The 53,466-nt window shown below is 36.7% G+C and carries 49 protein-coding genes; 46 read left to right on the top strand and 3 right to left on the bottom strand.

All coding sequences use genetic code 11. The features are described from left to right. Positions 1–515 precede the first annotated feature (515 nt). Together ACIQZA_RS24180 and ACIQZA_RS24175 are read right to left on the bottom strand one after the other, a co-directional pair. Positions 516–1,577, bottom strand: coding sequence for an LCP family protein (locus ACIQZA_RS24180; RefSeq protein ID WP_402884436.1), 1,062 nt, complete (start codon positions 1,575–1,577; stop codon positions 516–518). A gap of 145 nt (positions 1,578–1,722) precedes the next feature. Continuing rightward, the gene (locus ACIQZA_RS24175) at positions 1,723–2,358 is read right to left on the bottom strand and encodes a YigZ family protein (protein WP_400936101.1); all 636 of its coding nucleotides are present in this window, start codon (positions 2,356–2,358) and stop codon (positions 1,723–1,725) included. Positions 2,359–2,514: 156 nt separating this feature from the next. Between ACIQZA_RS24175 and ACIQZA_RS24170 the strand changes: the two genes are divergently transcribed. From ACIQZA_RS24170 to prfB, 35 genes are all read left to right on the top strand, one after another. Beyond that, a complete protein-coding gene (locus ACIQZA_RS24170; RefSeq protein ID WP_400936103.1) occupies positions 2,515–3,663 on the top strand; it encodes a sensor histidine kinase in 1,149 nt (382 codons plus the stop codon). 35 nt (positions 3,664–3,698) lie between these two features. Continuing rightward, positions 3,699–4,373: a response regulator gene (locus ACIQZA_RS24165; RefSeq protein WP_132360514.1), complete on the top strand. Its 675-nt coding sequence runs from the start codon at positions 3,699–3,701 to the stop codon at positions 4,371–4,373. Positions 4,374–4,885: 512 nt separating this feature from the next. Beyond that, positions 4,886–5,437: a nuclear transport factor 2 family protein gene (locus tag ACIQZA_RS24160; protein WP_402884434.1), complete on the top strand. Its 552-nt coding sequence runs from the start codon at positions 4,886–4,888 to the stop codon at positions 5,435–5,437. A 399-nt stretch (positions 5,438–5,836) separates the two neighbouring features. Then, positions 5,837–6,679 (top strand): DegV family protein, encoded by an 843-nt coding sequence (locus ACIQZA_RS24155; protein ID WP_402884432.1) that lies wholly within the window; start codon positions 5,837–5,839, stop codon positions 6,677–6,679. A gap of 208 nt (positions 6,680–6,887) precedes the next feature. Then, positions 6,888–8,255 carry an ATP-dependent helicase ComFA gene (locus ACIQZA_RS24150; RefSeq protein ID WP_402884430.1) on the top strand — a complete coding sequence of 456 codons (1,368 nt, stop codon included), beginning with the start codon at positions 6,888–6,890 and terminating at the stop codon, positions 8,253–8,255. 164 nt (positions 8,256–8,419) lie between these two features. Continuing rightward, entirely contained in the window at positions 8,420–8,842 is a 423-nt protein-coding gene (locus ACIQZA_RS24145) for a ComF family protein (RefSeq protein ID WP_402884429.1), read from the top strand. A 300-nt stretch (positions 8,843–9,142) separates the two neighbouring features. Further along, entirely contained in the window at positions 9,143–9,556 is a 414-nt protein-coding gene (locus ACIQZA_RS24140) for a TIGR03826 family flagellar region protein (protein ID WP_400936113.1), read from the top strand. Between the two features lie 222 nt (positions 9,557–9,778). Then, positions 9,779–10,039: a flagellar biosynthesis anti-sigma factor FlgM gene (flgM, locus tag ACIQZA_RS24135; RefSeq protein WP_323657238.1), complete on the top strand. Its 261-nt coding sequence runs from the start codon at positions 9,779–9,781 to the stop codon at positions 10,037–10,039. 27 nt (positions 10,040–10,066) lie between these two features. Then, positions 10,067–10,567 (top strand): flagellar protein FlgN, encoded by a 501-nt coding sequence (locus ACIQZA_RS24130; RefSeq protein WP_402884427.1) that lies wholly within the window; start codon positions 10,067–10,069, stop codon positions 10,565–10,567. Positions 10,568–10,616: 49 nt separating this feature from the next. Further along, complete coding sequence (gene flgK, locus ACIQZA_RS24125; RefSeq protein ID WP_402884425.1) at positions 10,617–12,158, top strand: flagellar hook-associated protein FlgK; 1,542 nt, start codon at positions 10,617–10,619, stop codon at positions 12,156–12,158. A gap of 29 nt (positions 12,159–12,187) precedes the next feature. Continuing rightward, on the top strand, positions 12,188–13,108 hold the full coding sequence (flgL, locus tag ACIQZA_RS24120; RefSeq protein ID WP_402884424.1) for a flagellar hook-associated protein FlgL: 921 nt from the start codon (positions 12,188–12,190) through the stop codon (positions 13,106–13,108). Between the two features lie 110 nt (positions 13,109–13,218). Continuing rightward, complete coding sequence (locus ACIQZA_RS24115; RefSeq protein WP_402884422.1) at positions 13,219–13,782, top strand: DUF6470 family protein; 564 nt, start codon at positions 13,219–13,221, stop codon at positions 13,780–13,782. Between the two features lie 16 nt (positions 13,783–13,798). Next, positions 13,799–14,242, top strand: coding sequence for a flagellar assembly protein FliW (fliW, locus tag ACIQZA_RS24110; protein WP_402884421.1), 444 nt, complete (start codon positions 13,799–13,801; stop codon positions 14,240–14,242). Further along, the gene (gene csrA / locus ACIQZA_RS24105; RefSeq protein WP_323657245.1) at positions 14,242–14,460 is read left to right on the top strand and encodes a carbon storage regulator CsrA; all 219 of its coding nucleotides are present in this window, start codon (positions 14,242–14,244) and stop codon (positions 14,458–14,460) included. Before fliW ends, csrA begins: the two co-directional genes overlap by 1 nt. Positions 14,461–14,659: 199 nt before the next feature. Next, entirely contained in the window at positions 14,660–15,472 is an 813-nt protein-coding gene (locus ACIQZA_RS24100; protein ID WP_402884419.1) for a flagellin N-terminal helical domain-containing protein, read from the top strand. 99 nt (positions 15,473–15,571) lie between these two features. Next, complete coding sequence (locus ACIQZA_RS24095; protein ID WP_402884417.1) at positions 15,572–17,269, top strand: motility associated factor glycosyltransferase family protein; 1,698 nt, start codon at positions 15,572–15,574, stop codon at positions 17,267–17,269. A gap of 2 nt (positions 17,270–17,271) precedes the next feature. Next, positions 17,272–17,613: a DUF8042 domain-containing protein gene (locus tag ACIQZA_RS24090; protein WP_142509123.1), complete on the top strand. Its 342-nt coding sequence runs from the start codon at positions 17,272–17,274 to the stop codon at positions 17,611–17,613. A gap of 1 nt (position 17,614) precedes the next feature. Next, positions 17,615–18,814: a motility associated factor glycosyltransferase family protein gene (locus ACIQZA_RS24085; RefSeq protein WP_402884416.1), complete on the top strand. Its 1,200-nt coding sequence runs from the start codon at positions 17,615–17,617 to the stop codon at positions 18,812–18,814. Positions 18,815–18,845: 31 nt separating this feature from the next. Then, on the top strand, positions 18,846–19,847 hold the full coding sequence (locus tag ACIQZA_RS24080) for an NAD-dependent 4,6-dehydratase LegB (RefSeq protein ID WP_402884438.1): 1,002 nt from the start codon (positions 18,846–18,848) through the stop codon (positions 19,845–19,847). Then, complete coding sequence (locus tag ACIQZA_RS24075) at positions 19,844–21,004, top strand: LegC family aminotransferase (RefSeq protein WP_402884414.1); 1,161 nt, start codon at positions 19,844–19,846, stop codon at positions 21,002–21,004. The genes ACIQZA_RS24080 and ACIQZA_RS24075 overlap by 4 nt, the downstream gene beginning before the upstream one ends. Further along, on the top strand, positions 21,001–22,128 hold the full coding sequence (gene neuC, locus ACIQZA_RS24070; RefSeq protein WP_402884412.1) for a UDP-N-acetylglucosamine 2-epimerase: 1,128 nt from the start codon (positions 21,001–21,003) through the stop codon (positions 22,126–22,128). The genes ACIQZA_RS24075 and neuC overlap by 4 nt, the downstream gene beginning before the upstream one ends. Next, positions 22,125–23,204: an N-acetylneuraminate synthase gene (gene neuB / locus ACIQZA_RS24065; protein WP_402884410.1), complete on the top strand. Its 1,080-nt coding sequence runs from the start codon at positions 22,125–22,127 to the stop codon at positions 23,202–23,204. The genes neuC and neuB overlap by 4 nt, the downstream gene beginning before the upstream one ends. Beyond that, positions 23,197–23,820: an acetyltransferase gene (locus ACIQZA_RS24060; protein WP_402884409.1), complete on the top strand. Its 624-nt coding sequence runs from the start codon at positions 23,197–23,199 to the stop codon at positions 23,818–23,820. The genes neuB and ACIQZA_RS24060 overlap by 8 nt, the downstream gene beginning before the upstream one ends. Before the next feature lie 4 nt (positions 23,821–23,824). After that, entirely contained in the window at positions 23,825–24,877 is a 1,053-nt protein-coding gene (locus tag ACIQZA_RS24055; protein ID WP_402884407.1) for a nucleotidyltransferase family protein, read from the top strand. Continuing rightward, on the top strand, positions 24,867–25,547 hold the full coding sequence (locus ACIQZA_RS24050) for an acylneuraminate cytidylyltransferase family protein (protein WP_402884406.1): 681 nt from the start codon (positions 24,867–24,869) through the stop codon (positions 25,545–25,547). The genes ACIQZA_RS24055 and ACIQZA_RS24050 overlap by 11 nt, the downstream gene beginning before the upstream one ends. 51 nt (positions 25,548–25,598) lie before the next feature. After that, positions 25,599–26,822, top strand: a complete 1,224-nt coding sequence (gene fliB, locus ACIQZA_RS24045) for a flagellin lysine-N-methylase (protein ID WP_402884405.1) — start codon at positions 25,599–25,601, stop codon at positions 26,820–26,822. Positions 26,823–27,142: 320 nt separating this feature from the next. Continuing rightward, positions 27,143–27,532, top strand: a complete 390-nt coding sequence (locus ACIQZA_RS24040) for a flagellar protein FlaG (protein WP_402884403.1) — start codon at positions 27,143–27,145, stop codon at positions 27,530–27,532. Positions 27,533–27,557: 25 nt separating this feature from the next. After that, entirely contained in the window at positions 27,558–29,891 is a 2,334-nt protein-coding gene (fliD, locus tag ACIQZA_RS24035; RefSeq protein WP_402884401.1) for a flagellar filament capping protein FliD, read from the top strand. Positions 29,892–29,937: 46 nt separating this feature from the next. After that, entirely contained in the window at positions 29,938–30,297 is a 360-nt protein-coding gene (gene fliT, locus ACIQZA_RS24030; protein WP_402884399.1) for a flagellar protein FliT, read from the top strand. A 233-nt stretch (positions 30,298–30,530) separates the two neighbouring features. Then, positions 30,531–30,941 (top strand): flagellar export chaperone FliS, encoded by a 411-nt coding sequence (gene fliS, locus ACIQZA_RS24025; RefSeq protein WP_402884397.1) that lies wholly within the window; start codon positions 30,531–30,533, stop codon positions 30,939–30,941. Between the two features lie 212 nt (positions 30,942–31,153). Next, positions 31,154–31,537, top strand: a complete 384-nt coding sequence (locus ACIQZA_RS24020; RefSeq protein ID WP_402884396.1) for a PilZ domain-containing protein — start codon at positions 31,154–31,156, stop codon at positions 31,535–31,537. Positions 31,538–31,695: 158 nt separating this feature from the next. Then, on the top strand, positions 31,696–32,247 hold the full coding sequence (hpf, locus tag ACIQZA_RS24015; protein ID WP_132360578.1) for a ribosome hibernation-promoting factor, HPF/YfiA family: 552 nt from the start codon (positions 31,696–31,698) through the stop codon (positions 32,245–32,247). A gap of 481 nt (positions 32,248–32,728) precedes the next feature. Further along, the gene (gene secA, locus ACIQZA_RS24010) at positions 32,729–35,239 is read left to right on the top strand and encodes a preprotein translocase subunit SecA (protein WP_142509105.1); all 2,511 of its coding nucleotides are present in this window, start codon (positions 32,729–32,731) and stop codon (positions 35,237–35,239) included. 426 nt (positions 35,240–35,665) lie between these two features. Next, positions 35,666–36,211 (top strand): competence protein ComK, encoded by a 546-nt coding sequence (locus ACIQZA_RS24005; protein ID WP_400936167.1) that lies wholly within the window; start codon positions 35,666–35,668, stop codon positions 36,209–36,211. A 132-nt stretch (positions 36,212–36,343) separates the two neighbouring features. Beyond that, positions 36,344–37,448, top strand: a protein-coding gene (gene prfB, locus ACIQZA_RS24000; RefSeq protein WP_402884394.1) for a peptide chain release factor 2 whose coding sequence is annotated in 2 segments (ribosomal slippage) — positions 36,344–36,418 and positions 36,420–37,448 — 1,104 coding nt in all. Because the reading frame shifts where the segments join, the coding sequence is not laid out codon by codon here. Between the two features lie 289 nt (positions 37,449–37,737). Here the strand turns inward: prfB and ACIQZA_RS23995 are convergent. Next, a complete protein-coding gene (locus ACIQZA_RS23995) occupies positions 37,738–38,247 on the bottom strand; it encodes a competence protein ComK (protein ID WP_132360585.1) in 510 nt (169 codons plus the stop codon). Between the two features lie 225 nt (positions 38,248–38,472). On the opposite strand from ACIQZA_RS23995, the gene ACIQZA_RS23990 reads away from it, so the two are divergent. From ACIQZA_RS23990 to ACIQZA_RS23940, 11 genes are all read left to right on the top strand, one after another. Further along, complete coding sequence (locus ACIQZA_RS23990) at positions 38,473–38,715, top strand: IDEAL domain-containing protein (protein ID WP_274068068.1); 243 nt, start codon at positions 38,473–38,475, stop codon at positions 38,713–38,715. A gap of 319 nt (positions 38,716–39,034) precedes the next feature. Further along, positions 39,035–41,014, top strand: a complete 1,980-nt coding sequence (gene uvrB, locus ACIQZA_RS23985) for an excinuclease ABC subunit UvrB (RefSeq protein ID WP_142509102.1) — start codon at positions 39,035–39,037, stop codon at positions 41,012–41,014. A 7-nt stretch (positions 41,015–41,021) separates the two neighbouring features. Continuing rightward, a complete protein-coding gene (uvrA, locus tag ACIQZA_RS23980; protein ID WP_402884392.1) occupies positions 41,022–43,886 on the top strand; it encodes an excinuclease ABC subunit UvrA in 2,865 nt (954 codons plus the stop codon). A gap of 560 nt (positions 43,887–44,446) precedes the next feature. Further along, positions 44,447–45,640 (top strand): DUF4097 family beta strand repeat-containing protein, encoded by a 1,194-nt coding sequence (locus tag ACIQZA_RS23975; RefSeq protein ID WP_400936176.1) that lies wholly within the window; start codon positions 44,447–44,449, stop codon positions 45,638–45,640. 274 nt (positions 45,641–45,914) lie between these two features. Continuing rightward, complete coding sequence (gene ftsE / locus ACIQZA_RS23970) at positions 45,915–46,601, top strand: cell division ATP-binding protein FtsE (RefSeq protein WP_142509099.1); 687 nt, start codon at positions 45,915–45,917, stop codon at positions 46,599–46,601. Further along, on the top strand, positions 46,591–47,475 hold the full coding sequence (gene ftsX / locus ACIQZA_RS23965) for a permease-like cell division protein FtsX (RefSeq protein WP_142509098.1): 885 nt from the start codon (positions 46,591–46,593) through the stop codon (positions 47,473–47,475). Before ftsE ends, ftsX begins: the two co-directional genes overlap by 11 nt. A gap of 76 nt (positions 47,476–47,551) precedes the next feature. Then, the gene (locus tag ACIQZA_RS23960) at positions 47,552–48,871 is read left to right on the top strand and encodes a murein hydrolase activator EnvC family protein (protein ID WP_402884390.1); all 1,320 of its coding nucleotides are present in this window, start codon (positions 47,552–47,554) and stop codon (positions 48,869–48,871) included. A gap of 33 nt (positions 48,872–48,904) precedes the next feature. After that, on the top strand, positions 48,905–49,099 hold the full coding sequence (locus tag ACIQZA_RS23955; RefSeq protein WP_402884389.1) for a hypothetical protein: 195 nt from the start codon (positions 48,905–48,907) through the stop codon (positions 49,097–49,099). A 372-nt stretch (positions 49,100–49,471) separates the two neighbouring features. Beyond that, positions 49,472–50,095, top strand: coding sequence for a hypothetical protein (locus tag ACIQZA_RS23950; RefSeq protein WP_402884387.1), 624 nt, complete (start codon positions 49,472–49,474; stop codon positions 50,093–50,095). A 41-nt stretch (positions 50,096–50,136) separates the two neighbouring features. After that, positions 50,137–50,730 (top strand): redoxin domain-containing protein, encoded by a 594-nt coding sequence (locus ACIQZA_RS23945; RefSeq protein WP_402884385.1) that lies wholly within the window; start codon positions 50,137–50,139, stop codon positions 50,728–50,730. A gap of 253 nt (positions 50,731–50,983) precedes the next feature. Further along, positions 50,984–52,432, top strand: a complete 1,449-nt coding sequence (locus ACIQZA_RS23940) for a S41 family peptidase (protein WP_400936186.1) — start codon at positions 50,984–50,986, stop codon at positions 52,430–52,432. The last annotated feature ends 1,034 nt before the right edge of the window (positions 52,433–53,466 follow it).

Below are 53,466 nucleotides of genomic sequence, written 5' to 3'. Positions count from 1 at the left end.
AAAAAGCGAAGATAATAAAACCACTTTAGTGGTAGCGTGAAAACGGAGTGCGGTTGGCGGACCTTTCAATGTGTCTTTAGACATGGGCCAGTACCCCAGCGTTTCACGCGTAGAGCAAACCACCAGTTAGATTGGTGGTTCTGATTATGAGTAGACTTGTTAGCGTCCTAGCTTGATTAGCGGCGGAAATTTCGGGTTTTAGCGGCGTTCTTAGCTTGATTAGCGGCGCAACGCATACTTTTAGCGGCGATACCCAATATAAGCTGGACAAGTTTGACAAAACTAAAGTCAACTGTGAAAAACTTTGTATAGAGTTTTTCGCAATTTTATGGACTTGACGAAAACTACTCAAATAGGCTGAGGGAAATTCGCTTAAGTAGACCTCAGAACTGCTTGAGCAAAACTCAGATCAATAAGTGTTCCAATCTATAATTTCCACGCTAAGCAAACATCGCGAAATAATCATGCCATAAAAAAAGCCTTTCCACAAATATAAAGTGGAAAGGCTTTTATAGTTACTGAGTGCTATCTTTATCTGTTGAATCTTTGCCAGCAGCGTTATCTTTATCAGTATTTTTATTCGTTAAGCTACTAGATGCTTTACTAGTGTCAAGATGGTTCTTTAGCGTTTGTGATATTTCATCAACTGATTTTTGATTTAATTGATAGTAGTAAACACCAGTAGACATATCATCTGTACCATCTAATGTTAAAGAATCGATACGTGGCATCCCTTGTGATAAATAAGATAGGAATGACTTCATTTCGCTAAATGTCATATTTGTCTTCATGTTATCACCAAGTGCTCTAATGACATCATCGTATTTTGTAATGGATCCTACAGAAGAAACTTTATTGATGATCGCTGTTAAAATCTCTTGTTGACGTTTGCCGCGTTCAATATCACTGTCTTGCTTACGTGTTCTTGCTAGTGCAAGTGCTTGACTTCCGTTTAAATGCTGTAAACCTGGCTCTAAATTGATGGCATTGCGATCGAATTCGTCTTTTTCGCGTAACTTGTACGGTACTTCAGCTTCAATTCCACCTAATGCATCAACAACATCAATAAACGCATTAAAGTTCATACGAACATAGTAGTCAATTGGCACATCTAATAGTTTTTCTACTGTATCAATTGTTGAAATTGTTCCACCATAGGCATGTGCATGAGTAATTTTATCCTTATGTTGTACAGAAGGGATATATACATATGAATCTCGAGGGATACTCAACATTTTAATTGTTTTTGTTTTATTATTTAATGTTGCTAGAATAAGGGCGTCCGAACGTGAGTGCTCAGAGCCTTGCCCGCGATTTTCACTATCATCAACACCGACAAATAGGATTGAAACGTTATCGTGTACGGGTTCTACCTTCTCATTACGAAGTGCAGAAATGTCTCGCCCTTTTAATTCTTCGTGTGCTGAGTCAGCTGCATGCTTTACTTGCTTCGTAATATATACACCATAAGCAGTTGCACAAATTAGTAAACTAGCAACAAGAAGAAGGGAAATTTTTATAATTAGGGAGGCTTTAGACGACCTCTTTTTGCCTTGCTTTTTAATTCTATTTTTCATTTTTAATATATTCTCCTCTAAATTTTGGGAATAATAAAGCGATTAAACAAACTTATTCAAGTAATTTTAGAATATGCGTAAAAGATAAAATAGCTCAATATTAAAATTATACTATGGATATTTAGTATTCGACAATTAAAACTATTTATTTCACAACAAATTCAATAAATTGAGCATTCTCAAAAGTAATGTTTGCTTGTCCGTTTGTCATTTCAGTTACCCAGTTTTGGAACTGTTCTTCTTCCTCTTTTAATACGGATACAATAATTTCGACGCCTTCTAAATAGCGAATTTCTTCTAAAGTATATGAAGAACCTCGAATTTCATTTTCTACTTTACCTAGCCAAGTGTAATCAATAGAAATGTTCATAAAATGGTGAAGCTTACGTTCTACTACTTGGGCAGCAAGTAATCCTTCTGTTGTCGCTTTTCCATACGCACGAATAAGACCGCCACCGCCAAGCTTAATGCCACCAAAGTAGCGTGTGACGACAACGACCGTATCTTTTAACCCTTGTTTTTTTAGGACTTCTAACATAGGGACGCCAGCTGTGCCACTAGGTTCCCCATCATCGTTTGCTTTTTGAATATGATCGTGTTCTCCAATAATATAGGCTGAACAGTTATGTGTTGCATTATGATGCATTTTTTTTATGCTTTCAATAAAAGAAATTGCATCCTCTTCCGTTTCTGCACGTTCTATATAAGTAAGGAAGCGAGATTTTGAAATAACAATTTCACTTTCTCCGTATCCTTTTACAGTTAAATAGTTTTCTCTCATCAGTATCAATCTCCTTTAAAGTAGAGTTCTATTCTATAATTTTCATAAAGAAAAAGCATTAAATTTTAACATGGGAATGCTATAATAGGTATAGACTATGTAATTGGTCTATTCAAATAGTAAGTAATCATAAGACATTAGACTGGGGAGTATACTATGTTTTCAAATGATACCTTCGATTTAAAGTCGCTTGATGACATATTTAATCGAATGTTAGAAACAATCATGAGCTCAAAAGATGATATCTTTATTATAAGCGAACAAAGCCGAAGAAGTTTCGAAGATATGAAAATAGAGCTAGAAATTGTTCGAAAACAAGTTTCAATTGTTATTGATGAAGGCGATGCTTTAGAAAAAAGTACACAGCTTGCTAAGCAAAGACTTGTGTTAGTGAGTAAAGCTTTTGATAATTATACCGAAGATCAAGTTAGAGAAGCATATGAAACTGCGCATGATTTTCAAGTGAAGCTCTCCGTTATTAGAACACAAGAAAAGCAACTACGTGATAAAAGAGATGATTTAGAGAGAAGATTAAGAGCGTTACTCGATACGATTGAACGTGCAGATCATATTGTCAATCAAGTAAATGTCGTTTTGAATTACTTAACTTCAGATTTAAGAAATGTTGGTTTAGCACTTGAACAAGCAAAAATGAAACAAGATTTTGGTATACGTATTATTGCAGCACAAGAAGAGGAACGCAAACGTCTATCTAGGGAAATTCATGATGGACCTGCTCAAATGCTGGCAAATGTACTAATGCGCACTAATTTAATAGACAGAACGTATCGTGAAAAAGGCATTGAATATGCTTTAGATGAAATTGCTGATTTAAAGAAAACGGTGCGTAATGCATTATCAGAGGTGCGACGTATAATCTATGATTTAAGACCAATGGCACTTGATGATTTGGGGATTGTTCCGACATTAAAAAAATACTTATCGACAGTGACTGAATATAATCCTGGTGTTGAAGTTCATTTCCAATCGAGAAGCACCGAAAAGCGTATACCATCAAACTATGAAGTATCTATTTTCCGATTAGTGCAAGAATGTGTAACAAATGCCATGAAGCACGGGAAATGTAAAGATATTTGGGTAAGACTGGAGTGGTTGAAAGATGCCGTAAATATCGTTGTAAAAGACGATGGTATAGGTTTCAATCCACAGGAGGTTAAAGACCATTCTTTTGGGATTTTAGGTATGAAAGAACGTATCGAAATTTTGGATGGGACAATCTCAATTACAAGCGAGATAAATCGAGGTACGACGGTTTTATTTAAAATTCCGTTAGAAGTAGAGTAAAACGATTGTTGGAGAATTTTAGGGGGTAAAGACAAATGACGAAGATTATTATTGTAGACGATCACCAGCTATTCCGCGAAGGAGTAAAACGTATTTTAGATTTTGAAGATACATTTGACGTAGTAGCAGAAGGTGACGATGGTACAGATGTGGTTTCTTTATATGCTGAAAATCAACCAGATGTTGTACTAATGGATATTAATATGCCGGGGAAAAATGGAGTAGAGGCAACGGCAGAACTAATTAGTGAATTCCCAGATGCGAAGGTTATTATGTTATCCATTCATGATGATGAAACATACGTAACACACGCGCTAAAATCTGGATCACTTGGCTATATGCTAAAAGAGATGGATGCTGACGAAATTGTCGAGGCCATTAAAGTAGTTGCGAATGGTGGGTCTTACCTACATCCAAAAGTAACTAAAAATTTAGTAGCGGAATTCCGTCGTCTTTCTGAACATGAAAATAAAGGTAACTTCCATCAAACTGAAATTCGTCGTCCATTCCATTTACTAACAAAACGTGAATGTGAAGTATTACAATTATTAACAGATGGACAATCTAACCGTACAATTGGTGAGACACTGTTCATTTCTGAAAAAACAGTTAAAAACCACGTTTCAAGCATTTTACAAAAAATGAATGTAAACGACCGTACACAAGCTGTTGTTACAGCCATTAAAAATGGCTGGGTTGAAGTACGCTAATAGCATATATTGAAATTAAAGCTGTTTTTAAAGGCTACTATCTTATTTAGTAGTTTTTAAAGCAGTTTTTTTAACTTCTTTCAGCAAATGTCTTTGTACCGAAAGTAAAGCGTAAGCTACAGAAGCCTCCCGCCTCTAAGGTGGTGAGATGAATGCAGATTTAAGCTACTTTTCATCAGGTCGACGAATGTCCCGGAATCAGCTTTGTGCCACAAAGCTGATTCCGGACGCAATTATGCCGAGGCATAATTGATTAAAGTATACCGCTGTTCTTTTGTGGCGAAATCGTAGCGCTGTCCACAGAAGACTTCTGTAATGTTTACACCTATTGGACTACATTAGCTAAATGCCGTATAAAGGTGTAACAATTTATACATAGTGATTACATAAAAAGTGCAACATTTTAAAACCATGGGCGTCATAAGGAAGATGTAACGCCTAAATGTTGAAAATGCACAACAAAATTCCTACAACGGAATTTATATGCTACAATATGCGCGGGAGGTTTTTTGATGTTAAAGAAAAGTTTTCTAGCAGTTTTAACCTTATTAATTTTAACTACATTAGTGTTAACTGCGTGTGGTAATAAAAAAGATGATGAAATGAGTGCAGAAGAAAGACAAAAAATCATTGATGATGGAACTGTCGGATTTGAAACGAATGGTGGGCAAATAACAAAGGCAGAAAATATCCCTGCTGAAGAAAACAAAGCGATAGTAGCAGCCTTTAATGAATATATTGCAGCTCTCAATTCAAAAGAAATTGATCGTTATATGCAAACACTCTCAAAGAATCCAAAAGGTTTCAATTATGAAGGAGAAAAGAACTACATTACAGATGTATTTAAACAGTCAGACGTTAAACGAGATGCGAAAAATACTACGATTATAAAATATAGCGAAAATGAAGCACAGGTCTATTCAAATATAACATCGCATTTTGTACAAACTACAACAAATGTAAAGCATGAAAGTGCTGGACAACAAGTTACAGTATTCGTCAAAGAAGATGGACTCTGGAAAGTCACTAGCGTCTTCTATACTGAATCAACTACTGGCAAATAAAATGAGGATATCTTCATTCGGGCTCATCACTAAGAGTTGAGGTTGGGTGATTTTCTGAAATTAGCGTCAAGAGCGAGCTAGATAGAGAAACGAAGGCAAAATCATCGCGCCCAACGACTCATTGGACTTGCCTAGCTGGACGGAGATCACCCCCAAGTTATGGTGATGTGCCTTTACTTACTTAATAGATAGATTTATTAAACGAAGATAAATCCGTATACATAGAAAATGAATGTGAAATGGAAGCTAAGTTATCAATTTAGCAGATGTCTAGAATGTTGAAAGGGGGAAGAGGACTGACCACTATTCGACATTCAGACGAGATTACGCAATGTCGTAATTCATTTCACATTCATTTCTTTTTATTGTAAACTATGTAGAATAGGAGAGTGGACATGGATGAGGACAGCAATCGTAACAGATAGTACTGCATATATTCCGGCTGAGGAACGAGAACGCTTAAACATTCATATGATTCCGTTAAGTGTAAATATCTCAGGGCAACTATTTGCAGAAGAAGTAGATATCACAGCATCTGAATTTTATGATAAAGTACGTGGGGCAAAGGAATTCCCAAAAACAACGCAGCCCCCAATTGGAGAATTTGCCTCTCTTTTTGAGGAGCTAGCAAAAGAGTATGATGAAGTCATATCTATTCATTTATCAAGTGGAATCAGTGGAACATATCAAGGTGCAATTCAAGCAGGCGATATGGTGGAAGACATTGATGTATACGCTTTTGATAGTGAAATATCCTGTGCGGTACAGGGTTTTTACGCTCTAAGAGCAGCTGAAATGGCAGCTCAGGGCTTTTCTGCAAAAGAAATTCTCGCTACATTGGCGGACATGAAGCAATCGATTCGTGCTTACTTCATTGTAGATGACTTAGCGCATTTACAACGCGGGGGACGTTTGTCTTCAGCAGCTGCATTAATTGGCGGATTATTACAAGTAAAGCCAGTACTGCATTTTGTGGACAAGGTTATTGTACCTTTTGAAAAAATTCGTACGCGTAAAAAAGCATTAAAGCGTGCGGAGGAGCTACTAGCTGAGGATGTTCAAAAGTATGAAGCACTAGACGCTGTCGTGATCCACGGCAATTGCCAGGCTGAAGCAGAAGAATGGCTAGCACAACTAGCAGCAACCTACCCGAGCGTTAACTTTAAACTAAGCTATTTCGGTCCCGTCATTGGCACACACTTAGGTGAAGGTTCAATGGGGCTCGGCTGGACAAAAAAATAATAGTAAGTGAGACAGTCTCTACAACAAATTAGTAGAGGCTGTTTTTTTATTTTGAGTGCATACCGTTTTGCTGGGTAAGTGAGGAAGCGCCGGTAAACCTGTGATAATCGCCGCTAAAAGTGCCAGAATCGCCGGTAAACCCATAAATATCGCCGCTAAACCTACTAGAATCGCTGATAAAAATCACTCATATGAAAGGAGCAAAGCAATGAAATACAAAGGTTGGTTATTGCCACCTGAATTACGAGATTTTCATGAAGGACGTATTTGGTTAAAGGAGTATACCCCATTATCAAAGGAAGATATCGAGAAATCGATCAATCACAAATATCTCCGTATAATAGAAGGAATCCAAAAAGAACCACATCTAAAATGCAATCGTTGCCATAATGATAATCCACAGCAATTTACAACGTTTGATTGTTCAAAGTGCCAACAGCAATGTGTATATTGTAGACATTGTCTAAAAATGGGCAGAGTGAGTAGCTGTACGCAATTGATGATTTGGACAGGCCCACGTGCCATTAGAACAAGAAAGCATACACTCAAATGGGCAGGGCAATTTACAGTACTTCAACAGCAAGCGGCAAATGAAATGTTAGAAAGTGTTAAGGCAAAACGTTCTCATCTCTTGCATGCAGTATGTGGAGCAGGAAAAACAGAACTGCTTTTTCCAACTGTACATTATGCGTTAGAGCAGGGCTTACGGGTATGTATCGCTACGCCCCGTACAGATGTAGTGCTAGAGTTATATCCACGCTTTCAAACGGTTTTCCCGCAAACAATAATCCATGCACTATATGGTGGATCACCGAAGCAGGAGGGTTATGCACAGCTTGTGTTGGCTACCACTCATCAGCTATATCGTTTTGAACGAGCGTTTGATGTCATGATTGTTGATGAAGCTGATGCATTTCCCTATACATTTGACGAAACCTTACAAAGCGCTGTGCAAAAGGCTAAATCGGAAAACGCACCAATATTGTTGGTCACAGCAACACCTTCACATAAATTACTGACTCAGTATCAAAATGAAAGCTATTCATTTATTCCAAAGCGCTTTCATAACCGTCCATTACCGGTCCCTCGATTTCATTCTCTATGGAACTATGAAAAAAGCTTAAAACGGGGAAATATCCCGCGAAAGTTAAAGCGATGGACAGAGGAACGCCTTGCACGAAAAGAGCCTTTTCTATTATTTTTCCCGAAAGTAGAGTTAATGAAAATAGCTATTCCTCTTTTTCAGTTATTAGATGGAAGTATCATGACGGTGCATGCGGAAGACCCGGATCGTAAAGAAAAAGTGCTTAAACTACGTCATGAAGAAGTTCCAGGTTTACTGACAACGACCATATTAGAAAGAGGAATTACGATAAAGAATGTACAGGTTGCAGTTATTGGGGCAGAGTCAACCATTTTCACTTCAAGTGCACTAATACAAATCGCTGGGCGAGTTGGGCGAAATGTTGATTTTTCGGATGGAGACGTCGTATTTTTTCATCATGGCATTACGACTGAAATGGATGATGCGCGTACTAAAATTCTTTATTATAATAAGAAAGGATTTTCACAATGAATAAAATTGAAACACTTTGCTTATTATGCTCACAGCCTTTGCCATCTGCAATTTCATGGAAAATACTTTTAACCAAACAATTTCAATCAACCATCTGTGATTGATGCTCGGCTCGGTTTGAATATTCCTCAACAGCAACAGCACTTTACCAATATAACGATGCGATGAAAGATTATTTGCATCAATATAAATTTCTTCAGGATGTCGCACTTGCTAAAGTATTTCGGCAGGAGCTACAAGCACGATTCAAACATGGAAAAGCAACCATTATACCGATTCCAATGCATCCTACTAAACAAAGGGAGCGTACCTTTTCCCATACGGAGGAGTTATTAAAGGCTGCTACTATTCCTTTTATACAACTTTTAGAAAAGACAGCGGCAGAAACACAAAGCTCCAAAAATAGAGAGCAACGCATCCAAGCAGCTCCCCTATTTCGTCTGATGACTGGAGCATATGTAGAGCATAAAGAATATCTTCTTTTTGACGATATAAAAACGACGGGCACCACTTTGCAGCATGCCACCGAGATTTTAATGAATGCGGGTGCTAGAAATGTCAAAAGCTTCACACTAATTAATGGATGAAAATGCTAATGCATTGTGTATAATAGATTACGAGTAAATAAGATTCGTATCTAGCAGTTATTATTTTCATTCAGAAAACGATCTCCACTTATGAAAGTAGGGAGATGAATACGGATGTGATCACTTTTCAGTGGGTTCCCAGACACCTACTGAATGAAAATAAAGCCTCCGGCGGATGTCACGGATTTTGAATTGTGCGGGCACAATTCAAAACCCGGACGTATTGTATATCTGTAGCGAAAGCAAAGCGTCAGTTACAATTACGCCAAGGCGAAATTGATTTAAGAGGAGGAAGAGTAGATGGCAGAGGTTCGTAATTGTCCGAAATGTAATGAGTTTTTTAATTATACAGGGGTCAGAGAAGTATGTCATAAGTGTGCGCAATCTGAAGAGGACTTATATCAAATCGTTTACCGCTTTTTACGTAAACGTGAAAACCGTGCTGCGACAGTAGAACGTATTGTTGAAGCAACTGGGGCTGAAGAGGAGTTATTGTATAAATGGGTACGTAAGGGGCGCTTACAGACTGCGATGTTCCCTAATCTTGGCTACCCGTGTGATAACTGTGGTCATCTAACGACAACAGGCAAGCTTTGTACAAAATGTCAGGATGAATTAAAGACGGAGCTACGTACATTTGAAGCGGCGAAGGAGTTCCGTGACAGTGTGGCAGAACGTGATCGTGTAACATATCATGCAGACCGAAAACGTTAACTTCTTTCAGCGAGTGTCCAAGCGACAGCAACAACGACTGAGTGACCAACATCACGTTGGCCCAAATCCTCCGGACGCAAATATGCCGAAGAATAATTGATAAGCCTGAAGTGTGTTAATTTTAAACAAAATTAGCACACTTTTTTACATTTGAAAACTTAACATTATGTGAGACAATCCGAAATAATAGGAAGATAAGCTTTTTAGATAGGGGGGGATTAAATGAAAATTACATCTTATGGGATTAATGCAGTGAACGCCTATAAAAATCAGGTGCGCAATGTAAAATCAAGTACGAACAAAGCATCCTTCGCAGATAAAATCGAAATTTCTAAGACTGCACAGGAGATGCAAGGAGTTTCAACATACAGCTCAGAGCGTGCAGAACGCGTACAACAACTAAAAAAAGATATCGCTTCTGGTGAATACAAAGTGGACGCTCGCAAAGTTGCAGAAGATATGCTGAAATATTATCGTTTCTAAGGAATATCAGAAAGGGTGCTTAGCAAAATGTCTACAGAAACGATTTGTTCTACACTAACAAAACTAGAAAGAATGCATAAAAGCTTATTTGAACTAGCCGTAAAAAAGACTGAAATCATTACAGCTGGTGATATCGAAGCACTGGACCAAATGCTCAAGGATGAGCAGGCGCATGTAGCGGCCATCGATAAGCTCGAGCAACAGCGTCAGAAACAGGTAACGGACTACCTTGAAGCAAAAGGAATTGCTTCAACTGACAAAGCAACTGTCGCTGATGTCATCGAGGCTGCTGAACAACAAACTGAAAAAGACACGCTCTCAGCAGTACGCAATCGATTATTGCAAATCATTAACGACTTAAAAAATCAAAACGATTTAAATCAAAAACTAGTGTTCCAATCGCTACAATTTGTCAACTTTACATTGGACGCTTTACAACCTCGTCCTGAGCAAATCAACTATTCTGGCAATGAGGTTCGTGGCACAAATACAGTGGCAAAAAAATCATATTTCGATTCTCAAGCATAGTTTTTAAGAAATCAATTGCTGAAAAACGGTTATTAAGGGAGGAAAAAGAATGCGCTCAACATTTATGGGCTTAGAAGCTAGTAAACGTGGTTTATTTACACAACAAACAGCTTTATACACAACAGGACATAATATTTCCAATGCAAATACATTAGGTTACACTCGTCAACGAGCAAATATGCAAGCAACTCCTGGTTTTCCAAGTCCAGGCTTAAATCAGCCTGTCTATCCTGGACATCTTGGAACGGGGGTAGAAGTAAGCTCGATTCAACGCATGCGCGATCAATTTACCGATCGACAATATCGCCAGGAAACGAATAAGTTAGGTTATTGGGATTCAACAGCAAAATCGATTTCGCAGATGGAAGATATCATGTCAGAGCCTTCAGAGTTTGGTATTAATCAATCATTTACAGATTTTTGGAAGTCGATGGAGGATGCTATTGATAATCCAAAAGATACTGCTGCACGTCAGGTATTAATTTCTAAAGGAAAGGCAATTGCCGAATCTTTTAATTATATGGATAGACAGCTAAAACAGATCCAAGGCAATATCGGGAATGAAATTAATGTATCGACGGATAAAGTGAATTCAATTCTTAAACAAATTGCAGCTCTTAATAAACAAATTCAAGAAGTTGAGCCGAGTGGTTATGTGCCAAATGATTTATATGATGCACGTGATGTATTAGTAGATCAGTTAAATGAATATATCCCTGTAACGGTTTCATTGCAAAAATCAGGTGGTTTAGCAAAAGATGTTGCTGAAGGTTCAATGACGATTACATATGTATCAGCGGATGGTACACCTATTAAATTAGTGGATGGTAGACAATACGCTGCACTTGCAACGATGGACACGAACGATCAGCGCATTGATGGTGATGTAGATGATCAAACGACAGGGAGCTATGCTAACTTTAAGGAAATTAAAATTGCAGCTGTTGGCGAGCCACCAGGAGATCCATCGACAGGAATCGCAATTGATTACAGTAAAATGGACCATGGTAAAGGTTCATTACGTGCATTAATTGATGCGTATGGACATAGCGGTGGACAAGGCACTTATCCAGAAATGCTTGCTAATTTAGATAAACTAGCAAATGAATTTATAACAAAATTTAATGAAGTTCATAGTAAAGGTTTTGGTTTAGATGATAGTACAGGTCAGAACTTTTTCTCTGGGACGACTGCACGTGATTTTAACGTAGTAATTACTGATCCGAAGCAAGTAGCTGTATCTGATACGAAGGGTGAGGAAGGTAATAACGGAAACATGCGCAAGTTAGCGGCGCTACAATCGCAGGCTCAAGATAACTTAAAGAAAGGTACATTCCAAAACTATTATAAATCATTAGTAGGGGACTTAGCGGTTAAGGGACAGGAAGCTGAACGTAGTGCATTTAATTCTGAAACAATGCATTTGGAAATTTTTAAGCGTCGTAATTCTATGAACTCAGTTTCCTTAGATGAAGAGATGACTAATATGATTACATTCCAGCAAGCATACAATGCCAATGCACGTATGATTACAGTGGTAGATGAAACATTAGATAAAATCATCAACGGTATGGGAAGAGTAGGGCTATAATAGCCACTTAACTGAGAGGAGATAAATTTATGCGCGTTACACAATCAATGCTATCGAATAATATGCTACGCAATTTAAACACAAGCTACAGTAAAATGTCTAAATATCAAAATATGTTGGACTCAGGTAAAGTAATTACTAGACCATCCGATGATCCAGTTGTAGCAGTAAAGGGAATGGGCTATCGTATAGATCTTGATAAAAGCCAACAATACCAACGTAATCTACGTGAAGCAAATACATGGCTAGATACAACAGACGAAGCGCTTGATCAAGTAGGCGGAGCATTAAAACGTGTAAAGGAACTTATTGTACAAGCTGCTAGCGATACAAATACCGCTGATGATCGTCAAAAGATCAATGCAGAAATGCAACAGATTAAGGAACAATTGCGTGATATCGCTAATACAAAAGTGGGCGAAAACTATATCTTTTCAGGCACGCACACAAACCAACCCCTTTATACGGATAAAACAGGTCCGCAAAACCCAGCAATTTCTACTGGGGGAAATAAGTCGATTGAAATCAACGTTTTTGATGGTATCTCGATGAATATTAATACTCAGGGTGCTGATTTATTTGAGAATATTGATGGGTTTATGACGCACGTAACAACACTTTTAGAAACTGGTGCAACAGGTCCGGAGATTGGCAATGCACTCGGTTTAGAAGTCACAAATGGTGCTAATAAAATTCCTGGATTAGATGGTATTTATGAAAATGCATTGACTGTAAGAGCAGATGTCGGCGCTCGTCAAAATCGTGTAGAGATGATGGGAAATCGACTAAGCCTTCAAGAAATTAATGTAACGAAACAACTTTCTAAAAATGAAGACACAGACTATGCGAAGACGATTACAGATATGGTTACACAGGAATCTATTCACCAAGCTGCTCTATCGGTAGGAGCAAAAATCATTCAGCAAACCTTAGTAGATTTTATCCGATAAAATCTACAAGGTTCTGCCCCGAAAGCGAAGCGGCAGGGGTAAACTTTATAATGAATAACAGAGCGTTTGAACAATATGTTCAGGCGCTTTTATTGAAAGGAGAATTGTAAATGCGATTTCCACAAATTCAAATTCAAACAACCGATGCAAAAATAGAACTTGAAATTAGCAAGCCTCAGCAGCAAATTGAACAGCCAAGAGCTACTCTATCTATTGAACAACCAGCTGCTATCTTGGAGATTCATACAACTAAAGGTGTTTTACAAATCGACTCTTCTCAAGCAAGACGAGATATAGGGATGATTAGTCCTTTGGAGTCAAGTGCGAATTATGCGGAAGAAGGTAAACAAGGGGCACTTGACGGGATGGCACGTAGAGCAAGAGAAGGCCGTCAATTAATGGAGAATGCAGGGAAAGGACAGGGGCGAGCGACAATTCAAAATATCTCAAAACAAAATCATGGTCCTCATCGTGTGCCATTCAACATTAAATTTGTGCCTTCTGTAGGCTCTGTTAAAATCGACTATACACCAGGTACTACAGACATCAATATTGAGAAAAGAGATCCAATAATTGACGCAAAGGTGAATAAACCCATACATGACTACACACCTGGTAAAGTAACTAGTACAATGGTACAAAGACCAGATGTTAACATCGACGTAATTATCTAAAGGAGCGCATAAAAGAATGAAAATAGCTACTAAATTTTTAGGTGAAATCGAAATTGTAGAACAAGATATTCTGACATTTGAGCAAGGCTTATTAGGTTTGGAAGAATACAAAAAATTTGTGTTACTACCTATAGACGCAAACCTGCCATTAGTATTACTTCAATCAGTTAATCAAATGGAAATTGGTTTTGTCATAGCGTATCCATTTGCCTTCAAAAAAGATTATAGCTTTGATATTAGTGAAGATGATCGTGAGCAACTACAAATTGAAAAAGAAGAGAATGTTCTTACATACACTATTGTTACAATGAAAGAAACTTTAGAGAATTCTACTATTAATTTGTTAGCACCTATCATAATTAACATGGATAAAAAACTTGGTAAACAAATTGTCCTCCAAGATAATAAATCCTATCCGTTACGCTACCCAATGCAAACATTGGAAGGAAGTGCGAAATAATGCTAGTCCTTTCACGTAAAAAAGATGAATCTATTATGATAGGTGACCAAATTGAAATTAAAATATTAGCAGTGGATGGCGAACAAATTAAAATTGGTATTGTTGCACCAAAAACAGTAAAAGTACATCGATACGAGGTTTTTGAAGCTATCCAGGCACAAAATAAGGAAGCTTTATCAGCATCATCAAGCTTCTTAGAACAGCTAAAGAAAAAATAAAAAATATGTACTTTAGCTATATATTTAAACAAGTAATTTATTACATAAAAAAATAAAAAAAATTTTAAAAAACTATTAAACATTTCCAACTAATTACGATATATAGATTGTAAGGGGCAGGAAGTACATACATACTACCTAATCCGTATTCCACACGGATGTGGAATAACAAAAACAAACATTCAAGGAGGAATTCCAAATGAGAATTCAACACAACATTTCAGCTTTAAACACACACCGTAACCTTTCTTTCAACAACACTGAAGCTTCTAAAAACTTAGAGAAATTATCTTCAGGTTACAAAATCAACCGTGCTGGCGATGACGCTGCTGGTTTAGCTATCTCTGAAAAAATGCGTGGACAAATCCGTGGTCTTGACATGGCGACTAAAAACGCTCAAGATTCAGTATCTTTAATCCAAACTGCTGAGGGAGCTCTTAACGAAACACACTCTATTCTACAACGTATGCGTGAATTAGCAGTACAATCTTCTAATGATACAAACGTTTCTACGGATCGTGATGCGCTTCAAAAAGAGGTAGATGCATTAACTTCTGAGATTACTCGTATTTCAACGGATACAGAGTTCAATACTCAAAAATTATTAAACAGTAGCTTTAAAGGAAAAGTATTCCACATTGGTGCAAACAAAGACCAAAATATTTCATTAACTATTAAAGACATGGGTGCTAAAGGTATTGGTGTAAGTGGAGTTAAGATTGATAAACAATCTACAGCTAACAAAGCTATCTCGACTATTAACAAAGCTTTAGAAACAGTATCTACACAACGTTCTGCTCTTGGTGCGGTACAAAACCGTTTAGAGCATACAATCAACAACTTAGGTGCTACTTCTGAAAACTTAACAGCTGCTGAATCACGTATTCGTGATACAGATATGGCTAAAGAGATGATGGGCTTCACTAAGAACAATATCTTAATGCAAGCTGCTCAATCTATGTTAGCTCAATCTAATCAACAACCTCAAGGCGTTCTACAATTATTACGATAAGACTTAATTTCTTTAGAAGGCTCTCTCCGAATATTGAGAGAGCCTTCTTTATTTTTTTCAAAGAATGCCGATATACAAAATGAGGTGGTAGATGTATATATGGAATTATTAAAAATTAAAAGTATAACTGCAAAAGATGGCAATGAAACGTTTGAAGTGAATGGTTATTTATTGCATAGTAAATATAATCCTAATCGAGAAGCAGAAAGTTTGATAAAGAAAGAGATTAATAAAAATTACGTAAATGTTATTTTGGGATTTGGAAGAGGATACCTTGCTGATGCACTAGTAAAAGAAGAAATAAGTAATGACAAAATATTATTTATTGAACCTATTACTGCTTTTGAAAGATTTGATACTAAACAATATGATATTGTTTTTGGGGATAATTTAGATACAATACAAGAAGCAATTGAAGGAAAGCTCCGTTTTTTTAGTAGAAAGATTAATGTAATTTGTGCACCTAACTATGATAAAATTTTCCATTCTTTATATGTGAATGTTTTGAAAAAGGTAAAAGACATCCAGAATTTAAATATTGTTTACAATAATACAATTAAGGATTTAAGTGTTACATGGCAGGAAAATAGTATTCGTAATATGTTACCAACATATATTAATGGATCTTTAAATGTATTAGAGAAATATTACAATTGCCCAGTAATAGTGGCATCTGGAGGACCGTCATTAACTAAACAATTAAATTTACTGAAGGAAATTAGAAAAAATGTTGTATTAATTGCGGCTGGTTCAACTGTAAATACCTTGATAACACATAATATTGAACCTGATTACATCATAACAATTGATGGGTCTGAAATAAATTATGATTCTCACTTTAAAGATTTAAAAGTTAAGTCAGCTGAGCTAATGTATGCTTCAACTAGTCATTATAAAATACAACAAAATTTTAAAAATAGACAATATGCTTTTTTAGATACTAGGGAAAATAAGTATAAGGAGCATGTGAATAAGACACTGGGAATTGACTTGCCTAATATTTTAGGAGGTGGCTCGGTAGCAAATTTTGCATTAAGTATCGCTCGTTACCTATCTACAGGACCAATAGCCTTAATAGGACAGGATTTAGCTTATACTGAAGGTAAGACTCATGCAGAGGGTAATAAGAATTTAAAAGCAGCTGATACAACGTTTCTAACTTTTCAAGGAGCATTTGAAATAGAAGGATATTATGGCGAAAAGGTAATGACGGACTATTCGTTATTTTCTATGAAAGAAAGTTTTGAGGAAATAATGAGGCAGATTGAAGACCCTAATACAATTTTTAATTGTACAGAGGGTGGCTTGAAGATAATGAATATACAGCAAAAATCCTTTGAACAGTTCTGTCATCAATTTGTAGATAGAAATAGCAAAGTGAAACTATATAATTTAAATGAGAACAAAAAAGATTTGGCTATATATATAAGTTCTGCAAGAGAGGAGATTAGAATATATAGAAATATTAATTTGGAGTTAAAGTTAGCTCAACAGGCATTAGAAAAAAATACTTTATCTACAGAATTTGCTCCTAGTATTTTAAAAACGTTAGATGATGTAGATATTAAGGTAGCAAAACTAATGAAAAAAGTAGTTATGGAGCGTATTAATGATCCTATTACGTTAGATGTTATGACTAATTATGAGGCTCAAGGCGAAGAAACTCCAGAACAAAAATACCAACGTGTTTATGAACAGAATAAAGAGCTATATGACAGACTAAGCAAGGCTACTGAACAATCTATTCAGTATACACTAGATGCAATTAGAGAAGCGGAAGAGCTTAAGGGGGAGTAAAAATGGAGTTTAATGAACTTATCGAAAGTTATAATGACTATGTTAAGAAGATACCAGGTGGGGCTATATATATTGCTAACTACTTACGTGAGGACAAACTAAATGATGCTTTAATAGCGATTAAAGCTTTTTCAGAAGGTGTACTTTGGCTTTCGCAAGCATGTGACCTATTAGTAAAAAACGGTGCTGAAGTAGCATTAAATATTGAGCAAATACAAGAGTTTTTAATAGAGGTAAACGATGGTTTAGAAAAGCAAGATTACGTATTAGTTGCCGATATGTTTGAATATGAAATCGCTCCTTTTTTTGAAGAAGTTGTTCGCGCAAAAGGTACGGTACAATAAATTGCAATGGCTAGTAGAACGAGCGAAAAATGCAGAACCTACATTACAGTTAAATGGGGTCTTTATCTATAGCAAGTACCGACCAAAAGAAGATGCTTTACGCTGGATAAATGCCGAGATTAATGCAGAGGCAAAAAGTTACTTATTAATTGGTTTGGGTTTAGGATATCATTTAAAGGCACTTATTAGCCAAAGTAAAAATAAACCCGTGACGGTATATTATTTTGATAAACATGAATATGAATTGTTTTTAGCTCATAACAGTGATTATTGGTGGAAAAAGGAAAATGTACATATAGTTCATGATTTAAGTCAAAAAGAACTTCATGATAATGTTCAGATTTTACTTCCAAATGTCTGGATTAAAGGGATTGGTCAAAGTCATCCCTTATTTTCAATTTTAGAAGTGATAAAAATAAACCAACTTTCTCTTAAAAGAGATTCAAGTAAAATGGAAGAAAATTTTTACTACAACACTATTTTAGATGACGACATCATTCAAGTAAAAAAACAGAGTAGAATTGGTTGTTTAGTTGCAGCGGGACCATCGCTGAACGATACAATACTATGGTTAAAGAAGTATCAACAACAAGTGGATATTTATGTTGTAGGGGCGGCATTAAAAAAATTATTGGCAAATGGAATTATACCAAAAGGTGCGATTTTATCTGATGCTAATGATGAGACTATACTCCAGTTTCAAGATTTAAATTTTGAAGGTGAGTTGTATTATTTATGTACTGCAAACTATAAAAGCGTAGCTCTACATTGTAGTAAACGGTATATACTTTTCCAACAAGGATATAAATTAGCTGAGGAAGAGGCTGAAAAGCGAAATGCACCGCTAATTGAAACAGGGGGATCTGTAGGGACCGCAGCCTTTAGCTTACTTGAGTATTTAGAATATGATACTGTAGTTTTATTTGGTCAAGATTTGGGATTCTCGGGTGATCAAACGCATGCAACAGATTCTACATCAGGGAGAAATGCTTCTAATGATACTTTTTTAAGAAGTATAAAAGCAAATGATGGAAGCAATATTCATACAACGGCAATGTTTCAAGTATTTTGGTATTGGTATAATCAAAAAATGGAAAAAACAAAAGTAAAAGTATTTAACACGGCTATAAAAGGAGCCAAGATCAAGAATGTTCCTTTGATAAGTGAAGAGAAATTTGCAGAATTAATAGCAAAAAAATGAATAATTATTTAGAAGAAGAGGGATAAGTGTGATGCAAAAAAAGATTTTGGTAACCGGAGCAGATGGCTTCATAGGCTCACATTTAACAGAAACATTAGTACGACAAGGTTATGATGTTCGTGCATTTGTTTATTATAATTCATTTAATTCATGGGGCTGGTTAGACCAGTCTTCACCGGAAATTAAATCATCATTGGATGTGTTTTCGGGGGATATTCGTGATCCATATGGTGTAAAAGAAGCTATGAAGGGCTGTTCTCATGTCCTTAATTTAGCAGCTTTAATTGCAATTCCGTATTCCTATCATTCTCCAGCAACTTATGTAGATACGAATGTGACAGGGACATTAAATGTTGTACAAGCAGCGAAAGAGTTAGGTGTAGAAAAGGTGGTACACACTTCTACAAGTGAAGTATATGGGACAGCATTATATGTACCAATCAATGAAGAGCATCCATTACAAGGGCAATCACCTTATTCTGCATCAAAAATAGGTGCTGATCAAATGGCTTTGTCATTTTATCGCTCATTTGATACACCTGTATCTATTATTCGTCCATTTAATACATATGGACCACGACAATCTGCCCGCGCGGTTATACCGACGATTATAAGTCAGTTGGCAAGTGGCAAAACGAACATTAAGCTAGGAGCAATAAGCCCTACACGTGATTTTAACTATGTAAAAGATACAGTTAACGGTTTTATCTCTGTAATGGAATCTGCTAATTCAATTGGTGAAGTCATTAATATTGGTTCAAATTATGAGGTTTCAATTGGTGAAACTGCACAAATGATTGCAGATATTATGGGTGTAGATTTAACTATCGAAACAGATGAAAAACGTTTCCGTCCTGAAAAAAGTGAAGTCGAACGCCTTTGGGCAGAGAATAAAAAGGCGAAGGAACTACTTGGGTGGGAGCCACAATATGGTGGCAAAGAAGGCTTCCGTCGAGGTCTTGAAGAAACAATAGAATGGTTTACAAATCCTAAGAACTTATCTCAATATAAGGCAGATGTTTATAATATATGAGTACTCAATGGTTGGAATTTGCAGATAATGTAAAACGGTTTTATGGAAAAGAGTTTGTGCCTTTACATGAGCCCACATTCAATGATAAAGAAGTTGAATATGTGACGGATTGTGTAAAATCAGGTTGGGTGTCCTCAGTGGGAGCTTATGTTAATCGTTTTGAGGAGGACTTAGCTAAATTTGTCGGTGTTAAGCGTGCAGTTGCTGTTGTAAATGGTACAGCTGCACTGCATATTGCATTAAAGGTTGCAGGCGTAAAGGCAGAAGACGAAGTTTTAATGCCTTCACTTACTTTTATTGCAACAGCCAATGCTGTGTCATATTTAGGTGCAGTTCCACACTTTATAGATGTTTCCTTTACTACTTTAGGTGTTGATGCAGATAACTTAATAATTTACTTAGAGCAAATTGGAAAACTACAAAACAATCAGCTTTATAATAGAGAAACAGGAAGACGTATTTCAGCACTTGTACCGATGCATACATTTGGTCATGCAGCTGACATAGAGGGTTTACTTAAAGTATGTGAGATGTATAATTTGATTCTTGTTGAAGATGCAGCTGAGTCATTAGGTACATATTATAATGGAAAACATACAGGTAACTTTGGAAAAGTAAGTGCAATGAGCTTTAACGGCAATAAAATAATGACGACTGGCGGTGGCGGCGCGATTGTGACAAATGATGATGCATTAGCTGACTATGCAAAACATTTAACAACAACTGCTAAAGTTCCGCATCGATGGAAATATGAGCACGATGAAATCGGATTTAATTACCGAATGCCGAATTTAAACGCTGCGTTAGGCTGTGCACAATTAGAAAAGATGCCGATGTTTATCCAACAAAAGCGCGAGTTAACAAAGCTGTATGAGCAATGGTTGGTTAATTTAGATGGTGTTCATTTATTTAAAGAGCCTGCAAATACTAGAAGTAATTATTGGCTACAAACTATGCTACTTGACGAGCGATTTAATCGTGATGAGGTGTTGGGCTTTTTAAATGAGCAAGGTGTAATGAGTCGCCCTATTTGGACGCCGATGCACCACTTAGCAATATATCAAAACTGTCCAAAATCAGATTTAAGTGTGACAGAACAGTTAAATAAATGTGTTGTCAATATTCCTAGCACACCAATAAGTGAGGGGTCACGATGAAACGTAAAATTTGTATTGTGACTGGTACTAGAGCAGAGTACGGTTTATTATCAAATCTTGCCAAGCAACTTCAAAAAGATAAAGAATTTGATTTACAAATGGTTGTAACGGGAATGCATTTATCTCCAGAGTTTGGAAGCACATATAAAGAAATTGAAAATGATGGTTTTTTGATTGATGAAAAAATAGAAATTCTTTTATCTGCGGATTCTTCCACTGGCATCGTGAAGTCGATAGGACTTGCCACAATTAGTTTTGCCGATGCACTTAACCGTTTACAACCAGATTTAATTATCATTTTAGGTGATCGTTTTGAAATGTTAGCAGTTGCTCAAACAGCGCTTATTATGCAAATACCTATTGCACATATACATGGGGGTGAATGTACTTTTGGTGCGTATGATGATGCTATTCGTCATACCATTACAAAAATGGCTACTTGGCATTTTACAAGTACAGAATCCCATCGTAAACGTGTTATTCAATTAGGCGAATCTCCAGAACGTGTCTATAATGTCGGTGCTCTCGGAATAGAAAATATTGCGAATATGAACCTCCTGAGGCGAGATGAACTATTTCAAAAACTTGGGCTTGATGAGCAACGACCTATGTTTTTAATAACATATCATCCTGAGACGAATGGTCATATAAATGGGATACACGAATTGTTAAAGGCATTGGAGAATTACCCCAACATTAATCTGGTGTTTACTAAATCGAATGCTGATAATGGAGGAAGGATGATTAATGAATCTATTCAACAATTCATATTAAATCATAGTAACGCTAAAATATTTGATTCACTTGGTCATTTAAAGTATTTAAGTGCGGTGAAGAATGCAGACGTTGTTATTGGAAATTCTTCTAGTGGGTTAATTGAAGTTCCTTATTTAGAGACACCTACTGTTAATTGTGGAAACCGTCAGGAAGGGCGTGAGCATCCCAACTCGGTATTTAATACAAAAATGGATACTGAAAATATACGTAATACTATTGAAAAAGCAAGGAAATTTAGCGATAAGTATGAACATATATTTGGTGATGGAATAGTATCTGAAAAAATAATTACAATATTACGCAGTTTACCTTCATTTTCTATTCAAAAGGGGTTTTATGATTTATGAAGAATAAAACATATATCATCGCTGAAGCAGGTGTCAATCATAATGGTTCATTGAAAATGGCAAAAGAGCTTGTGATGGTTGCAAAAGAAGCTGGGGCTGACGCGGTAAAATTTCAAACATTTAAAGCAGAAAATCTAGTTACAAAGCAGGCACAGCAAGCAGCATATCAAGTTGAAAATTTGAAAGAAGCAACATCTCAATTTGCAATGTTAAAAAAGCTAGAATTAACTTACGAGGAATTTATTGAGTTGCAGTCATTTTGTCAAACAGAGCAAATTGAATTTCTATCGACACCTTTTGACTTTGAAAGTGTCGATTTTTTACTAGATGAAATTGAGATTGCAACGGTTAAAATTCCTTCAGGAGAATTAACGAATGCACCATTCATTCATTATATTGCAACGAAACAAAAACCAATTATCTTATCCACTGGAATGGCAACTATCGAAGAGATTCACGAGGCATTAGCATTTATAGCCTATGGTTTAGTGAAATCTAAGGAACCTGTTACGATAGAGCGAGTATATAGTTTTTATGCTACTGAAGAAGCGAAAGCAGCGTTACAAAAATTCGTAACACTTTTACATTGTACCACACAATATCCAGCGCCAATGGATTCCATTAATTTAAAAGCAATGCGTGAAATGAAAAAAGTCTTTCAGTTACCTATTGGATTATCAGATCATTCTGAAGGAATCCATATCCCGCTTGCAGCAGTAGGTATAGGTGCAACTGTAATAGAAAAGCATTTTACATTAGATAAAACGTTAGAAGGACCGGATCATGTGGCCTCATTAAATCCAGATGAACTTAAGTCAATGATAATAGGAATTAGAGAAGTAGAACAGGCATTAGGAGATGGCATAAAAAATCCAACACCTATAGAACTACAAAATCGTATTCCTGCACGGAAAAGCTTAGTTGCTAAAAATCCGATACAAGCAGGTGAAGTATTCTCTGTTAGCAATTTGACTGTAAAAAGACCTGGAGATGGTATTCAACCTTCTAAATATTGGTCTTTCATCGGTGAAATTGCTTCAAAATCATATGAAGAGGATGAGCTAATAGATGAATAGACCAATTATTATTATTGGGAATGGGGGGCATGCCTCAGTAATAACAGAAATTTTACTTGCACAGAAGCAAACGATTATCGGATTTACTGCACCGACTATAGAAGAGAATGATTTTGATTTAACTTACTTAGGACCTGATGAGGTAATAGAAGATCATAATCCATCTGACATTGAACTAGTACTTGCTATAGGGGCTGTTAAGCCGTCACCATTAAGAGAAAAAATATTTAATGCATTTACGCAAAGAAAGTATCGTTTTAAATCTGTAATCCATCCTTCAGCCATTATTGCTCCTTCCGTTCAATTAGGACAAGGAGTTCAAATAATGGCTGGTACTATTATTCAAACGAATACAACAATTGCCGATAATAGTATTATAAACACTGGTGCGTTAATTGACCATGATTGTCAAATAGGTTCCCATATACATATTGCGCCAGGCACTAAAATATCTGGCAGTGTTAATATACAAAAAGGAACACATGTCGGAACAGGTGCAACGATTATTCAAGGCATTCATATAGGATCAAATTGTTTAATTGGTGCAGGAGCAGTAGTGATTAGTAATATTGCAAATGGCATAAAAGCAGTTGGCGTACCTGCAAAGGAAGTGTAATTCTATGAAGCAATGGCAAAAAACATTAGTTAATCAAAATCATACTTTACTAGATACAATGAAAATCATTGATGATTCTTCTTTGCAATTTGCAGTAGTCGTAGATGAAGAACAACATTTACTTGGGACTGTAACAGATGGAGATATTCGTCGTGGCATTTTGCGAGGTGAGGGTCTCGATGTAACAATTACATCAATCATGAACAAAAATCCGATAAGTGCAATAAAAGGTCAAAAATACCATAAATATAAGCAATTAATGAAATCTAAAATGCTTAAGCAGTTACCTATAGTCGATGATAATAATAGAATTATTAATATACTTTTTGCGGATAATATTGAAACTTCATTAAATAAAAACACGGTTGTATTAATGCTTGGTGGATTAGGTACAAGGTTGCGACCATTAACAAACGACACACCAAAGCCAATGCTTAGAGTAGGGAATAAACCTATTTTAGAAACAATAATAGAAGGTTTTAAGCAATATGGCTATACTGACTTTATTTTTTCTGTGAATTACAAAAAAGAAGTTATTCAGGACTATTTTCAAAATGGAGAAGCTTTCGAGGTAACTATTGAATATATTGAGGAAGACAAGAAAATGGGAACTGCTGGAGCACTTTCGTTACTAAAAAATAGACCAACGAAACCATTTTTTGTGATGAACGGGGATTTGCTAACACAAATTAATTTTGACCAACTTATGCAATTCCATATGGAGCATGAGTCTGTTGCAACAATGTGTGTAAGAGAATATGAATATCAAATCCCATATGGTGTTATTGAAACTGATGGTACAGATTTGGTGACAATAAGAGAAAAGCCAATTCATCGTAGTTTTGTAAATGCGGGAATTTATGTATTAAATCCTGATGTGCTTGACCATATTCCACAGGATAAGTTTTATGATATGCCGTCTTTGTTTGAGAGTTTGATTAAAAAAAATGGTAAAACATCTGTATTTCCTATTAGAGAATATTGGTTAGATATTGGACAAATGGATGATTTTAACAGAGCGAATAATGAGTTTAAGGAGCTTTTAAATGAAGCCTAAAGTTTTAGCAATTATCCCTGCACGTGGAGGTTCAAAAGGTGTACCACGGAAAAACATCAAAGAATTGGCGGGAAAACCACTAATTGCATGGACAATTGAAGAAGCAAAAAAATCAAAATATATTGATAGAATAATTGTTTCGTCAGAGGATAAAGAAATCTTGCAGGTGGCCCAAAAGTTTGGTGCAGATGTTCCATTTGTACGACCTGCCAATTTAGCAGAAGATACGACAGCTGGGATTGAGCCGGTTCTACATGCTTTAGAGCATTTTTCTGACTACGAATATGTTGTTATGTTACAGCCAACATCTCCCCTGCGCTTAGTTGAAGATATAGATGGATGTATAGAACAGCTTTTACAAGAAAATGGGGAGTTCTGCGTTAGTGTATGTGAGGTAGGGCAATCGCCTTATTGGATGTACACATTAGATAGTTCTGCTAAAATGCAACCATTGTTGAAACAACAGACGTTGATAACGAGACGTCAGGATTTGCCGAAAGTATATACGTTAAATGGGGCAATATATCTTGCGAATATTGATCTTTTAAAAAAAACGAGAAACTTTATAACAGAAGAGACTATAGCATATGTTATGCCAGTCGAGAGATCGTACGATATTGATACAGAAGAAGATTTTAAGATATGTGAATACCTTTATACGAATCTCTAATAAAAACTATTTAATTTATAATAAGAGAAATTAGGATGTGTAAATATAAATATGAGACCGATTTTAATTCCAGATTACTTTGAAGAGTTTAGTTGTATTGGTGGTGCTTGTGAAGATACTTGTTGTGCTGGGTGGAATATTACGGTAGATAAAAGGACTTATCAAAACTATCGTAAAGTAAAACATCCAGAAATAAGAGAGAAGTTACAACGTTATGTGAAGCGTAACCGAAGTCAACAGGACGATTCGAGTTACGCAAAATTAATTTTAGATGAGAATAAGAATTGTCATATGATGTTAGAGGATGGGCTATGTGGTATTCATAAAGAATTGGGAGAACAGTTTTTATGTAATACTTGTGCTACTTATCCAAGACAATTTACTAAAGTAGGTTCTTTTGTTGAAAAAAGTTTAACTTTATCTTGCCCTGAGGCAGCAAGAGTTGCTCTCTTGCGTGAAGAAGGTTTAGGGTTTATTGAGACAGAGGAGCCCAAAGATACTCGTGGATTAATGAGTAATGAACTTAATTTGGAGAAGCATCCACTATTTTGGGATTTCAGAGTTTTTACTATCCAGCTGATGCAAAATCGTAAACAATCTATTGAAATCCGATTAATAATTTTAGGTCTATTTATTCAGAAAATTGAGCGATTAAAATTAAGTGACTTAGAGCAACAGCTACCTACAATTATGGAAGATTATTTAAACCGCTTAGATAACGAAGAATTCATTGAATCATTAAAAAATATTGAAGGGAACTTAAATTTTCAGTTAAATTTAGCTAGAGACTTAATACGTTATCGCATGTCTGCTGGTGGAGTGTCATCGGAAAAGTATTTAGCGATTCTACATCAATTATTAGATGGATTACTATTAGACGAAAATGACAATAAAGAAGTGCAGGACATGGATCAATCAATTGCTAAATACCAACAGAGCTATCTAGAATTGTATGAACCATTTATGAAAAAGCAAGGCTATATGCTTGAAAATTATGTTGTCAATTATATATTTAAAAACCTATTTCCATATGATTATAATACAATGTTCGAGAGTTATATGATGCTTGTTATTCATTTTACACTCATTAAATTACATATGATTGGTATGGCCTCAAAGCAGCAAAAATTAACTCAAGACATGGTAATTGAATGTATACAACAACTTGCAAAAGCAATTGAACATAATTCTTCTTATTTACAAGGCGTTCGTAAGGGTATGGAGGACTCTGGTTATACTACAATGGGACATATGTTTGTGATGATTAGTAATTAATTATAGTTAGTTGTGGCAACGTAGGATAAAACCCGGATTAGATATAAAAAAATTTTTAAAAACACTTTTATGGAAGTCCATAACGGCCTTCCTGCAAAAAAAATTGGGAATAAAATCCTCTGGAATTAAACACTGGTACACTCGTTTGCCGTAATAATGAGTTATTTATCTTCTTCTCAATTTTTTATCCCAAGAACTCCATTATAAATATGAGAATTTCAGTTTTTATTGATGATTTGTGGAAAAACTGAAATTCTTTTTAATTTGTCCGATATTATTTTTAGTAACGCCTGTAAGAAATTCAAGGGGGATGTGGAAACATGCGTATATCAGAAAATACAAATATGGATGCAAAGGCGATAATCCAAACTGGTACTAAAAATAAACCAGTAGTCGAGGGAGGAACCAATCAAGGAAGTGAAGTTACTATAAAAATATCTACATCTAAAGTTGAACAAGTCCAATTACTTGAAAATGCTGAGGAAACTAAAGCTAAAGTTCAACAAGCTGTAAATACAATGAACCAAATGTTAGAAGTTACACACAGCGCAGCGAAGTTTGTATATCATGAAGGGTTAGAACGATATTATGTGACGGTGGTTGACCAAAATACCGAGGAGGTAGTAAAAGAAATACCTCCCAAAAAGCTATTGGACGCATTTTATGAAATGCAGAAAATGCTTGGTGTGATTGTAGACAAGAAAATATAAAAACATTAATGAGGAGGAAAAGAGTATGGTAACAAGAATTGGCGGTTTAGCGTCTGGTATGGATATTGATTCACTTGTAGAGAAATTAATGAAGGCAGAACGTATGCCTTTGAATAAAACGTTTCAACAAAAACAATTATTAGAATGGAAACGTGATGCATATCGTAATGTTAATGCAAAGTTAAAAACATTCGATACTTTCTTATTAGATAAAATGATTCTTTCAGGAAAAATGAATCAAAAAACTGCAACGTCATCAAATGAAAATTTAGTATCCGTAAAGGCTACTTCAGGAGCAACTGGTAATATTACAATTGGTGGTGTATCACAATTAGCTTCAGCAGCTCAAGCTGTAGGTAATCAAACTGAATATACCGGTGACTCAAAGTTAAGTGAGCTAAATTTGAATGTAAATTCTATTTCTATCCAATCAATTGGTAAGGATGGTAGATTAACAACAGAGGCAACAAAAGTTAATTTTACTAACGATATGACAATTAATGATTTAGTAAAGACAATTAACGGTACTGGTGCGGGTGTTACTGCTTTATTTGAAGGTGGAAAATTGTCCCTAACTGCTAAAAATACAGGTAGTGAAAAAGGTGGACAAGGTGAAATTATTGTTACAGGTGGATTGGAAGTATTTAACAAATTAGGATTCGCATCAACTGATGGTAAATTAGCTAGCAATGGTAAAAATGCTATGTTTGAAGTGAATGGTATTCAAACAGAACGTTCATCTAATACTTTCACAATTTCAGGTTATGAAATGACATTAAAACAGACTTTTAATGCTGGTGACGTTGCTTTAAAGCAATATGAGGCTGCAAAATTAGAGCTTAAAAATGCACAAGATGCTATGGTAGGACCAAATGGGCTTACTCAAAAGTACATTGATGGTGCGAATCGTTACTTTGGGACATCTTTTTCTACGATAGATGAATTGAAAAATGCTACATTACCTCCTAGCGCATTTAAGACAGATTTTGATACTGCATACAATGGTAAATTTGCTTCAACTTTAACTGAGCAGGAGCAATCGGTTTATAAAGATTTTGCTGATAAAAATCGTATTGCGAAGTTAAGTGATGATGATATTGATACTATTAAAAATAATGATTTTGATACATTAAGAGCGATGAGCCAGTTCAGCGTTTATAGTGATGCAGATTTAAATAGAATGAAAGATAATGCAGATAGCCTTGAGAATTTCCGTAACCAGGCGAATAATGAAGCAGATGAAAGACTTTATAAGGGAACTAATAAAAATTTACTTACAAATGATGAGGCAATTACGTTTTTAAATAGCATGAACGGTAAGACAACAGAAGAAATTAAAACTGCTATAAATAATCTTGCTGATGGCTCTTTAAAAACAATGCTGAAAGATACAGATGTAGAACAATTGCAGTTCCTTTCGCAGGATTCAACTAGACTAACTGAATTTAAGGATATTGCGGCAAAGCAAGTTACTTATGAAAAAGAAAAAGCGAGTTATGATAGTGTAAAAAGCAACTATGAAGCTGGCTTGCAACGTGAAAAAGATGCGGAACAAGCTTATGCTAATGCTGAAGAAGTAAAGAACAATACTCCAACAGGTGGTACGACAGCAGCCCCTGTCACAATGCAAGCTACTTCTGATACAAAGGCTGCGAAGGAACAAATCACGGAGTTTGTTGAAAAATATAACGAAATGATTGATGAGTTTAATAAACAGCTAAAAGAAAGTAAATATCGTGATTATGCACCACTAACAGCTGAGCAACGTAAAGATATGAGTGAAAATGAGCAAAAGCTTTGGGATGAAAAAGCGAAGAGTGGTTTATTGCGAAGTGATTCAATTATTCGAGATGGTATGGCAAAAATGCGCGAGACATTTATGGGTAGCGTTGCAGGCCTTGGCGATAAATTCATGGATTCATTAGCTGAAATTGGGATTACTACTTCAAAAGATATGAAAAATAGTGGTAAGCTTGTTATTAATGAAGGAAAACTAGATGCTGCATTAGAAAAAGATCCAGATCAAGTGTTTAAAATGTTCTCACAAACGGGTGATGTCACTGTAAAAGAACAAATAGTGAATGGAAAAACAGTAAAAGTTACAGAAGATAGTCGTGGGATTGCATGGCGTTTACGCGATGAGATGAAAAAAATGACAACCCAAATTGAGAAACAAGCAGGAAGAGATGGAGCTGTTAACAATACATTTAGTTTGGGTAGGGCAATTAACGAATCAGATACGCGTATGACGAAATTACAAGCTAAACTAAGAGATGTCGAAGCTCGTTATTGGAAACAATTTGCAGCTATGGAGCAAGCAATCAATAAAGCAAACAAGCAATCAAGTTTGTTCTCATAAGGTTAAGGTTTTGGCTTGTTTCTAATTAGCAAAGTAGGAGAACATTATGCAATTAATAGATCAACTATTACAGGTATCAGCTAATTTATTTAAGCTATTGGGAGACAGCCCAAATGGTGAAGAGCGTGATGAATACATTGACAACATCAATAGCATGTTGGACAAACGTGGAACGATTATTGAAGTTTTGATTCAGGAAGGATTTCATTTCGATGAACAAAATCGCATACACGGTACGTTACTTGAATTAGATAACGGTATAAAAGAACGATTGGTTGCTGTCATGAACGCTGTAAAGCAGGATATGGCAAACTTACAAAAAACGAAAAAAAGTGAACAGCAATACTTCAATCCCTACTCGAATGTTCGTGTAATGGATGGGATGTATTATGACAAAAAGAATTAACATTATATCTCTATTTAGCGTGGCGGACGCCGCCGGCTAATGAAAGATAAAGCCCCGGCGGATATCATGGATTTTAAAAGAAGTGAATTGTGATAACACAATTCAAAATCCAGACGCATTGTTTATCTGTGTGACAGCAACAATACCGCAGAGGCGTATTTGAGTTATTAGCTTTTCTTCATAAAATGGTTTAAACTAGTAGAAAAGTAACATTTCAAAGGAGTTGTCCTTTATTGGCAGCAAATTTAACAGCACAAAATGCATACAAACAAAATAGTGTTACAACTGCTTCTCCTGGCGAGCTGACGTTAATGCTTTATAATGGTTGTTTAAAGTTCCTACATAAAGCAAAACATGCGATTCAAGAAAAAAATGTCCAGGAAAAAAATACGAATCTTATAAAAGCACAAGCGATTATTAGTGAGCTTATGGTGACATTAAATATGGACATCGAAATATCAAAAAATATGTTTGCACTCTATGAATATATGAATCGTCGTTTAGTCGAAGCAAATATTCAAAGTGAAGTCGCTATTATTGAAGAAGTTGAGGGATTAGTAACAGAATTCCGTGATACATGGAAGGAAGTTATTCGCATCAATCGACAGCAGCAATTCGGTCAGGGAAACACTGGACAAATTTAGATAACACAAGAGATCATCAATTCCTGATGGTCTCTTTTCTTTACAAGAAAAACGGGACACGGCATTTATATCATACAAAAGGGAACCTATTAATTAGGTATAAAACAGGTCTTTAATCAGTAAAATATGTTACTTATTCCCTCTAGATGTAAAACATGCATCGTGTCATAATCAAGCTAAATAGATGTTTCGAATAGTATTGGAGTGGGTATATGATATTTAAGCGCCAAGAAGGCTTTCGATTTAAGTTCGATGAGCCTGTTAAAATGACTTTTGCGATATATGAGGATGGAAGAGTGAATCAAGCGCAAACGGCAATGGCTGATTTGCTTGATATTAGTCCACGAGGTTTAAAGATGTTTACTGAAGTGGATTTAGGTGTTAATCCTCCTCCTTTAGATTTACGCTTTGTTCTTGATTCTAGAGAGGTACGAGCTTATGGTGAAATAATTTGGAGCCGTCCTTTTGGCAAGGGCAAACAATATGGCGTGAATTTTAATGATCAAGAATCGGTTGAGGATTTGATTGTCGAAGAGTTGAAACTACGCCGAAGAAGAGAAGCTGATGAGGCAAAACTAAATAGCATTAATTCATAAAGTGAAACATTCATCAGTGGGGATTTTGTCAACCCATATCAGCAGATGCTACACATTATTGTAGGAAAAATTTTTTTTGAAAAAAAGAATTATTTTAGAGGAATTTCGCACACTTCTGTAGAAATATAAAGTATAGCAGTTATAAAGGAGGAGTTTACATGTTAAACTTTAACATTCGCGGTGAAAATATTGAGGTAACTCCAGCTATTCGAGAGTATGTTGAGAACAAAGTCGAGAAAGTTGAACGTTATTTTAACGAAGATGTTAACGCCAACGCTAACGTAAATTTAAAGGTTTATAATGACAAGCAAACTAAAGTGGAAGTTACAATTCCAATGAAGAACTTAACTCTTCGTGCAGAAGAGCGTCATAATGATATGTATGCTGCGATTGACTTAATCGTTGATAAATTAGAACGTCAAATCCGTAAGCATAAAACAAAAGTAAACCGTAAATTCCGTGAGCGTGAAGGTACAGGCCTTTATTTTGCTACTTCTCAAGCAGCAGCAGATGCATCAACAGAGGAAGACGAATACTCTATTGTTCGCACAAAGCAATTTGATCTAAAACCGATGGATCAAGAAGAAGCTGTCTTACAAATGAATATGCTAGGGCATGATTTCTATATCTTTACAGATGCAGAATCAAACGGCACAAATATTGTCTACAAACGCAAAGACGGTAAATATGGCTTAATTGAAACAACTTAAACTTTAATATGCACAAGGGCTCTCGCGAAAAGCGGGAGCCTTTTTATCTTCATTCAGTAGGAATTCCTGCCTCAATAGTAGTGGGGAATATATCTTTATCAAACAACTTTTGAATGAAGATAAGACTCTAGCAGATATCACGGATTTTGAAAGGAGGCACTATAAGGATGTTAGCCTAAAACCGTCGCTTCCTGGGACAACGACTAAAGGACCTACATCGGTGCCGCTGTCGCTACGCTTTTGCGCAAAAAAGATCTGCCGCTGCCGCTACGTTAGCACTGCGCTTTCGCACAAAAAAGATCTGCCTGGCCTAAACACAATTCAAAATCCGGACGGCATTGTTTATTTGTAGTGACAGCAACAACAATTACGCTAGGGCGTAATTGATATGATTTCCTTTAATGCTAGGGACTCTGTTTGCATGAATCTGTTATACAATGGTAAAATGAAAGTTGAGACTATATAGGAAGTGAAAAAATTCATGGTAAACCTATTAAATAAATTATTTGATTTCAATAAACGTGAACTAAAAAAATTAGAAAAAATCGCTGACCAGGTTGAGGGATTCGCTTCTCAAATGGAACAGCTTTCAGATGATCAATTACAAGCGAAAACAGAAGAGTTTAAAAAACGCTATGCGGACGGAGAGCATTTAGATTCGATTCGTGCGGAAGCTTTTGCGGTTTGTCGAGAAGGGTCAAAGCGTGTGTTAGAGATGTACCCATTCCGAGTGCAAATTATGGGTGCTGCGTCATTAGATGAAGGTAATATTGCGGAAATGAAAACCGGTGAAGGTAAAACGTTAACGGCTACAATGGCTGTTTACCTAAATGCCATTACTGGTAAAGGTGTACATGTTGTGACAGTCAATGAATATTTAGCGAGTCGTGATGCTGAAGAAATGGGGCATTTGTATAATTTCTTAGGCTTAACGGTTGGTTTAAACTTGAACAGCCTATCAAAAGAAGAAAAACGTGCAGCCTATGAAGCTGATATTACGTATAGTACAAACAATGAGTTGGGCTTTGACTATTTACGTGATAATATGGTGCTTTATAAAGAAGAGCGTGTACAACGTCCGCTACATTTTGCAGTAATCGATGAGGTTGACTCGATTTTAATTGATGAAGCGCGTACGCCATTAATTATTTCGGGTCAGGCTGGGAAATCGGCGCAGCTATATAAACAGTCGAATGCATTTGTTCGTATGTTAAGTGCAGAAACAGATTACACATACGAAGAGTCGACAAAAGGTGTTACGTTAACAGATGCTGGTGTTGAAAAAGCAGAGAAAGCATTTGGCATTGATAATCTGTTTGATTTAACACATGTGCGTTTAAACCATGCGATTAACCAATCGTTAAAGGCACATGTAAGTATGCATAATGATGTTGATTATGTTGTACAAGAGGGCGAAATCATTATTGTTGACGGCTTTACAGGTCGTTTAATGAAAGGTCGCCGTTACTCAGATGGACTACATCAGGCAATCGAGGCCAAAGAAGGCGTAGAGATTCAAAATGAATCGATGACGATGGCAACAATTACGTTCCAAAACTACTTCCGTATGTATCAAAAGCTTTCGGGTATGACAGGTACTGCGAAAACAGAGGAAGAGGAATTCCGTAATATTTATAATATGAGTGTTGTCGCGATTCCTACGAATAAGCCGATTGCTCGTGATGACCGTCCGGACTTAATTTTTGCTTCGATGGAAGGGAAATATAAAGCGGTGGCGGCAGATATTGCAGAGCGCCATAAAGCTGGACAACCAGTTCTTGTAGGTACGGTCGCAATTGAAACATCTGAAATAATTTCGAATTTATTGGATAAACATAAAATCCCACATAACGTCTTAAACGCGAAAAACCATGAGCGTGAAGCCGAGATTATTGCGAATGCAGGTACAAAAGGTGCAGTAACAATTGCAACAAACATGGCTGGTCGTGGTACAGACATTAAGCCTGGAGAAGGTGTAATGGAGCTTGGTGGTTTAGCGGTAATTGGTACGGAGCGTCATGAATCTCGTCGTATCGATAATCAGCTGCGTGGTCGTTCTGGTCGTCAAGGGAACCCAGGTATTACTCAATTCTATCTATCACTAGAAGATGAATTAATGCGTCGTTTTGGCTCCGATAATATGAAGAACATGATGATGAAATTAGGGATGGATGATTCACAGCCATTACAATCTAAAGTTGTTTCAAGAGCAGTAGAATCAGCTCAAAAACGTGTTGAAGGTAATAACTTCGATGCTCGTAAACGCTTATTACAATATGATGATGTGTTACGTCAGCAACGTGAGATTATTTATAAAGAGCGTTACGACGTATTAGAAACAGAAAATATGCGTGTGCTTGTAGAGTCTATGATTCAAGAAACGATCGACAACATTGTCGCATTGTATACGCAAGGTGAGCAAAAAGATTGGCATTTAAAAGCAATTGATGACTTTGTCGCAGCAAATCTATTAGATGAAGGCGATCTAAAGGTGGAAGATTTCCAAGGTAAATCCGCAGAAGAGATTAACCAGCTAATTTCTAACGCTGTCCAAACGCGTTATAATGAAAAAGAAGAACAGCTTACACCAGAACGTATGCGTGAATTTGAAAAGGTAATCTTACTTCGCTCAATTGATACAAAGTGGATTGATCATATTGATGCAATGGATCAGCTACGTCAAGGTATCCATCTTCGTGCATATGGTCAAAATGATCCACTTCGTGAGTATCAACAAGAGGGCTTTGCTATGTTTGAGGATATGGTCGCTTCCATTCGCGAAGATGTAGCAAAATATGCGATGAAGGCAGAAATCCATAATAATTTAGAGCGTGAAGAAGTTGCAAAAGGTCAAGCTGTTAATCCGAAAGAGGATGGCGGCTCAGCTCCGAAAAAGCAACCTGTCCGTAAAGCTGAAAATGTCGGACGTAATGATTTATGTCCATGCGGAAGCGGTAAGAAATTTAAAAACTGCCATGGTGCAGCTCAATAATATTCGAAAAAGATCATTTTAACTGTATGTTAAAATGGTCTTTTTTTCGATGCTTTAGGATATTTTCACGATCCGCCTGCTGCTAGCTAAGACTAAAGCGAATGTGCGAACAACCGCAAGTTAGTAAGTAGGAGGTTTTTTCAAGCAGCGTTTAAATGAGTAGGAATATTAGAAAATTCAAAAAGAGGTATATGATACTACAACAATAGGTAAATAGTTCAATGAAAAGGGTAATGTTTATAACTTTCTTGTGATTTATTATGAATATGTGAATAGTTGAAAAGTTTTGGGTATTTGAGTCTGTTTTTAAATAAAGGGGGGATTTATGGATATATATAATCCTCGAGGAAACATTGGAGTTTACCAATATATTTATTAGTATACTCCTTTTTACTAGAAAAACATACAATTTTGAGGAGGATTGACATGCATAGTGATGACATTATGAGTAGTAAAACGATGCTGTATATACCGGAATATGATGCCAATGGTAACTTGGGTACACGTGTAATAGAAAGGGATCGCGAATATATATCAAAATTAGCGCCGACAAAATTAATGGATTATAATCTACGTTATTTCGGTTCTAGCTTAAGAGGGGCTTTCGATGGATCAAGAATGATACTTGGAAAGTTGAATAAAAATCCAATAGTTGTTCATGAACAAAGTAATATTGTATGGTTTCCAAGTAAGTCTTATTTACGACGTGACTGTAAATGGTTTGCTGTTCATCATATTCAGGACTATCTAGCTATCGATAAAAAGAATACAAAAGTAATTTTTATGAACGGCTATGAAACTAATGTGGATCTAAGTGTTAGATCATTTGAAAACAGAATTCAAAGAGCTTTTCTACTAAAATATAAACTGGAAAAACGAACAAAGAATTTATTAGTTCAATATGATCAAGGTAAAGTATTTCAACGTATGGCAAACGATGTTATCTTTGAGGATGAAGCTGAAAAAGACTGAAACGAATGCTGAGGTTGTAAAAAAGTATGTTTTCCGCTGTAAAAACGTTATAATAAAGAGACCGGGGCTTTAAAAATGAAGTATCAGTATTTTAAAAGTTTGCCCCATAAATAATGTTCGGAGGATTTAACAATGATTGAATTAGCAGATGTACGTAACGCGTTAGACACTTCAGCCAAAAAATTGGCGGATTTTAGGGGGTCTCTTTGACTTAGAAAACAAAGAGGCACGCATTCAAGAATTAGATGAAATGATGCTTGAGCCAGGTTTCTGGGATGATCAGCAAGGGGCACAGGTAATCATTAATGAGAGTAATGGCTTAAAGGCAACTGTTAATGAGTATAAAGATTTATTAGAAACATATGAGAACCTAGATATGACGTTAGAGCTATTGCGCGAAGAGCCTGATGAAGAATTGCAGGAGGAGCTAGGCAATGAATTAGTAGATTTCCAGCAAAAAATGGGCGATTTTGAGCTGCAATTACTATTAAGCGGTCCATACGATCAAAATAATGCAATTTTAGAGCTGCATCCAGGAGCAGGTGGTACGGAATCTCAGGATTGGGGCTCGATGCTGCTTCGTATGTACACACGCTGGGCGGAAAAACGTGGCTTTAAAGTCGAAACAGTTGATTATCTTCCAGGCGATGAAGCAGGGATTAAATCTGTAACATTGTCCATTAAGGGTCATAATGCTTATGGCTATTTGCAAGCAGAAAAAGGTGTCCATCGTTTAGTACGTATTTCACCGTTTGACTCTTCTGGTCGTCGTCATACATCGTTCGTTTCTTGTGATGTTATGCCTGAATTCGATGACAATATTGAAATTGATATTCGTACAGAGGATTTAAAAATTGATACGTATCGTGCAACAGGTGCAGGTGGTCAGCATATTAATACGACAGATTCAGCTGTTCGTATTACGCACATTCCAACTGGTACTGTCGTACAATGTCAGGCAGAACGTTCACAAATTAAAAACCGTGAAAAAGCAATGACAATGTTAAAAGGGAAACTTTATCAATTAGAGATCGATAAGCAGCAGGCACAGCTAGATGAAATCCGTGGTGAACAGAAGGAAATCGGCTGGGGCTCACAAATTCGTTCCTATGTATTCCATCCATATTCAATGGTGAAAGATCATCGTACAAATGAAGAAACAGGTAATGTAGGAGCGGTGATGGATGGTGATGTAGATCCATTCATTAATGCATATTTACGTTCAAAAATTGGCTAATGAAAGCCTCTCAGAGACACAATGTAATTGTGCTTTGAGGGGTTTTTTAGTTACTAAATCAATTGTGCCTCGGCATAATTGTGATTGTGTCCGGAATCGGCTTTGTATTTATTACAAAGAACTCCTTGCCGTTTCCGTGATATCCGCCGGAGGCTTAACTTCTATCAGCGGATGTTGGAACACCCGCTGATAAGTGACTTAAAACCGTATTCATCTCACCACCTATAGGGGTAAGTGACTTCTGTACCTGTCGCTACGCTTTCGGTCAAAAGACATGTGCTGAAAGAAGTTAAAAAGGTGGATGATACGGAGCGTCTTGGCTAATCTCCTTGCGTTCATTCATGTAATGTTTATAGAGCATCGATGCATTGACAAATTGCTTGCTGATTGAAGCATATTGAATAGGTAGCTCAATCTGTTTATCATTTTTCAGTGTGACGATACAGCCCGTTTTACTCGCTACAATATTTGAAATGGCGTGAAGTCCAATCCAAATATTGTGGATAGAGTTTGGAGAATACGTTGGTAGAAAAATACAAGGATAACCATAATCATAAGCAACAACGATTGGAAGCTTATGTTGATTGCCGAAAAAGCGTTTGGCGGAATGTCTTGCTGCTTCATAGGTTGTTCCGAGTGAGATACAAGATTTTCTTAATATATGCATTGGTTTCCTGGTGACGATAAGCTCATTATGCTTATCAATTACCCGTGTGAAAATTTTAGAATCATACTGCATTGGCTGAAGTAAATAGGTGTTGAAAGACATTAAATACCCATTGATGTAGTTTGCTGACATCTATGTAAACCTCCCTTTTCTATTTGTTATTGAAGTGTAGAACATAAAATTGAATTCTGAAAGTATAGACAAAAGGAGAAAACCGTTGATATTTCAAGCGATTGTATAGAGAAATTGCTTGAAATTGCACGAGATTAATAGTAAATCGAAGTGATTTTCAGTTCTTAAGCATTGCATTTTAACTTCAATTTTCTTATAATTTAGAAAAGGATCGAGGTGAGATCGTTGGATAAATATTATTCGTATACAGATTTTCTAAAAGCCGTTGGTCAGTCAAAGAAAGTTGATGAGGCAGAGAAATTATTAAACGAGATTTATTTAGATTTATTTTTAAATCATATCCAGCGTATGCATCGTGAAGAGCAGCTCATGGTTCTGATAGATAGAGCACTCGATGAAAAAGATGAAAATGCATTTCATCTATACGCAGCCGAACTAATAACCTTACACCAAGATGCAAGTGAATAATATGACGAGCCCGCTCTCCACTTATTGGAGAGCGGGATTTTTTTGCTATTTTTGTGCCAGCTGATCAGATTTACCGGTAATAACCCGAGATTCCCACTAAGGTAATGCATTTACATTTTTCCATCTCGATTAGCTAACATTTGGAAAGGGTAATCTATTGATAGATAGGTTGTAATTAGTACATACGTTCTATCGCAATTACCTTAAATAGAGTAAACGGAAAAATTTTTACAAACATTCGTTCGTTAAATGTTCGAAATTTAAATAATGCTATGCTAAAATATATGTATCAAATTGGTAGGAAAGGACGGGGACATGTGTGCAAACATTTGATTTACAAGCGCCATATACGCCTGGTGGAGATCAACCACAGGCAATTGCGGAATTAGTGGAGGGTGTACGTGCAGGTAAACGTCATCAAACGTTGCTCGGTGCAACAGGAACAGGAAAAACGTTTACGATTTCTAATGTCATTAAACAGGTAAAAAAACCGACACTTATTATGGCACACAATAAAACATTAGCAGGTCAATTATATAGTGAGTTTAAAGAGTTCTTCCCTAATAATGCAGTTGAATACTTTGTCAGCTACTATGATTACTTTCAGCCAGAGGCATATGTACCGCAGACGGATACTTATATCGAGAAAGATTCAAGCATTAATGATGAAATTGATAAGTTGCGTCACTCTGCAACATCCTCATTATTCGAGCGTGATGATGTCATTATTATAGCATCCGTGTCCTGTATATATGGTCTAGGTTCTCCAGAAGAATATCGTGAAATGGTCGTATCGGTGCGGACTGGAATGGAAATTGAACGTAATCAGTTGCTTCGAAAATTGGTCGATGTACAGTACGAGCGTAATGATGTGAGTTTTACACGTGGGACGTTTCGGGTGCGTGGAGATGTAGTGGAAATATTCCCTGCATCTCGTGATGAGCATTGTATTCGCGTGGAGTTTTTTGGGGACGAGATCGATCGAATTCGTGAGGTGGATGCGTTAACTGGTGAAATATTAGCGGACCGTGATCATGTAGCTATTTTCCCAGCATCCCACTTCGTTACACGAGAAGAAAAAATGCTAAAGGCCATTGAAAATATTGAAAAAGAGTTGGAGGAGCGTTTAACTCTTTTACGTGCAGAGGATAAATTGTTAGAGGCACAGCGTTTAGAGCAACGCACTCGCTACGATTTAGAAATGATGCGTGAAATGGGCTTTTGCTCAGGTATCGAAAACTACTCGCGTCATTTAACATTGCGTGAAGCGGGGGCAACTCCATATACGCTACTCGACTATTTCCCTGAGGATTTTTTACTTGTTGTCGATGAAAGTCACGTTACGTTACCACAAGTTCGAGGGATGTATAACGGTGACCAAGCACGTAAAGGTGTGCTAGTTGAGCATGGATTCCGTTTGCCATCAGCACTAGATAACCGCCCTTTACGTTTTGAAGAATATGAGAAACATATACATCAAGCTATTTATGTATCAGCAACACCTGGCCCATATGAGCTTGAGCATTCTCCTGAAATGGTGCAGCAAATTATTCGACCAACAGGGCTACTTGATCCACAAATTGACGTACGTCCTATTGAAGGGCAAATAGATGATTTAATCGATGAGATTCAAGGTCGTATTGCTCGTAATGAACGAGTGCTTGTAACAACATTGACGAAAAAAATGTCAGAGGATTTATCGGCTTATTTGAAGGAAATGGGCTTGAAGGTGGAGTACTTGCATTCCGAGATTAAGACGTTAGAGCGAATTGAAATTATTCGCGAGCTTCGCAAAGGTACTTATGATGTTCTAATCGGTATTAACTTATTGCGAGAAGGGCTAGATATTCCTGAGGTTTCGCTTGTGGCGATTTTAGATGCTGACAAGGAAGGATTTTTACGTTCAGAGCGCTCACTCATTCAAACAATTGGACGTGCTGCACGTAATGCCAATGGTCATGTCATTATGTACGCAGATAATATGACGGATTCGATGAAAAAGGCGATTGAGGAAACGAAGCGTCGCCGAAAGCTGCAAATGGCGTATAACGAAGAGCATGGCATTACACCGAAAACGATTGTTAAGAAAATTCCTGATGTTATTCGTGCGACACAGGTGGCAGAGGAAGAAGAGTCTTATGTAACGAAGGCAACAAAAGGTAAGAAGCTGACGAAGGCGGAAAGAGAGCAATTACTTGCAACTCTGGAAGTAGAAATGAAGGAAGCGGCAAAAGCACTCGATTTCGAACGTGCTGCTGAGCTGCGCGATACAATATTTGAATTGAAGGTAGAAGGGTGAATGGCTTGTGAAAAATACTGAAATTGTCGTGCAAGGTGCACGAGCTCATAATTTAAAAAATATTAATGTCACAATTCCACGCGATCAATTAGTCGTGTTAACAGGGTTATCGGGCTCAGGGAAATCATCATTAGCGTTCGATACGATTTATGCCGAGGGCCAACGTCGTTATGTTGAATCCCTTTCAGCTTATGCCCGTCAATTCCTTGGTCAAATGGATAAACCAGATGTCGATGCAATAGAGGGATTATCTCCTGCTATTTCAATCGATCAAAAAACGACGAGCCGTAACCCACGTTCAACAGTTGGGACAGTAACGGAAATCTATGATTATTTACGTTTGCTATTTGCCCGCATCGGTAAACCTATTTGCCCTAATCATGGTATTGAAATTACGTCCCAAACGATTGAGCAAATGGTCGATCGTTTATTAACTTATTCAGAAAGAACGAAAATGCAGTTGCTTGCTCCGATGGTATCAGGGCGTAAGGGAACGCACGTAAAGCTACTGGAAGATTTAAAAAAGCAAGGCTTTGTTCGGGTACGTATCGACGGTGAGCTACGTGATTTAGATGATGCAATTGAACTTGATAAAAACAAAAAGCACTCAATAGAAGTAGTCATCGATCGTGTTGTGATGAAGGAAGGTGTCGCGGCACGTCTTAGTGATTCTTTAGAGACAGCATTACGTTTGGCAGATGGGCGTGTACTTGTCGATGTGATGGAACATGAGGAATTATTATTTAGTGAGCATCATGCTTGTCCTTTATGTGGATTTTCAATCGGGGAGCTAGAGCCTCGCATGTTTTCATTTAATAGTCCGTTTGGAGCTTGTCCAAGCTGTGATGGTTTAGGCTCAACACAAGAGGTAGATCTTGATTTAGTAGTGCCTGATTGGGACCGTAGTTTATTAGAGCATGCTATAGCACCGTGGGAACCAACAAGCTCTCAATACTATCCACAATTATTAAAGGCTGTGTGCGATCATTATGATATTCCAATGGACGTCCCAGTAAAGGATCTTCCGAAAGAAAAGATGGATAAAATTTTATATGGTTCTGGTAAAGATAAAATCCACTTCCATTATGAAAATGAGTTTGGCAATGTGCGAGATCAAATGATTGAATTCGAAGGTGTTGTCCGTAATGTGGAGCGCCGTTTTAAAGAGACAACGTCTGACTACGTGCGTGAACAAATGGAAAAATATATGGCGCAGCAAGCATGTCCATCTTGTAAAGGTTATCGCTTAAAGCCTGAAACATTAGCTGTAAAATTAGCAGATAAACATATTGGTGAAGTAACACAGTATTCGATTCAAGAAGCTGATACATTTTTCAAAGAGCTAGATTTATCAGAAAAGGATATGAAAATTGCTCGACTTGTTTTACGCGAAATTGAAGAGCGACTTGGCTTCCTTGTCAATGTAGGGTTAGATTATTTAACGTTAAGTCGAGCGGCAGGAACACTTTCAGGGGGAGAAGCGCAACGAATTCGCCTTGCGACACAAATCGGCTCGCGTTTAACGGGCGTACTCTATATTTTAGATGAGCCATCCATCGGCTTGCATCAACGTGATAATGACCGTCTTATCAGTACATTGCAAAATATGCGTGATATAGGCAATACGCTTATTGTTGTTGAACACGATGAAGATACAATGCTGGCGGCTGATTATCTCATTGATGTTGGTCCTGGTGCAGGTGTGCATGGCGGCCAAATTGTAGCGGCAGGAACACCGCAGGAAGTAATGGGAAATGAAGATTCTTTAACAGGGCAATATTTAAGTGGCAAGAAGTTTATTCCACTGCCAATTGAGCGACGCAAACCGAATGGGCGCAAATTATCAATTAAAGGTGCTAAGGAAAATAATCTTCAAAATGTGAAGGTGGATGTGCCACTTGGTTTATTTGTTGCAGTGACAGGTGTTTCAGGGTCAGGTAAATCAACGCTTATTAATGAAATTTTATATAAGTCATTAGCTCAAAAGCTTAATCGTTCAAAAGTGAAGCCAGGAGAACATAAAGAAGTAACGGGAATGGAAGAGCTCGAAAAGGTAATTGATATTGACCAATCACCAATCGGTCGTACACCTCGCTCTAATCCAGCTACGTATACAGGCGTTTTTGATGATATTCGAGATGTTTTTGCCACAACAAACGAAGCAAAGGTACGTGGCTATAAAAAAGGTCGCTTTAGCTTCAACGTTAAGGGAGGCCGCTGTGAGGCTTGTCGTGGTGATGGTATTATAAAAATTGAAATGCATTTCCTACCAGATGTTTACGTGCCGTGTGAAGTCTGTCATGGGAAGCGTTATAACCGTGAAACGCTTGAAGTGAAATATAAAGATAAGAGCATTGCAGATATTTTAGATATGACGATTGAAAATGCAGTAGTATTCTTCGAAAATATTCCGAAAATCCAGCGTAAGCTACAAACGATCGTGGATGTAGGATTAGGCTATATGAAATTAGGACAACCTGCTACAACTCTATCCGGTGGTGAGGCACAGCGTGTGAAATTAGCCTCTGAATTACACCGTCGTTCAACAGGTAAATCATTCTATATTTTAGATGAGCCGACAACGGGCTTACATGCGCATGATATTGCACGTTTACTCGTTGTTTTACAGCGTCTTGTAGAAAATGGCGATTCCGTGCTAGTAATCGAACATAATTTAGATGTCATAAAAACAGCAGACTACATTATCGATTTAGGACCAGAAGGTGGAGATAAAGGTGGTACTATTGTTGCGACAGGTACACCAGAAGAGGTCGCTGAAGTAAGTGGCTCTTATACTGGGAAATATTTAAAACCGATATTAACAAGAGATCGTCTACGTATGGAAGCTGTTTTAGCCAAAGCTTCTCAATAAAGTCCCAAAAAGTTCGTAAATTTCCTAAGGAGATTTGCGAATTTTTTTACGATAAGGGGCATACTGCGAAGGGGATGTCGATAAAAATTAAAAGTTGGGTGATAAAACGTAAAAGTTAGTCGATAAACTTCAAAAGTTGGGTGATAAAACGTGAAAGTTAATCGATAAACTTTAAAAGTTGGATGACATTCTATTAAAACGTATGTCATGTGAATAAGTTGATTGGAGTGGAGGCTGGGCGACTCCTCGGGGATCAGCAATAGAGGAACGAAGGCGTTATCACATCCTGTGATAACGCCTTCGTGACCAACATCGTGTTGGCCCGAGACCCTGGAGCGAGCTTTGCGAGTGAAGCGGCTCATCGGACGCCCCCAGGAAGCTTTGCTCTGTGCGAAAGCGAAGCGGCAGCAACAAAGGGCCCAGCCGGAACGGAAATCAACCACACGTTATGGTAATGAGCCTAAAATAAGATATATTCCCAATTTTTCGTTTTTTGGTGAAACTTTTCACAATGTGTTTCGTATAAATAATATAACGAACTGAGGGAGGCTATTTTTATTATGCAAAATGAACGTCAACGAATTTTAGAACTTGTGGAAAAAGGAACAATTTCAGCGCAAGAGGCGATTACATTATTAGAAGCATTAGAGCAACCTAGCAAGTCCACTCAAAATGTTATGAATGATGTGGTAAATGAGGACCAGTATTCCTCAACAGAAAAAGAGTCAGTATTTAAAGATGAGAGTCAAAACGAACAACAATCGCCAAAAGACGAAGATTACTCTAAATATTTCCAAGAAGAAATGCGAGATTTCCGTAAAGATTTAACACAAATTGGTTCCCTCTTTATGGATATGATGAATACGGCAGTAAAAAAGGTTAAAGAATTTGATGTAACTTCTCCATTTGGTGATAAATTCGAGTTTACACATACGGAAGAAGTTTCAGCTGAACGTGTAGACAAAATAATTGCTGAATTACCGAATGGCAATTTTTCATTAGAAACTGCTGAAGGAGATAGCTTCCAAGTCATTTGCAAGGTAAAGGCACCTCTTGTTAATGATAGTGAAGAAGAAACGCGCGCTAACTTCTTAGAGCAATTCGTTGTCAAAGAAGATGGAGATTCATTACGAATTTTAAGTCAACTTAAGCTTGTTCAAGTAAATGTTAAAGTACTTGTTCCAAAGGATAAATTAGAAAAATTATCAGTACGTTTAATGAACGGTAGTGTTACTTTACAAGATACGGATTTCGAGCAATTAAAAGTAAAAACATTAAACGGTGCGATTAAAGGCTCTAAGTTTAACTTTGGAAAGGCAGAAGTAGATTCGTCAAATGGTTCCATTGAATTAACAAATGTTCGTGGTAAAGATTTAGAGGCTGAAACATTGAATGGCCGTGTCTATTTAGATGGTGCATTGGATGAAGTTGCAGCAAAATCGGTTAATGGACATGTTGTTGTCACTACTTGCTCAACTAATTCATCGAAAATCAAAGCACAAACAGTCGCAGGAGCTGTTGAATTGTATGTGCCACGTACAATATCGTTAAGCGGTAAAATTGTTACGAATTTTGGTAAAGTAGATGTTGGTATTCAAGACGCTTCAAAAATTGAATCACAGGATCAATTTTTATCAAAAGTAGTACGTTTTGATAAAGAAATAGAGAATGCTAATCGTTTATTTATTGAAGGTGAGTCTAAAACAGGTGCAGTTTTAGTACGCTATACAACAACTGACGAGCAGCATATTTAACTAATTAAAAGCATTCAGGCTAAGCATAACAGCATAGCTGAATGCTTTTTTGCTGTTTGAAAACATAAGAAAAGCAGAAATCGACTTTCCACTATTGGGCTCGATTTCTGCTTTCTTGTATGTCGAGTTTATGTTAGTTTTGTGGCAATGAAATAACGAAATAGCAGGAACTACCACGGAATGAAATGAAACTGTAATAATAAAGGGAGAAATAGAGTGCTATAATAGAGAACGAAATACCTCTTACATGGTAAGAGATTTAGGTGGTTTAAATATGATAGAAATGAAGAATGTGACAAAGAAGTATCCAAATGGCGTTGTTGCGACAAATGGGATTTCTGTTAACATAAAGCAGGGTGAATTTGTCTATGTTGTAGGTCCAAGTGGTGCAGGTAAATCTACATTTATTAAATTAATGTACCGCGAGGAAAAAGCTACTTCTGGAGAAATCACTGTTAATGGCATAAATTTAGCAGAATTGAAAAATAAAAAGGTACCTTTTTTACGCCGCCAAATTGGTGTCGTTTTCCAAGACTTCAAACTGCTACCTCGTTTGAATGTTTATGAAAATGTAGCGTTTGCACTAGAGGTAATTGAGGAAGACCCAATAGAAATTCGCCGTCGGGTAATGGAAGTTTTAGAGCTCGTGGGGCTAAAGCAAAAGGCAAGAATGTTCCCTAATGAGCTTTCAGGTGGCGAACAGCAGCGCGTTTCGATTGCACGATCTATTGTGAATGTGCCAAAGGTCGTTATTGCAGATGAGCCTACTGGAAATCTTGACCCTGAGACATCATGGGACATTATGAATTTATTCGAAGAAATTAATGCAAGAGGTACAACTATTGTGATGGCAACCCATAACCGTGAAATCGTAAATACGATTCGTCGTCGAGTAATTGCAATTGAAGGCGGAATGATTGTCCGTGATGAGCACGGAGGTGACTACGGCTATGAAATTTAATACAGTAAAACGCCACTTCCGAGAAAGTGTAAAGTCTCTTGGTCGTAATAGCTGGATGACTATTGCCTCAGTTAGTGCAGTTACAGTTACATTAATATTAGTAGGCGTATTCGCGCTTATTATGATGAACTTAAATAAAGTAGCATCTGATTTAGAGAACGATGTTGAAATTAAAGTGTTAATTGATGAGACAGCAGATAAAACTGGTGAAAAAGCGCTCATGGAAAAAATAAAAAAATTGCCAGATGTCGCAGAGATGACTTATTCGACAAAGGAAAATGAATTAACGAAATTAGTAAAAGATTTTGGGGACGATTTTAAACTATTTGAGCAAAGTAATCCATTACGTAATGTTATTTATGTGAAGGCTTCAAATCCTCAACAAACAGCTACTGTTGCTAAAAAAATTGATAAATTTGAGTATACATATGACGTTATGTATGGTGAAGGCAAAGTAGAAAAACTATTTAATTTCTTAAATATTAGCCGCAACGTAGGGATAGTACTTATTTGTGGATTATTGTTTACAGCAATTTTCTTAATTTCTAACACGATTCGAATTACTATTATTGCACGTCGTGATGAAATAGAAATTATGAAACTTGTTGGAGCAACGAATTCGTTCGTGCGTATCCCATTTTTATTAGAAGGAATGTGGCTCGGAATTTTAGGTTCTATTATTCCGATTGCGGTCATCGCAACCCTTTACCACAATATATATAGAATTATTGCGCCCCGATTAAAAGGCGAACTTGTTCAAGTACTTGATTTCTCACCTCTTGTGTACCAAGTAAGCGGTCTACTATTACTCATCGGTGTACTAATTGGTATTTGGGGAAGTTTCATGTCCGTACGTAAGTTTTTAAAAATCTAGCTTTCGTTAGGCTCCACAAGTTGTGTTAGCCGGAATGACAATCAACCAAAATAATAGTCGAAAAGGAGTTCAACCGGTGAAAAGTATGGCGAAAAACTCATTGAAAACACTTGCTGCAGCATCTGCATTATTTCTTTTTATCCAAACTCCATCAGCGTATGCAACTAGTTTATCGGATTTAAAAGATGAAAAAAAACAAATTGAATCAAAGAAAGATGGCTTAAATTCATCCATCAATAATAAAACAAATGCTATTAATGCAAATGAAAACAAGCAACAAAAATTATTAGATCAAATTCAATCATTAAATGCTGAAATTGATAAAACAAATGGCAATATCAAAAATGTGAGGGCGGAAATCCAATCTACAAATGCAGAAATAAAAACATTAGAAGATTCTATTGCGGAGCTTTTGCACAAAATTGAAGAGCGTGATTTATTGTTAGAGGATCGTGCCCGTGCAATTCAGGCGGGTGGCTCGGTTAGCTATTTAGACGTGTTACTTAGTTCTAATAGCTTCGTAGATTTTATCGATCGATTCTCTGCTGTCAATGCATTGCTTGAAGCGGATCGACAAATTATCCAGGATCAAAAAGATGACAAGCAAAAATTAGAGGAACAAAAGCAAGTCTTAGAAAGTAAACGTCAAAAGCTCGAAGATAAAAAAGCTGAGCTTGATCGTTTAAAAGCATCATTGGATAGACAGAAAGCTGAGAAAAATAAATTAATTGATCAATTAGAAAAAGAGCAAGAAAAGCTGAAATCAGAAAAAGTATTGCTTGAGAAAGAATATTCTGAGGCCCTTGAGGTTAGTGCAGAATTACAACAAAAAATCATCGATGAACAAAATCGATTAGCTGAAATTGCTCGTCAACAAGAAGCGAAACGTAAGGCAGCCGCTGCTGCCGCAGCTAAGGCAGCTAATTCAAACAATAGTGGTGGTGGGTCAGGATCAGGATCTTCAACAGTGGATGCCCCGCAATCGAATGGTACATGGATTAAGCCAACAAATGGTCGTTTAACATCACCTTATGGCTGGCGTAATATTGGTGCAGGTCCAGAATTCCACTATGGAGTCGATCTTGCAAATAGTACAGGCACGCCAATTTGGGCAGCTGCTGACGGTGTTGTTGCCTATGCTGCACCACTTAGCACGTATGGTAATGTTGTTATCATTACACATTCTATCAATGGCGAAATTTATACAACAGTGTATGCACACTTAAATTCTTTCAATGTTAGTGTTGGTTCAGAGGTATCCCAAGGTCAGCAAATTGCAACAATGGGTATGACTGGACGCGTAACAGGACCGCACTTACACTTCGAAGTGCATATTGGCGCTTGGCGTGGACAAGCAGTCGGTAGTGTAAACCCATTGAAATATATTCCAGTATAAAAATATTGAAAGCTATACATTAGGATTACGCTAATGTATAGCTTTTTTATATTTCTATTAAACTTCTATAATATTGATTGGGTATCGACAGATCAAGATGAAAGCGAATGTTCGACACTTCTACCAACAAGATTTGTTAGTCAAGATGTCAATAAACTGAGGAAGATTGGCAGTCAGTCAGCGCAAAATATTGGGGAATCTTCACATTATGCGCTTAGAAATGATTGATAGAAAAGGCAAAGTGACGGATAGAACTATCGAAATGATGGATAGAACGTCAACTGAGTTCATGTAGGTAGGAGCAGTCTGAATAACGTTTGGGAAAGCAACATAATATGCTCATCTCGATTTTTGAAGTTTAATATATACTCATCTGTACTTATTTTATTAGCAGATGCATAATTTGGAAGCCTTTTTCCTAGTATGCCATCATTTTATGTAATATATTTGTAGTGTGAATACCTAGATGGGTATTTCAATAGAATTGTTTATCAAGAGTCTATTCTTTGATGTTTCAGGAAGATTTTTTGAACACGGTGTGAAATGACAGTTCATATAAAGATTATATGCTATGCTGTAGCTATCTGGAGGATTTATTAGATGAATAACACAGAATGGTTCTCTATTCGAGCACTAACATTACCAGCAACAGCTGTTGCTCTACTTGTGGCCTTTTTCATTGTATGGCTAGTTTTACGGGTACAATTTTCTAAGAAATGGGCGGGGGTATATGGTGACGCGGTCTTTACCTTTATTGTCGTTTGGAAATTTAGCATAATTGTCACTGATTTTAAAGCTGTTATCGCTCAATCATTTTCGCTCCTTTATTTTAATGGTGGAACAATGGGTGTCTTATTAGGGGTAATGGCAGCGTCGTTACAGCTTTGGTGGAAGCGACAACAATTTCAGTTTGACGCAACTGGAGTCGCTGCCTGTAGTTGGGCAATCATTTTAACGCAATCGATTTATCAATGGCTTGTAGTGTTACTAAATGATAATCAAACCACTAGCGAAGTGATAACTTTACTTGTGCTAAGTACACTAACAGTCCTCATATTATGGAAAATAACAGCTATCAACCGTGCTTTATTTTTATATACGATTGGTTTTATGATTGTTGCTCTCTTTCAGCCATATGGTTTATGGCAACCGGCAGTAAGTGTGAGCGTCATATTACTTATATTAGGTATAGTGATTCAGCGTTTTGCTGGCACGTCTAAATGATACGGTTCAAAATAAAGTACTAAATTATTGGGAGGTAAGGAATGAAAAAAAATATTGGGCTACTTATCGTTGTATTATTAGTAGCTGTGATGATTGGTACATATGTTAAACAGCAGATTGATAAGGATCGTGAAATTGAAACAACTTCTCTTGGAAAAGAAATAGATGAACGAAAGATTGGTTTAAGCAATGGAGATACGCCACCGGATTTTACTTTAACAAGTTTGGATGGTAAAAATGTAACTTTGAGTGAGCTTCGTGGAAAAAAAGTTGTGTTAAACTTTTGGGCAACATGGTGCCCACCGTGTAAGGCAGAAATGCCACATATGCAAAATTATTATGAACAATATGCTAAAAAAGATAATGTAGAAATAATAGCTGTCAATTTAACAAGTGAAGAACGAGATGTTACAGCTGACGCAAAAATAGATTCTGTGATGACATTTAGAGATAGCTTTGATTTAACATTTCCTATTTTACTTGATCAAGACCCGAAAAACTCAATTGGCATTGCCTATCAAATATTGACGATTCCTACAACCTATTTTATTGATTCAAATGGATATATTCAACGTGCTATAAAAGGGCCGATGAATGTAGAAATGTTAAAAAAATATGTAGATGGATTAGACTAATCAAATCAAAGAATCTGCTCCTTTTCTTAAAAGAAACGAAGCAGATTTTTTATTTGTTTATAAAGCGCCCACGATTCGTGATGGGTACCCGCGATTGTCGATAGAATACCTGCACTAGAAATCAAATACTCACGATATGCAATAGAATACTCTTGAAACAAAAATCATAGTATTCAACAAATTATTTTGAAGTTTAATCTTGTATGTTTGAAAAATAAACTTCATACAGTAGAAGAGACGGAGGAGGGAAGGTTTGCGCAAAATAATGGCTGGTGTCGGTGTGCTTGCTAGTAGTCTATTGCTAGGTAGTGGAGTTTATTTTGACTGGTTTAATTTAGGGGATAAAAAGGAGCCGGTCGTTACAGAGGTTGATTCGATTAATGAAGCGTTGAATTTAATTGAGGAAAAATCTGTATACAGTACGAAAAAAGATGTTTTGGTGGAGGGGGCACTTCGTGGTATGGCCGATGCTATAAAGGACCCTTATAGCACCTATTATTCGAAGGAAGAGGCGGAACAGCACCGACAAATGTTAGCCGAGGAAAGAGTAGGCATAGGGATTGAGCTATCTGAAAATAACGGAAAATTTATTGTTGTATCTCCAGTCCGTTCGTCCCCGGCAGATAAGGCAGGAATGCGCTCTCTCGATGAAATTGTACAAGTTGATGGCGTTCGGGTAGATGGAAAAACGATGAGTGAATTAATGCATTTAATTCAAGGGGAGAAGGGGACGAAAGTAACTATTGTCGTCTATCGTCCAAGTGAAGATAAACATATTAAAATGACGATGGAACGAGCTGCAATTTCTAATAAAACAGTAACGAGCGAAGTAGTGAACGTAGAAAATACTCCGCTAGGTTATGTGGAAATCTCACTTTTCGGTGAGAAAACAGCAAATGAGTGGGTTGCCGAAACGAGTAAATTGCTTCGAAAAGATATAAAAGGGTTAGTGATTGATGTGCGGGATAATCCAGGTGGTTATTTACATAGCGTCGCAGCGCTACTGAGCACAGTATTGGAGAAAGGCAAAGTGTTTGCCTATATGCAAAATGCTGAAGGTGCTATGGAACCATTAAAAACGGAATCAAAAAGCTTTGATGAAAAGTATTTACAGACAATGTACAAGATACCAATTGTTGTTTTACAGAATGCGGGCAGTGCATCTGCTAGTGAAGTACTTAGTGGCGCTTTAAAAAGCTGGGGACGTGCCTCCCTTATTGGTGTCAAGAGTTTTGGAAAGGGAACAGTTCAGGAGTCTTGGTCCCTGAAAAATGGTGGAGAGCTTAAACTGTCCACAAATAAATGGCTAACGCCAAAGCGCGAATGGATTCATGGGCAAGGTATTGAGGCTAATTTAGTGGTTGAACCAAATGAATTATTCGCTTTCCAAATGCATCCATTATCAGGGAAATTTAAAGAGGGAGATATGAGTGAAGAAATTGCTTATACGCAAAATGCTTTGAAAAAGCTAGGCTTTAAAATTGCTCGTTTAGACGGTTACTTGGATGAATCGACGGAGGAGGCAGTTAAACTTTATCGGGAGGATAAGAAATTGAAAAAGGCAGAAGATAATTTTAATTTGGACACTACCTTCTTTAACAGCTTAAACGAAACGTTGAAAAAATATAAAGAGGACCGTCAAAATGATTTACAGTTCCAAATGGCGACAAGCTTTTTACTGCACAATATTAAAGGAGAATAATAAATATTAGGTATGTTGATTTTAAGAAGGTAGATCGGTAAAAGGATTTTTTGTTGATATTTTGCTTGCCCCATTTTTAGTTGATTGTAGCGGAGAGCTACTTCGTGCTCTTGTCGCAGAGCGAAGCTTTCCACAGAAAGCGAGTAGCCCGTTGTAGCTTTAATCATTAGGTCTAATTAAATTTATGATAGTAACCTTGATATAGGAGCATATCTAAAGAGCATGTTTTGAAAAAATCGATCAAAGCATGCTCTTATTTAATTATAAATAAGTTGTATTATTTTTAAAACCTTAGTTCACTAAAGCCCTCATTAGCTTAATAAGGAAATGTAAAAATGATTTTCTTATGACTCATATAGGAGTGGTAATATCGTGATTGCAGCATTTGATTGTGTCAGGAAGTTGAATCCAAATGTCACAAGAGCTTATCCTCATTCTTCATATGCTTCTTGTAAAGTATCAAAACTATAGTTTGCATCAGAAGATACATCTTTTCTTTTTCCGCAATTCAATTGGTCCCTAAAAAACAATGTACTTTCTTATTTTAATCATTTTATAAGTGGAGATCTTTTTAATTTTATCCCCTTATTGAACTAAACTGAATTTTAGATAACAATAAAACATTAAATTTACTAGATTGTGAGTCTAATATTAATTTGTTTTCTAAAACATATTAAATAGGTAATTTCTCAGTGGAATGAAAAACTACCGATTTTTTTAGAGAAAAGTATTGACCTTTTTAAATTAAGAGTGTAGTATTATACAAGTCGTTAAGACAGCTACTGAAAAACAACTAAATTAGTTGTTGACATAGAGTTTGCGACATGGTATTATATAAAAGTTGCCGCTGAGAAAACGGCAACGAAATGAACCTTGAAAACTGAACAAGCAAAACGTAATCAATAAAGTTTTTACTAGCTAACCTCGAGTTAGTGAACAAAACAAAATTTTGGACATCAAACATGATGCCAGCAAAACAATTTGAGCTAATCAAATTTCTTTTTATGGAGAGTTTGATCCTGGCTCAGGACGAA

Source organism: Lysinibacillus sp. NPDC096382, from assembly GCF_044762845.1.
In the GTDB taxonomy this organism is placed as follows: Bacteria; Bacillota; Bacilli; order Bacillales_A; family Planococcaceae; genus Lysinibacillus.
Note: the sequence above shows the minus strand (reverse complement) of the source record. Positions and strands in the feature narration are given on the sequence as shown.

Coding starts and splice junctions, on each gene's coding strand:
- ACIQZA_RS24180 (WP_402884436.1), bottom strand. CDS start 1,577: ATGAAAAATAGAATTAAAAAGCAAGGCAAAAAGAGGTCGTCTAAAGCC.
- ACIQZA_RS24175 (WP_400936101.1), bottom strand. CDS start 2,358: ATGAGAGAAAACTATTTAACTGTAAAAGGATACGGAGAAAGTGAAATT.
- ACIQZA_RS24170 (WP_400936103.1), top strand. CDS start 2,515: ATGTTTTCAAATGATACCTTCGATTTAAAGTCGCTTGATGACATATTT.
- ACIQZA_RS24165 (WP_132360514.1), top strand. CDS start 3,699: ATGACGAAGATTATTATTGTAGACGATCACCAGCTATTCCGCGAAGGA.
- ACIQZA_RS24160 (WP_402884434.1), top strand. CDS start 4,886: ATGTTAAAGAAAAGTTTTCTAGCAGTTTTAACCTTATTAATTTTAACT.
- ACIQZA_RS24155 (WP_402884432.1), top strand. CDS start 5,837: ATGAGGACAGCAATCGTAACAGATAGTACTGCATATATTCCGGCTGAG.
- ACIQZA_RS24150 (WP_402884430.1), top strand. CDS start 6,888: ATGAAATACAAAGGTTGGTTATTGCCACCTGAATTACGAGATTTTCAT.
- ACIQZA_RS24145 (WP_402884429.1), top strand. CDS start 8,420: ATGAAAGATTATTTGCATCAATATAAATTTCTTCAGGATGTCGCACTT.
- ACIQZA_RS24140 (WP_400936113.1), top strand. CDS start 9,143: ATGGCAGAGGTTCGTAATTGTCCGAAATGTAATGAGTTTTTTAATTAT.
- flgM (WP_323657238.1), top strand. CDS start 9,779: ATGAAAATTACATCTTATGGGATTAATGCAGTGAACGCCTATAAAAAT.
- ACIQZA_RS24130 (WP_402884427.1), top strand. CDS start 10,067: ATGTCTACAGAAACGATTTGTTCTACACTAACAAAACTAGAAAGAATG.
- flgK (WP_402884425.1), top strand. CDS start 10,617: ATGCGCTCAACATTTATGGGCTTAGAAGCTAGTAAACGTGGTTTATTT.
- flgL (WP_402884424.1), top strand. CDS start 12,188: ATGCGCGTTACACAATCAATGCTATCGAATAATATGCTACGCAATTTA.
- ACIQZA_RS24115 (WP_402884422.1), top strand. CDS start 13,219: ATGCGATTTCCACAAATTCAAATTCAAACAACCGATGCAAAAATAGAA.
- fliW (WP_402884421.1), top strand. CDS start 13,799: ATGAAAATAGCTACTAAATTTTTAGGTGAAATCGAAATTGTAGAACAA.
- csrA (WP_323657245.1), top strand. CDS start 14,242: ATGCTAGTCCTTTCACGTAAAAAAGATGAATCTATTATGATAGGTGAC.
- ACIQZA_RS24100 (WP_402884419.1), top strand. CDS start 14,660: ATGAGAATTCAACACAACATTTCAGCTTTAAACACACACCGTAACCTT.
- ACIQZA_RS24095 (WP_402884417.1), top strand. CDS start 15,572: ATGGAATTATTAAAAATTAAAAGTATAACTGCAAAAGATGGCAATGAA.
- ACIQZA_RS24090 (WP_142509123.1), top strand. CDS start 17,272: ATGGAGTTTAATGAACTTATCGAAAGTTATAATGACTATGTTAAGAAG.
- ACIQZA_RS24080 (WP_402884438.1), top strand. CDS start 18,846: ATGCAAAAAAAGATTTTGGTAACCGGAGCAGATGGCTTCATAGGCTCA.
- ACIQZA_RS24075 (WP_402884414.1), top strand. CDS start 19,844: ATGAGTACTCAATGGTTGGAATTTGCAGATAATGTAAAACGGTTTTAT.
- neuC (WP_402884412.1), top strand. CDS start 21,001: ATGAAACGTAAAATTTGTATTGTGACTGGTACTAGAGCAGAGTACGGT.
- neuB (WP_402884410.1), top strand. CDS start 22,125: ATGAAGAATAAAACATATATCATCGCTGAAGCAGGTGTCAATCATAAT.
- ACIQZA_RS24060 (WP_402884409.1), top strand. CDS start 23,197: ATGAATAGACCAATTATTATTATTGGGAATGGGGGGCATGCCTCAGTA.
- ACIQZA_RS24055 (WP_402884407.1), top strand. CDS start 23,825: ATGAAGCAATGGCAAAAAACATTAGTTAATCAAAATCATACTTTACTA.
- ACIQZA_RS24050 (WP_402884406.1), top strand. CDS start 24,867: ATGAAGCCTAAAGTTTTAGCAATTATCCCTGCACGTGGAGGTTCAAAA.
- fliB (WP_402884405.1), top strand. CDS start 25,599: ATGAGACCGATTTTAATTCCAGATTACTTTGAAGAGTTTAGTTGTATT.
- ACIQZA_RS24040 (WP_402884403.1), top strand. CDS start 27,143: ATGCGTATATCAGAAAATACAAATATGGATGCAAAGGCGATAATCCAA.
- fliD (WP_402884401.1), top strand. CDS start 27,558: ATGGTAACAAGAATTGGCGGTTTAGCGTCTGGTATGGATATTGATTCA.
- fliT (WP_402884399.1), top strand. CDS start 29,938: ATGCAATTAATAGATCAACTATTACAGGTATCAGCTAATTTATTTAAG.
- ACIQZA_RS24020 (WP_402884396.1), top strand. CDS start 31,154: ATGATATTTAAGCGCCAAGAAGGCTTTCGATTTAAGTTCGATGAGCCT.
- hpf (WP_132360578.1), top strand. CDS start 31,696: ATGTTAAACTTTAACATTCGCGGTGAAAATATTGAGGTAACTCCAGCT.
- secA (WP_142509105.1), top strand. CDS start 32,729: ATGGTAAACCTATTAAATAAATTATTTGATTTCAATAAACGTGAACTA.
- ACIQZA_RS24005 (WP_400936167.1), top strand. CDS start 35,666: ATGCATAGTGATGACATTATGAGTAGTAAAACGATGCTGTATATACCG.
- ACIQZA_RS23995 (WP_132360585.1), bottom strand. CDS start 38,247: ATGTCAGCAAACTACATCAATGGGTATTTAATGTCTTTCAACACCTAT.
- ACIQZA_RS23975 (WP_400936176.1), top strand. CDS start 44,447: ATGCAAAATGAACGTCAACGAATTTTAGAACTTGTGGAAAAAGGAACA.
- ftsE (WP_142509099.1), top strand. CDS start 45,915: ATGATAGAAATGAAGAATGTGACAAAGAAGTATCCAAATGGCGTTGTT.
- ftsX (WP_142509098.1), top strand. CDS start 46,591: ATGAAATTTAATACAGTAAAACGCCACTTCCGAGAAAGTGTAAAGTCT.
- ACIQZA_RS23955 (WP_402884389.1), top strand. CDS start 48,905: ATGTATAGCTTTTTTATATTTCTATTAAACTTCTATAATATTGATTGG.
- ACIQZA_RS23950 (WP_402884387.1), top strand. CDS start 49,472: ATGAATAACACAGAATGGTTCTCTATTCGAGCACTAACATTACCAGCA.
- ACIQZA_RS23945 (WP_402884385.1), top strand. CDS start 50,137: ATGAAAAAAAATATTGGGCTACTTATCGTTGTATTATTAGTAGCTGTG.